We start from the raw sequence: 57,403 nt of genomic DNA, 5'->3' as shown, positions 1-57,403 counted from the left end.
AGCGCCCACACGATGTGCAGCCGCGCGGGCGAGGAGAGCAGTCCGAAGGCGGCCGCGGCCTTCGCGAGGACCTCGGCCGGAGGATCCGCGAACCCGTCTGCGGCTCCGTCTGCGGCTCCTTCTGCGGCCCCGTCCGCGAACCCGCCCGCGACTGCCGCCACCCCTGCGCTCCTCTTCCGGCCCGGATCGAAGCCCCAAGTCTACGGGGGGACGCGCCGGCTACTGCTCGGCGAGGACGACCACGGCGTCCCGCGGGCCGAGCACCAGCGGGGCGGTCTTCGACGGGTTGAGGAAGATGCCGTAGGTGGGCGGCTCCTCGCTGTGCCGGGCGAGGCGGTAGCCGATCGCCGTCTCGCCCTCGCGCCGCGCCGCCTCGACGACCGTGGCGAAGTTGGCCTCGGCGCCCGGCACCACGTAGTCGGACGCCGGCTTGAGGTAGATCTCGGAGCCCTCCGGGTTGAAGAGGTCGGCGAAGACGTCGTACAGCGCGCGGTTCTCGGTCAGCTGGGTGAGCAGCAGGCTGATCACCTTGGTGCTGACGATGAAGTCGTCGGCCTTGGTGACCTGGGCGACCTCGCGGTTGGCGTCGTCGTTCATCTCCGTGACGATCGAGTACGGGTCGCCCAGCGCGTCCTCGATGTCGCGCAGGTGGAGCAGGGTGACGAGCGTCCGATCGTCGGCGGGGCCGGGGGCGACGGTGTCGTCGGAGAGGACGACGATGTGGCGGTAGCCGCCCAGGTCCAGGGCTTCGAGCGAGGAACGGCGGGTCGGCTCGCAGTACTTGTAGCCCACCGTCAGGTTCGTCACCGGCTGGTCGAGCGCGGTCTCCGGCCGGCGCGGCGCCGCTATGTCGAGGGTGGAGCCGGGCCACACGAAGCTGTCGAGCAGGGTGACGAGCTTGGCCGTCCGGGAGTTCTCGCCGATGAGCAGCGTGCGGTCGAGGGCGGGCGGCTGGGCGGGCGCCGAGGTGATGGCCTCCTCGACGACCCGGGGGCGGGTCCGGGCGGGCCGGATCAGCAGGTCGTCCTCCGCGATCACGAGGAGCTGGTCGCCGGCGTGGACGACGGTGTCCATGGCCGGATTGACGAGCACCTCCCCGCCGCTCCGGCGCAGCCCGGCCGGCGCCCCGATCTCGAAGGCGTGCAGGGCCTCCCCGTACGTCCTGCCGACGAGGGCCGGTTCCTCGCGGAAGTAGAACTCGTTGCCGACGAAGCTCAGCAGCTCGTTGAAGACGCCGGACAGGCCGGTCTGGCGGTGGGCCTGGGCGATGAGGCGTACGGCGATGTCCTCGGCGTCGATGACGAGCGCGCCCTCGCCCGCCGCGAGCCGGGCCGCCGCGAGGTTCTCCGAGTCGTGCACGGCGGCCACGATGTGCGGGCGGGCGCCCCGCCACGTACGGCTGTGCAGGAGCAGCAGGACCTTGATGACCTCGACGTCCCGGTCATGGCCCACGGACGGCAGCACCATGACCGACTTCGCGGTGTCCGGGCTGACCAGTTCCAGGTCGGTCCGCACGAGCGGGTTGCCGGAGCGGCAGATGACCCGGGTGCTGCCGGTGTCCGGGATCCGCGCCCGGATCGCGTCCTCCATCGCGACCTTGTCGCGGTCGGCGAGGATCACCACGCACGAGCGCCGCTCGCTCTGGTTGGCCTCGACCAGCTCGGCGACCACGGTGAAGACCTGGTCCGACCAGCCGAGCACGATGGTGTGTCCGCGCTCGATCAACTGCGAGCGTCCCTTGCGCAGTTGGTCGATCTTCTGGTTGAGACCGGTGGTCAGCACACCGATGAGCGCGCTGACGATGAAGATGCCGCCGATCGTGACGGCGAGCATCAGCCCGAGGAAGACGGGGCCGCCGGTGTCGCCGCCCATGGTGCCGGCGTCGAGCGTGCGCAGCAGGCTCATCCACGCGACGCCGAGCCAGCCGCCGTTGTCCTCGGCGTCGGTGTCCGTGAACGCCACGACCAGCGTGGACACGAGGGTGATGAGCAGCAGCGAGGCCAGCGCCAGCCAGCTGATCAGCGCGGGTGTGCCGCGGTCCATCGTCCCGTCGAACCAGTACCGAAACCGGGTCCGCAGCCTGTCGCGCACCGCCGTTTTCCTCCCCGTGACCGCCGCCGTGAGTACCGCGTGATCATTCTTTCACCCGGGGCTTCCGGCGCTTGACGGGGTCGTCGCACCGTTCCACCCGGTCCCGGCGGCCCTTGACAAACGGTCATGCTCCTGACAGCAGTGGGCTCTGCACCGACCGGAGCCGAACTCACCGCAGCACACCCACAGGGGGGCGATCAGCGCATGACCGAGCCTGAGAGCACGGGACACGACTACGACGTCGTCATCAGCGGAGCGAGTCTCGCCGGCAGCGCCGCCGCGATCCTGCTCGCGCGCCGCGGCGTCAGGGTCGCACTGCTCGAACGCCGCTCGGACCCCGAGGCGTACAAGGTGCTGTGCACCCACTCCCTCACGGCCAACGCCTACCCGGTCCTCGACGAACTCGGCCTCGTGCCGGCGCTGGAGAAGGCGGGCGCGGTCCGCAACGAGGCGCGCTGGTGGACGCGTTGGGGCTGGATCGAGCCGCACGCCGCGAAGGCGGGTCCCGAGCTGCCCTACGCGTACAACGTCCGGCGCAGCACCCTCGATCCGCTGATCAGGTCCCTGGCGGCGCGGACGCCCGGCGTCGAGCTGCTGCTCGGCCACCAGGTGACCGGTCTGGTCCGGGAGGCCGGGCGCACCGTGGGCGTCCGGGCGTCGGGCCCGGACGGCGCGCGCGAGATCCGGGCCCGGCTCGTCGTCGGCGCCGACGGCAAGGACTCGGCCGTGGCGAAGCACGCCGAGGTGCCGACGCGCAGGCACGAGAACGCGCGGTTCGGCTATCTGGCGCACTTCCGGGATCTCCCGCTGCCCGGCGGGATCGGCCAGACCTGGTTCCTCGAACCCGACATGGCGTACGCGTTCCCGAACGACGACGGGGTGACGGTCCTCGCCGTGCTCCCGGGCAAGAAGCGGCTGCCGGCCTTCCGGGAGGACCTGGAGGGCAGCTTCCACGAGTTCGTCCGCGCCCTGCCCGACGCGCCGCCCATCGACTGCGCCGAGCGCGTCTCGAAGATCATCGGCACGGTCGACTACCCGCTCGTCACCCGCGAGCCGACCGCGCCCGGCCTCGCGCTGATCGGCGACGCGGCCCTGACCGGCGATCCCCTGTGGGGAGTGGGCTGCGGCTGGGCGCTGCAGTCCGCGCAGTGGCTGGCGCAGGCGGTCGCCCCCGCCGTGACCGGCCGCGGCGACCTCGACCGGTCCCTCGCCGCGTACGCCCGCACCCACCGGCGCCGACTGCGCGGCCACCAGTCCGTCGCCGTCGAATTCGCCGCCAGGGCCCGCCCGTTCAACCCGGGGGAGCGGCTGATGTTCTCGGCGGCGGCGCGCGACGAGGCGATGGCGCGGCACATGTACCTGTTCGCGTCCCGGCTGATCGGTCCGATGCGCTTCCTGAACCCCGTCGCACTGGCCAAGGCCGTGGCCATCAACCTGAGGCATCGCGGCGCGGCCGCGTCACCGGCACGGCCCTGATCCCTCACGCCCGCGGGCCGCCAGGCGGTCGAGGTACCCCTGGACGAGTTTGGCGAGCGCGGGTCCATGCTCGTAGCCGAGCGGAGCGAGCTCCGGGGGCAGCACGTAGCCCTCGGGCATCCGCGCGTACGTCTGCTCCATGAGCTGCCGGTGGGCGTCGGCGAGCAGACCGGGCCAGTCGCCGGTCAGCGGCGGGCGCATGCGTGACTCGGCCGCGAGCGCGGAGTGGTGCGCCGCGGCCTCCTCGACGGCGTCGGCGGCGGACCGGTCGGCGATCGGCGCGCGGTCCGGCCGCCACGGCGCCAGCCACGGGCTCGGCGGGCCGCCCAGGACCTCGGCGGCGAGTTCCTGGGCGATCAGCGGGGAGGCGTGCAGCCCGTCGCGGTGGGTGCCGGTGGCCACCCACAGGCCCGGGCGCCCGGCGTTCCCCAGCAGCGGATGCCCGTCGAGGCCGACCGGGCGGTTGCCGTGATGGAGCCGGCCGACCCGGGCGCCGCTCAGGCCGTGGTGCAGCTGCCCGAGGCCCGCGTCGAGGAGGAAGCGCAGCGCCCCGGCGGTCGCTGCGTCGCCGGGATGCAGGGCGGGCGAGGCGGAGGCGCCGACGTACCAGCTCCCGTCGGCCTGCGGGACGGCGTGCAGTCCGCACGCGTACGCGCGGTTGGGCGTGCGCAACACCACCGGAGGCACGGGTCTCCCGGGCCGGAGGGTGACCGCCGTGCCTTCCGCGGCGACCACCGGCAGGACCGGCAGCTCCGGATCCACCCCGTCGAGCAGACCACCGGTCCACGCCCCGGCCGCCACGACCACCCGGTCCGCCCTGAACCTCCCCGCACGGGTGGCCAGTTCGTACGTGTCGCCGTCGGCCCGCAGCCGCCCGGACCCGACACGGCGCACGTTCGGCAGCGCACGCAGCGCCGCGTCCAGGTTCTCCAGCCAGCGCCGCGCGTCCAGGAACCGCTCCCGCGGCAGGAACACGGCCCGTAACGCCCGGTCGTTGTCGAGCGGCCGGTAACCGGGTACGTCGGCGGGGGAGACGTCCTCGACGGGCAGGCCGTGGCGCGCCCCGGCAGCCCGCACGGCCGGCAGCGCCGACTCGTCCAGCGGCCCGGACACCGCGTTGAGCAGCAGGTACGTCCCCGCCCCGTAGCCGTCCGGCCGCGCCGCCGTCCCGGCCCGCTCCCGTACCGCCGCGCGCCAGGCCGGCCAGCGCGCCGCCGCCTCCACGGCCATCCCCAGGCGCAGCTCCCCGTGCCGCGTCCGCACCCCCGCCGCCGTCACCTCGCCGAGCACCCCGAGCATCGCCCCGGCCGCCGACGACGCCCCCGGCCCGCGCCGCCCCGACACCACGACCCGCAGCCCGGGCTCGGCCGCCGCCACCGCGTACGCGAGGGAGCGCCCGAGCACCCCGGCACCCACGACCAGCACGTCCACGTCGGTCACGTCGGTCACGTTCACGTCCGCCACAGCGTCCCCTCCGTAGGCACCGGCTCACAGGCTTCCCCCGGCGCGCGAGGTCACACGCCCGGCGTCAGAGGCCCCCGGGGACCCTCGGCGTGCCCAACGCCGTGCGCGGCGCGCGGCCGACGCCGTAGCGCCCTGGGCCCCCGGACCGCCGGCAGCGTACGGGTCACGCCCAGGCGGTGCGGAGCTTCTCGTGGTGGGCGGCGAGCCAGGTCGCGAAGTCCTGGAGGGCCGGGTTGAGGTCACGTACGGCGGTGAGGTCCCGGGCCGCCGTGAAGCGGTGCTCGCAGTCGGCGTAGTACTGGAACATGTTGCCCGTCTCGTCGGCGCCGGGGAATCCCTGGGCCCGCCATGCGTCGGGGGTCAGCGGCCGGTAACTCACGGGTTCGCCGACCGACTCGGTGAGGGCCGCGGCCATGTCCGCCACCTTGAGGTGCTCGCCGGCGATGCTGACGGTGGCGGCGACGAGGTCGGTCCCGCGCCGGAGGACGGCGAGGGCGGTCCTGCCGATGTCCTCGACCGCGATGCCGGAGAGCCGCCTGTCGCCCATGGGGTAGGCGAGCAGGTGCACGCCGTCCTCGCCGCGCCGCGGGGCGAACGGGCCGAGCAGGTTCTCCCAGTAGAACGTCGTGCGCAGGAACGTCGTCGGCACGCCCTCCTCGGTGAAGTAGTGGTCCGCCTCCGCCTTGCCGTCGAAGTGGGGCACCTTGTAGTGGCCCTGCAGGGTCGGCATCCGCTCGTCGTCGAGGGGAACGCAGTCGCGGGTGTCCTCCAGCGTGGACCAGATCGCGTGCTGCACCCCCGCGTGCGAGGCGGCCCGGGCCACGGCGCGGGCCTGGGCCTTCTCGCGTTCGGCGGACATGTGCTCCCAGAAGTTCGTGACCACGAACGCGCCGTACGCGTGCTCGAAGGCCGGCGCCAGACCGGCCTCGTCGTCCATGTCGGCCCGGACGACCGCCACACCCAGCCGCTCGAGCTCCTGTGCCGCGTCGGATTCCGGGTGCCGGGTGACGGCACGGACCGCGAAGTCCCCGTCCCGGTCGGCCAGGACCGCCCTGACGAGACCACCGCCCTGCTGCCCGGTGGCACCGATCACGGTGATGATCCTCTTGTCGGTCATGATTCGATCGCCTCGCACGTCTTCCCCGGCGCGTTCCCTCCTTGCGCAGGGGCATGCACACGGGCATGCGCCTGGGACTGCGGCCATCAGCGGCCCGGACGGCCGCCGCCTGGTTCGACGAGGTCCTGCGGCGACCGGCGACCGGCGATCGGCGTCGTCCGTTCGACCGAACCCGATGCCCGGCGCGGGGGTGTTCCGGCGCCCGGTACCAAAGCCGGGCGGACCTTTCGGCCTCGGCGACGACGCCCCGCCGTTCCGATCGGACGACGATCGCGTCGAGACCCCGCTCGGTACGGCGGGAAGAACCGAAAGGCTGCCCCGCATGCGTCACGTCACCCGCCCGACCCTCGGCATCCTCGGCGGGATGGGCCCCCTCGCCACGGCCGACTTCTACCGGCGGCTCGTCGAACGCACCCCGGCGGGATCCGACCAGGCGCATCTGCCCGTCCTCATGTGGGCGGATCCGGGCGTCCCGGACCGGACGGCGGCGCTGCTCGGCGAAGGGCCTTCGCCCGTTCCCGCCCTCGTCGAGGGTGCCCGCTGGCTCCAGCGCGCCGGAGTCAGCTGCATCGCCGTCCCCTGCAACACCGCGCACGCCTACGTCGAGCAGCTGTCCAGGGCCACCGGCGTCGAGGTCCTCGACATGATCAGGGCCGCCCTCGAGGCAGCCGCCCGCCGCACGCCTGGGCTTGAGCGCGTGGGCGTCCTGGCGACCCGGGGGACGCGCCTGACCGGGCTGTACGAGCGGGCCGGCGCCCGGCTCGGGCTCGACGTGGTCCAGGTGTCCGGCCCCGTACAGGAGGAGTACGTGGACGCCGCCATCCGCGCGGTCAAGGGCGGCGCCGACCCAGCCGGGCCCGAACGCTGGATCGCCACCGCGACCGACAGCCTCAAGGAGCGGGGCGCGCAGGCGGTGGTCGCCGCCTGTACCGAGATACCACTGATCAGCTCGGCGGCATCCCGCGTGCTGCCGCTGGTCGACTCGACCGACGCCCTCGCCGAAGCCGCCGTCGCCCGCCTCTGGCGACCCACGAGCGCCGTTCGTATCGGCGAACGAACCAGCTGACGTATCCTCGTCCGCACGCACCACCTCGCAGGGCTGCGCGAGTCCTAACCTGCGGAGATGATCAGGCACATGTCGACGCACCCCGCCCGCAGCCTCAGCCGGGTGCTCGAGGACTTCGGCCACACCCTCCTGGACCTGCTGTACGGCGATCCCGACGCGGCCGGCGAGATCGGCGGCGTCGGCATCCACGATCCGTACGACGAACAGCACTACCCGGAGCGCGCCATCGTCCTCGGCGTCGGTGTCCACGGAGCGGAGGAGACCGCCCGGCTGCTCCGGCATCTCGCCGCCCTCGGAGCCACCGCCCTCGTCGTCCGCGGCCCCGTCGACGACGCCGACGAGCTGGAGCCGGTCGTCGACGAGACCGGCGTCGCTCTGCTCGCCCTGACCCGCGGAGCCTCCTGGGCCCAGCTCGCGGCCATGCTGCGCACCCTGCTCGCCGAGGGCGACGTGGGCAGTGCGGGGGAGGGCGAGGAGCAGACCCTGGGCGGGGTGCCGTCCGGAGACCTCTTCGCCCTGGCCAACGCCATCGCCACCCTCCTCGACGCCCCCGTCACCATCGAGGACCGCCGCTCCCGCATCCTCGCCTTCTCCGGACGCCAGGACGAGGCGGACGCCCCCCGGGTGGAGAGCATCCTCGCCCGCCAGGTGCCCGAGCGCTATCTGCGCCACCACGAGGAGCACGGCGTTTTCAAGGAGCTGTACCGCAGCGAGGGCCTGGTGCACGTGCCCGCGCCGACCCTCGGCGACGAGGTGGCCCTGCCCCGGGTCGCCGTCGCCGTGCGCGCCGGCGACGAGTTCCTCGGCTCCGTATGGGCCGCGCTGCGCAAGCCCCTCACCCCGGAGCGCGAGAAGGCTTTCCTGGAGGCGGCGAAGCTCGTCGCCCTTCACATGCTCCGCTTCCGGGCCGGTACGGACGCCGAGAACCGGCTGCGGGCCGACCTCGTCACGACCGCCCTGGAAGGCGGGGCGGGCGCGGTCGAAGCGCTCGGCCGGCTCGGACTCGTCGACGAACCCACCCTGGTCCTGGCCATGGGGCTCGCGCCCGAGCGGGGCGAGGACCACGCCCACGTCACGGCCGAGCGCCAGCGCCTGGCCGCCGCCCTGGCCGTGCACCTCACCGCCGTACAGCCGCGTTCCGCCGTGGCGCTCCTCGGCGACGTGGCGTACGCGCTCTTCCCCGTCCCCGGCGACCGCGCCCACGCCCGGGAACGCGCCCAGCAGGTGGCGGCGAACTTCCTCCAGCGCACCGGCGACCGGGCCGGCGCCGTCATCGGGATCGGCTCGGTCGCCGAGGAACCAGCGGCGCTCCCGCGGTCCCGGGCCAACGCCGACCGGGCCCTGCGCGTGCTCTTCACCGGCCGGACCGGGAAGCGGGTCGCCTCGATCGCCGACGTGTACGTCGACGCTCTGCTCCTGGAGATGCGGGACCTGGCCGTCGCCAACCGCGACGAACTGTCCGGCCCCCTCGCCCGCCTCGTCGCGTACGACGCCAAGCACAACGCCCACCTGGTGGAGACGCTGCGGGCCTGGCTGGACGCCTTCGGCGACGTGATCACCGCCTCGGCGAGCGTGTTCGTCCACCCCAACACCTTCCGCTACCGGATCCGCCGGGTGGCCGAGGTCGGGGAGATCGACCTCCAGGACCCGTCGGCCAGGTTCGCCGCGATGCTGCAGCTGCGCCTGCTGGGACCGGGGCAGACGCAGAGCGGCGGCGGCACCGGGACCGAAGGCCCGGGCCCCGCCGCCAGGCTCGACTGAGCGCCGGCTCGGTCAGAGCCGCACGCCCGGCGGGAGTGTCAGGTCCGCGTGGGTGTCGTGGAAGGCGTCCGCGTCCTGGATGGTGCGCACCCAGTCGTAGAACAGTTCCTTCGTGGACAGCGTCTCGATGCCCCGGCCGGCCAGGCGCCGCAGGCCCCGTTCGTGGGCCTGAGCGGGGGAGTACGCGGCGTCGTCCACGACCACCACGCGCTTGCCCGCGTGGTGCAGCTGGATCGCCGAGTGCGCCACGCAGATGTCCGTCTCGATGCCGACCAGGATCATCGTGGTGCGTCCGGTGGCCTCGATCGCGGCGGCGATGTCGGGGTTGTCCCACACGGCGAAGGCGTTCTTCGGCAGCGTGACCGCCCTGGCCGGCAGCGCCTCGCGGATCTCCGGCACGGTGTGGCCACTGGCCGCCGGGTCCTCCTCGGTCACCACGACCGGGATCTCCAGGCGGTCCGCCACGGACGCGATCCAGGCGATGCGCCGCACCATGTCGTGGAACCGCTGCCGGTCCACGTCGAGCCGGTGCGGCGGGTAGAAATCGGTCTGCACATCGATGATCACCAGGGCGCAGTCGTCGCGGTCGATCAGCGGCATCGTCGTCTCGTCTCCTCGTACGTCGGGTGCACGCCACCCTAGAAACGCCGGACGCCCCCGGAGTCGTCCACCGGGACAAGCTCCGACCTGCACGTTCGTATCCCCGTACGAACCATGCCGGTGCCTTCGTACGTACGCTTCCGGCCAAGCTCACCGAGCCGCAACCAGACACACCGAGCCACCCGGAGGGCGAGCGTGAAGGCCGACATCGAGCAGCACTGGACGAGCCGCCTCGCGGCGCTCGCCGCCGACTCCGAGGCGCCCGGCGCGAGCCTTGCGTTCTGGTACGGCGGCGAGCTGTACGAGTGCGCCACCGGCGTCCTGAACACCGCGACCGGGGCGCCGGTGCGCACCGACTCGCTGTTCCAGATCGGTTCGGTCACGAAGGTGTGGACCGCGACCCAGTTGATGCTCCTGGCCGAAGAGGGCCGTGTCGCGCTGGACACCCCCGTCGCGGAGATCCTGCCGGAGTTCAGGGTGGGCGACCCCCGCGCCACCGAGGCGATCACCCTGCGCCACCTGCTCACCCACACCTCGGGCATCGACGGCGACCTGTTCCTGGACACCGGGCGCGGCGACGACTGCCTGCGCCGGTACGTCGAGGCGTGTGCCGACCTGGAGCAGACCTTCCCCGTCGGGGACTCCCACTCGTACTGCAACTCCGGCTTCGTCATCGCGGGCCGCGTCGTCGAGCGGCTCACCGGAAAGGTGTGGGACCAGGCCCTGCGCGAGCAGATCTGCGACCCGCTCGGCCTCACCCACACCTGGACGCTGCCGGAGGACGTCCTTCGCTTCGGCGCGGCCGTCGGCCACGACGAGCAGGGCGCCGTGGTGCCGCAGTGGGGACTGCCGCGGTCCGTCGGCCCCGCGGGTCTGATCTGCGCCCGTGCCGCCGACGTGGTCGCCTTCGGCCGGGCCCACCTGACCCCCGGAGCGCTCCTCGCCGACCCCGCCGCCCTGCGACAGGCACAGGTCGATCTGCCCAATCCGCACGGCGGCGGGCGGCAGTGGGGCATCGGCTGGAGCCTGGACGAGTGGGACGGCCACCAGGTCGTCTCCCACACCGGCGACACCATCGGCCAGCACGCCGCGCTCTGGGTCCTGCCCGAGCTGGGGACGGTCGTCGCCGCGCTGATCAACGGCGGCCGGAGCGTCGAGTTCCAGCACCGTCTCGTCACCGAGCTTCTCGGGGACCTGCACGCGATCGACGTCCCCGCCCCCGTCGCCCCGCCCGAGCCGCCCGTCCACGTCGACGTCGAACCCTTCACCGGTGTGTACGAGCGGGCCGGCAGCAGGATCCACGTGACCGCGCACGAGGGCGGGCTGCGCCTGCGGACCGAACCCACGGGCATCCTCGTCGGCCTCGCCCGGTCCCGCACGCTCGACCTCGTCGCCGTCGACGCGACCACGTTCGTCGGCCGCGACGAAGGCGACTCGATCTGGGACGCGGTGGTGTTCGAGCGGCGCCCCGACGGCACCTCGTACCTCCACTACAGCGGCCGCGCCACCCCCAAGACCAGCTGATCTCCGCAGGATTGGATCGCCATGGCACCACCTTCCACCGCAGATGCGGCGACCTCAGCCCTTTGGGCCATCTTCGACGAGGCCGGAGTCGAGGGCTTCGTACACGCCCGCGACGTCGACGACGCCGACGGAGACCGCGAGGTCGCCTTCCGCGCCGACGCCCCCGTCATCGTCGCCTCCGTCCGCAAGATCGCCGTTGCCCTCGCCTACGCCCGCCAGGCGGCGGCCGGAGCCCTCGACCGGGCCGCCCGCCACACCATCACCGCCGCCAACCGCGAGGGCGGCGGCATCGGCACCGACAGCTGCCGGCACGACGTCACCATGAGCACCCGTGACCTCGCCTTCTTCATGCTCTCCATGAGCGACAACGCGGCCACCGACAAGCTCATGGAGATCCTCGGCACGGACCGGGTACGCGCCGTCGCCGCCGAACTCGGCTGCCCGCGCCTTCCGGTCGGGCGCTACCGCGAGCTGTGGGACCCGGTCTGGGAGGAGCTCGGCCTCGACCCGGACGGCGACATCGACGCCCAGCTCGACCAGGTGAGCGAGGACCGGATCAGGGGCCTCGCCATGCTCGACCCCGCCCGTTCCGCGTCCAGTACGCCACGGGAGATCACGTCCATGCTGACGGCGATCTGGCGCGACCGGGCCGGACCCGCCGAAGCGTGCGCCGAGGTACGGGAGCTCATGAGCCAACAGCTGTCCGTGCACCGCCTCGCCGCGGGCTTCGACGCGGACGTCCGCGTCGCGGCCAAGAACGGCTCCCTGTGGGGCGTCCTCAACGAGGCCGCCGTCGTCGAGTACCCCGACGGCGGCCGCTACGCCGTCGCGGTCTTCCTGCGCACCCCCGCCCTAGGCGGTCGCGACCCTGCCGCCGACGCCGCGATCGGCCGCGCCGCACGGACCGCCGTCGACCACCTGCGCCGCCCGTCGGCCGAGAGCACCTCCCAGGAGACAGCATGACCACAGCCGCCGCGCAGTCGGCCGGGGCTGAGCAGACCCGCACCGCACTCTCGTACGTCTTCGCGCAGGCGCGGGCCGAAGGCTTCGTCCACGTCCGCGACCTCGACACGGGAGCGGAGTTCGGCCACGGCGCCGACACCCAGGTCGTGCTCGCCTCCGTCTTCAAGATCCCCATCGCCCTGGAGTACGCCCGGCAGGCGGCGGCCGGGGAGCTCGACCCGGCCCGGCGCCACACCGTCACGTCCGCCTACCGGGCCGGCGGCAGCGGCACCGACGGCTGTGCCCACGACGTCGAGATGAGCGCCCGCGACCTCGCCTTCATGATGATGACGATCAGCGACAACGCCGCCACCGACCTGCTCCTGGACGTCGTCGGACCCGAACGGGTCCGCGCGACACTGGACGAGCTGGGCTTCCCCGACTTCGGGTTCTCCTCCTGCGCCGCCCTGGACGACGACATCCGCCGGGAACTCGGGCTCGATCCGGACCGCTCCCTCGACGACCAGCTGGCGGGCGTTCCCGACGAACGGCTCCTCGCCCTGCGCGCCTGCGCCCCCGGCAGCAGCCCGTCGAGCACCCCACGCGAGGTGACCGCGCTGCTCGCCGCGATCTGGCGCGACGAGGCCGGGCCGGCGAGCGCCTGCGCCGAGGTCCGGGACATCATGGGCCAGCAGGTCTGGCAGCACCGCCTCGTCTCCGGCTTTCCCGAACCGGGCGTGCGGCTCGCCGGGAAGACGGGCACCGACTTCGCCGTGCGCAACGAGGCCGGCGTGATCGAGTACCCGGACGGCAGGCGGTACGCCGTGGGCGTCTTCCTGCGTACGTCGACCGCGGCCACGCGGCAACCCCTCGCCGACCGTGCGATCGGTCGCGCCGCCCGGGCCGCCGTCGACCATCTGCGCGCCGGAACCTGAACGCCCCCGCTCGTGCACGCCGCCCCTCCGCACGGACCCGCCACGCCCCGGACCGCATCGCCCGCGGTCCGGGGCCGACGCGTCTTTGAGACCGTCGCCCGGCTTGGGATCCCGCACCCAACGAGACACGCGGCTTTCGTCGCCCCGACTGAATCAATTCCGGCCACGAGCCGCGACTGTGGGGCAACTCTCCCGCTCCAAGGAGTCCCCCTATGAAGCCCCCGATGAAAAGAGCCACGGCGATCTCCGCCTGTCTCGCGGTGTCCCTCCTTGCGGCCGGCTGCGGCAGCGTCGCGCAGGCCGGATCGTCCGGCGGTGACGCCTTCAGCTACGCGATCAAGAGCGACCCGGGACTGCTCGACCCCGCCCAGGTCCAGAACACGACCACGTACACCGCGCTGTCGCTGGCCTACGACACCCTGGTGCACGCCGGGCCCGACGGCCGGATCGTCTCCGGACTCGCCGAGAAGTGGGACGTCAGGCCCGCCTCCGTCACCTTCACCCTGCGCCGCGGCGTCACCTGCGCCGACGGAAGCCCGGTGACCGCGAGCACCGTCGCCGCCAACGTCGCCCACATCACCGACCCCGCCACCAAGTCGCCCGCGTACGGCGTCGTGGTCCCCGAAGGACTCACCGCGAAGGCGGACGACACCGCCCGCACCGTGACCCTGTCGACGCCCGAGCCCTTCGCCTTCATCCTGCAGAGCACCCGCTACCTCTTCATCGTCTGCGGGGCGGGCCTGAAGGACCGCGCCCTGCTGGCGAGCGGCACGTCCGGATCGGGCCCCTTCCGGCTCACCTCCGCCGAGCCGAACCAGAGCTACACCTTCACCAAGCGCGACGGCTACGCCTGGGGACCCGACGGGGCGAGCACCGCCGACCCCGCCATGCCCGGATCGGTCGTGCTCAAGGTCGTCGGCAGCGAGTCGACGACCGCCAACCTGCTGCAGTCCCACGAACTGAACGGCGCGCAGCTCGCCGGCCCCGACCGCGCCCGCGTCACCAACATCCCCGGCGTGACCACCACCGTCCAGGCCAACGGCACCCAGGAGTTCCTGTTCCACCAGGGCAAGGGCCACCCCGGCAGCGACCCCGCCGTGCGCAAGGCCCTGCTCCAGGCCGTCGACATGGACTCCCTCGGGGCGATCGCCACCGGCGGCACCGGCCGCACCCCCACCGGCCTGGTCATGGACCCCAAGCCCTGCCCCGGCGACACCGTCACCGGCCACCTGCCCGTCTTCGACCCGATCGAGGCCAAGTCGACGCTGCACGCCGCCGGCTGGGTCCGAGGTCCCGACGGCATCTGGGCCAAGGAAGGGAAGCGGCTCACGATCCGCATGATCTACGGCACGTCGTCGGGCGAGACGATGGCGGCCGCGGCCGAGTACCTGGCCGAGCAATGGAAGAAGATCGGCGTCGACGTGCGACTGCGGGCCGTGTCCGACGCCGCCTACGGCGAGATCGAAGCGGTCACCCAGGACTGGGACGTGGACTGGGCGCCCCTCGGCGTCACGCTGCCCACCCAGCTGTTCGGCACCCTGTCCGGCCCCTTCACCCCCGACGGCGGCAACTTCGCCCACCTCACCAACACGGAGTACGAGAAGCTCACCGCCCAGGCGAGCAAGCTGCCCGGCACCGCCGGCTGCACCCTGTGGGACCGGTCGGAGCACGCCCTGATCGAGAGCGGTGACATCGTCCCCGTCGTCGACAAGACCGTCACCGTCGCCGCCCACAACGCCACCTTCCGCATCACGTCGGGCCTCTTCGACGCGACATCGATCCGTATGACGGGAGGACGGAAGTGACCACCACGACCGATGCCCTCACCCCGCACGAGACGGCCCCGGCTGCCCCACCGCGCCGCCGCGTCCGACGCCTGACCCCGCTCTTCCTCGCGCGACAGCTGCTGCGCCTGGCCGGGTCCCTCGCCGTGCTCGTCGTCGCGTCGTTCGCGATGATCCACCTGATCCCCGGCGACCCGCTGCGCCAGATGCTCGGCCCCACCGCGCCGAAGGAACTGGTCGACCAGCGCAGGAGCGAACTCGGCCTCGACCAGCCGTTGTTGAGCCAGTTCACGCACTACGTCAAGCAGCTGTTCTCCGGAGATCTCGGAACCTCGTTCTTCTCCTCCCAGCCGGTGACCGACCTCATCGGCCAGGGCCTGCCCAACACCCTGGCCCTCGCGGTCCTCGCCACCCTCGTCGCACTCGCCGTGGCCGTACCGCTCGGCCTGTGGGCCGCCGTCCGCACCCACAACGGACGTCGGCGAGGCACCGAGACCGCCTTCACCACGCTCACCGGCGCCGCCGTCGCCATCCCCGAGTACCTCTACGGTCTGGCGCTGCTGCTCGTCCTCGCCCTGGGTCTCGGCCTGTTCCCGCCGGCCGGTCTGACCGGGTCCGCCTCCTTCGTGCTGCCCGTCACGGCCCTCGCCATCGCACCGGCGGCGATGATCGCCCGCCTGGCCCGGGTGGAGACCCTGCGCGAACTCGACACCGACTACATGCGCCTGGCCCACGCCAAGCGCCTGCCCGCATGGCGGCTGTACGCGGTGCACCTGCTGCCGAACACCCTCACCGCGACCCTGACCATGGGCGGCCTGCTGCTCAGCGGCCTGATCACCGGCAGCGTCCTGGTCGAGAACGTCTTCGCCTGGCCCGGTCTCGGCCTGCGCACCGTCGAGGCCATCACGCAGAAGGACTACCCCGTGGCGCAGGCCATGATCCTCGTCTACGGCGCGCTCGTCCTCGTCGTCAACTTCCTCGTCGACATCCTGCTCGGGATCCTCGACCCCAAGTCGACCCTGTCCACCCCGTCCGCCTCCACCCGCAGGGAGGGCTGATGCGCCGTCTGCTGAGAAACCCCGTCGGTCTGCTGGGCGCCGTACTCGTCGCCCTCATGGTCCTCCTCGCCCTCGTCGGACCGCTGATCTGGCAGGACGCCGCCGACCAGATCAACCCCAAGGAGATCAGCCAGGGAGCCTCGTCCGCGCACCTGCTCGGCACCGACGCCCTCGGCCGGGACCTGCTGGCCCGGACCCTCGTCGCCACCCGGCTGACCCTCGGCCTGGCCTTCCTCGCCACCCTGATCGGCACCGTCTCCGGCATCCTCCTCGGCACCCTGCCGCAGATCCTGCCGCGACCGGCCGGCCGCACGGTCATCGCCACGGTCGACCTCCTGGTGGCCTTCCCCACCCTGCTGCTCGCCATGTTCACCGCCGTCGTCGCCGGGCTCGGCGCGCAGGGCGCCGTCCTCGGCATCGGCGTGGCCCTCGCACCGACCTTCGCCCGGCTCACCCACACCATGACGGCGACCGTCGCGGGATCGGACTACATCGCGGCCGCCCGCATGCTGCGCGTGCCCCGCCGCCGCATCCTCACCCGGCACATCCTCCCCAACATCGCCGAACCGCTCATCCTCAACACCGCCCAGGCGATGGGCGGCGCCCTCCTCGGCCTGTCCGCGATGTCCTTCCTCGGCATGGGCGTCCAGGCACCCTCGTACGACTGGGGGCGGCTGCTCAACGAAGCCTTCGGGCACGTCTACGTCACCCCGTCCGTGGTCGTCGCGCCCGCGCTGGCCGTCACCCTCGCCGGTCTCGGCTTCATGCTGCTCGGCGACACCTTCGCCAAGGCCGCCGCCCACACGAGCGAACCCGTCGGCAAGCCCGTCGCCCCCGTGGTGACCCCCGCCCGGGACGAGCCCGTACCGGACGCCGTCCTGGAGGTACGGGACCTCACCGTCGCCTTCCCCGGCGACATCACCCCCGTACGCCAGGTGTCGCTGACCGTCCGCGAGGGCGAGATCGTCGGCCTGGTGGGCGAATCGGGCAGCGGCAAGAGCATGACCGCCGCCGCCATCGGGCAGATCGTGCCCTACCCCGGACTCGCCGGCAGCGCCCGCACGCGACTGGACGGGGTGGACCTGGACGGCCTCACGGACGCGGAGCGCCGCAAGCTGCTCGGCTCGTCCCTGGCGATGGTCTTCCAGGACCCCACCTCCTCGCTCAACCCGGCCCTGCGGGTCGGCGGCCAGCTCGCCGAAGTGGCCACCCTGCACGACGGCGTCACGCGCACCGAGGCACGGGCCCGCGCCGTCGAACGCCTCGGCACGGTCCGCATCAAGCAGCCGGCCGAGGTCGCCCGGCAGTACCCGCACGAGCTGTCCGGCGGTATGCGCCAGCGCGCCGTCATCGCGATGGGCCTGATGGGTACGCCCCGCCTGATCATCGCGGACGAGCCCACCACGGCGCTCGACGTCACCGTCCAGCGCGAGGTGCTGCGAGTGTTGCGCGAGGTGGTCGACGAGACGCGCGCCGGCGCCCTGTTCATCTCCCACGACATCGCCGTCGTCAGCGAACTGTGCGACCGGATCGCCGTCATGTACGCGGGTCGCATCGTCGAGGAACTCCCCGCCGACGGCCTTCACTACGCCCGCCACCCCTACACCCGCGCCCTGGTCGGTTCGCTGCCGGACATGGACACCGACCGGTCGGGTCCCCTCAGCACCATCCCCGGCCGCCAGCCCGCGCCCGGCGACGTCGGCGACGGCTGCGCCTTCGCCGACCGGTGCGCCTTCGTCACCGCCCGCTGCGCGATCCGGCCCAAGCTGCTCGCCCGTACGGAAGACCACTCCGTGGCCTGCTGGGAGGTCCAGTGAACATCGACCGACTCACCGTCCGATACGGCTCCTTCACCGCGGTCGACGGCGTCAGCCTGGAGGTCCCCGAGGGCTCCGTGACCGGTCTCGTCGGAGAGTCCGGCTCCGGGAAGTCCACCCTCGCCCGCGCCGTGGCCGGCCTGACGCCTTACCGGGGCACGGTCACCGGAATAGCGCCCGGACGCGTCCAGATGGTCTTCCAGGACCCGTACTCCTCGCTGAACCCGCGCATGAGCATCGGCGACGCCATCGCCGAAGGCACCCGCGTCCCGCGCGCCCAGCGCCCGGCGGAGGTCGGGCGGCTCCTCGAACGGGTCTCCCTGCCGGCCACGTACGCGGGCAAGTACCCCCGCGAACTCTCCGGCGGCCAGCGCCAGCGCGTCGCCATCGCCCGCGCCCTCGCGGCCGGGCCCGAGCTGCTCATCGCCGACGAGATCACCTCCGCCCTGGACGTCTCCGTCCAGGGAGCCGTCCTCAACCTGCTGCGCGAACTGCGCGGCGAACTCGGCCTGACCATGCTCTTCATCTCGCACAACCTCGCCGTCGTGCGGTACGTCTGCGACGCCGTCGCTGTCATGCACCACGGCCGGCTCGTGGAGTCGGGCCCCGTCGAAGAGGTGATCGGGGCGCCCCGGCACGAGTACACCCGCACCCTGCTCGACGCGGTCCCGCGCCTCGCCCGCACCTGAGCCTCCCGCTCTCGCGTCCGGCGGCCCGACACCCCGTACGGGCCGCCGGACGTCTTCCCCCTGCCCGAAAGGACCGTCGTGTCCCACGACCTCCACCACCGCGCCGTCGTCGCCGACGCGCACAACGACCTCCTCATGGCCGTCGCAGCCCGCCCCCCGAAGCGCTGGGGTGCCTTCTTCCGCGAACGATGGCTGCCCCAGCTGCGCGAGGGCGGCATCGACATCCAGGTCCTGCCCGTCTTCATCGACGACCAGTACCGCCCCGAGGGCGCGCTCCGGCAGACCCTCCGCATGATCGAGTGCGCCCACGTCCTCGCCGAGGCCAACGCCGACCAGGTCGCGCTGTGCCTGAACGGCGACGACATCGACGCGGCCCTCGCCGAGGGCAGGATCGCCCTGGTCCTCGCTCTGGAGAGCGCCCCCGGCATCGACGCCTCCGTCGAACTCTTCCCCACCCTCTTCCGGCTGGGCGTTCGGATGGCCTCTATCGCCCACTGGGGACGCACCCCGCTCGCGGACGGCAGCCGCGAGGACGCCACCGGAAGCCGGCTCACGGTGCCCGGCGTCGAGGCGCTGCGGGAGATGGAACGCCTCGGGATGCTCTTCGACATCTCCCACCTGGGAGCGAGCGGCGTCGCCCACGTCCTGGAGCTGGCCACCCGGCCGCTGATCGCCACCCACTCCTGCGCCCGCGCCCTGCGCGACCACCACCGCAACCTCACCGACGAACAGATCCGCGGCGTGGCAGCCACGGGCGGTGTGGTGTGCGTGAACTTCGTACCGGACTTCCTCACCGACGACCAGGCCAAGGTGAGCACCGACCGGATCGTCGACCACATCGAGCACATCGTCTCCGTCGCGGGGATCGACCACGTCGGCCTCGGCTCGGACTTCGTACGCGAGGTCATGACGGACGTCACCCCGCCCTGCTGCGAGAACCTCGACGACGAGGACCCGATGTTCGACTTCCCCGGCCTCGAAGGCCTTGCCGGAATGCCCCTGGTGACCGAGGCACTCCTCCGTCGAGGACTGCCGGAAACGGACATCCTGAAGATCCTCGGCGGGAACATGCGGCAACTCATGACCAAGCACATGGGCTGACAGCCGACGCTGCCGCGGTGCCCGGCGGGTCGTACGAACCGCCGGGCACCGGCCGTTCCACGGCCATTGGGTCCCCGGTACGAATCGGGCGCCCAGGTTGTCACCGCGCCACCAACCGGGCCGTGTCCGGCCTGCCTAGCGTGGCGGTCATCCCCACCTGGAGGAACCACCGTGCCGGTTGACCAAGAACCCCACCCCCTGCGAGCGGACCACGCGTCCGCCCCCGTACCCGAGCTCGACGCCATGCTCGCCGACCTCGAAGAGCTCGTCACCTGCGAGTCGTACTCCGCCGACCACGCCGCTGTGGCCCGCAGCGCGCGGGTGGTCGCCGAGCAGGGCGGCCGACTGCTCGGCGCCCGCCCGGAGACGCTCGTGACCGACGGCGTCACGCACGTCCAGTGGACCTTCGGAACCCCGCGCGTCCTGCTCCTGGGCCACCACGACACCGTCTGGCCGATCGGCTCCCTCAAGACCCACCCCTGGTCGGTGGAGCAGGGCATCGCCCGCGGTCCCGGCGTCTTCGACATGAAGGCCGGCCTGGTCCAGATGTTCCACGCACTGGCCGCCCTGCCCTCCCTCGACGGGGTGTGCGTCCTCGTCACGGGCGACGAGGAGGTCGGCTCGGACACCTCCCGCCCGCTCATCGAGGACCTGGCGCGTCAGTGCACGGCCACCTTCGTCCTGGAGCCCTCCGCACCCGGAGGCGCACTCAAGACCGGCCGCAAAGGCGTCTCCCTCTACGACATCACGGTCCACGGCCGCGCCGCCCACTCCGGGCTCGAACCCGAGAAGGGCATCAACGCGGCGACCGAACTCGCCCACCAGATCCTCGCCCTCAGCCGGATCGCCGACACGGTGACCGCCGAGACCGGGCCGGGGACGACGGTCACCCCCACGCTTGCCTCGGCGGGCACCGCGAACAACACCGTTCCCGCCCGCGCCGACCTCAGCGTGGACGTACGCGTCCCCAGCGCCGCAGCCCAGGACGCTGTCGACCAGCTGATCAGGACCCTGCGGCCCGAACTGCCCGACGCGCGCCTGAACATCACCGGCGGCCCCAACCGGCCGCCCCTGGACCCCGACGCCGCACGCGGGCTCTTCGCCCTGGCCGGCGACATCGCCACGCGACTCGGCCTCGGCCCCCTGCGGCAGGCGGCCGTCGGCGGCGCCTCCGACGGCAACTACACCGCCGGAGTCGGCTGCCCCACCCTCGACGGCCTCGGCGCCGTCGGCGACGGCGCCCACGCCGACCACGAGCACGTCGTCACCGCCACGATGCCGGCCCGCGCCCGGCTCCTGGCCCACCTCGTCGGAGCGATGCGGTGACCGCACTCGACGTCCGGGAACTCCACGCCATGGAGGACCTCGACACCGTCAGCCGCCTCTACGCCGGCATATGGGGCACGGCCGCCGACAGCCCGCCCGTCTCCGCCGAGGTGATGCGCGCCCTGTCCCACGCGGGCAACTACGTGGCCGGCGCCTACGAGCAGGGCCGCCTGGTCGGCGCCTCCGTCGGCTTCTACGGCGACCCCGTCGGCACCACCCTGCACTCCCACATCACGGGCGCCTCCCAGGGCCGCGGCATCGGCCTCGCCCTCAAACTGCACCAGCGCCAATGGGCCCTCGCCCGCGGACTGGGGCGCATCACCTGGACCTACGACCCGCTGATACGCCGCAACGCCTACTTCAACCTCGTCAAGCTCGGCGCCCGCCCCGAGGAGTACCTGCGGTCCTTCTACGGCGCCATGGACGACGCGATCAACGGCGGCGACGAGTCCGACCGCGTCCTGACCGCCTGGGACCTGACCGCGCCCGCGGGGCCGTACACCTTCGACCTGCCCGCCGACGTCGCCCGTGGTGTCCGCAACGACGACGGCCGCCCCGTGATCGGCCCGACCGACGCCCACACCGTCCTCATCGACCTTCCCGACGACATCGAGTCCCTGCGCCGCACCGACCCGGGCGCCGCCCGCGACTGGCGGCTGGCCGTACGGCACACCCTCGGCGGCCTGCTCGCCGAGGGAGCCCGCGTCGCCGGCCTCCACGACCGCCGCAGCTACGTCATCCACCGCACCACCCCCTGACCAACGCCCCAGGAGCCACCCGCACATGAAGACCACGATCTCCGGCGTCGAACTGCGCCGCATCGCGATGCCGCTCGTCGCCCCGTTCCGGACCTCCTTCGGCGTCGAGACCAGCCGTGACGTCCTGCTCGTCCGTGTCGTCACCTCCGACGGAGTCGAGGGCTGGGCGGAGTGCGCGGCCATGTCCGAGCCCCGCTACTGCTCCGAGTACGTCGACGGAGCACAGGACGTCCTGCGCCGCTTCCTCGTCCCGGCCCTGTCCGGGAACCGGGTGGACGCGGCGTCCGTCGGGCGCGCGCTCGAACCGTTCACGGGCCACCACATGGCCAAGTCGGTGCTGGAGACAGCGGTCCTCGACGCCCAGCTCCAACTGGCGGGCGAGTCCTTCGGCGATCACCTCGGTGCGGCGCGCGACCGCGTCCCCTGCGGTGTCTCCGTCGGCATCATGGAGTCGATACCCGAACTCCTCGACGCGGTGGAGGGATACGTCGCCGAGGGCTATGTCCGGATCAAGCTGAAGATCGAACCCGGCTGGGACGTCGAGCCGGTCCGCGCCGTCCGCGAGCGCTTCGGCGACGACCTCCTCCTCCAGGTGGACGCCAACGCCGCCTACACCCTGGTCGACGCACAACAGCTCGCCAAGCTCGACGACTTCGGCCTCCTGCTGATCGAACAGCCCCTCGCCAACGACGACATGGTCCAGCACGCCCAGCTCGCCAGACTGCTGCGCACCCCGATCTGCCTGGACGAGTCCATCGAGTCCGCCGCCGACGCCGCCGCGGCCATCTCGCTGGGCGCCTGCTCGATCATCAACATCAAGCCGGCCCGCGTCGGCGGCTACCTCGAAGCCCGCCGCATCCACGACATCGCCCGCGCCCACGGCGTCCCGGTCTGGTGCGGCGGCATGCTGGAGACCGGCATCGGCCGCGCCGCCAACATCGCCCTGGCGGCCCTCCCCGGCTTCACCCTCCCCGGCGACACCTCGGGCTCCCACCGTTACTTCGCCACGGACATCACGAAGCCGTTCGTCCTGGCGGACGGCCACCTCGACGTCCCCACGGGCCCGGGCCTCGGCATCGAGCCGCTCCCCGACGTCCTGAAGGAGGTCACCACCTCCACCGAGTGGATCGAGCTCTGACCTCTTCACCGAGAACGGCCGATCCCCCCGAAGGCTCCCTGGACGCGACCACGACCAGGGAGCTTTTGCCCCCTACAGCCAGCCTCTCCGCTTGAAGATCACGTACAGACTGACGCACACCACCCCCATCAAGCCGATGGCGAAGGGGTATCCGAGGCCCCAGCGCAGCTCCGGCATGGAGTCGAAGTTCATGCCGTAAATGGTTCCCACCAGTGTGGGGGCGAAGAGAATGGCCGCCCAGCTTGAGATCTTCTTGATCTCCTCGTTCTGCTCGAAACCCGCCTCCGCCAACGCCCGCATCTCCGCGTTCTGTTGCTGGGTGACCAGGGTGGCGTTGACCGTGAGGATCTCGGTGAGGGCCTGACGGAAGCCGTCGACGCGTTCGCTGGTGTGCGTGACGTGGTCGGCGACGTCGCGGAGATAGCGCTGGAGTTCCTCGTCGGTGCCGTATTTGGCGAAACCGGCCATGAGGCCGTGGAGCATGCCGACCAGGGGGCGGGTGGCGCGCTGGAACTCGACCATTTCGCGGGAGAGTTCGTAGATGCGGCGGGAGACCGCGGGGTCGCCGCCGAAGACCTCGGTCTCGATCTCGTCGATGTCGTTCTGGACGCCGGCGACGACCGGGGCGTAGCCGTCGACGACCGCGTCGAGGATGGCGTAGAGGACGGCCTCGGGGCCGAGGGCGAGGAGTTCGGGGGTCTGTTCCATGCGGCGGCGGACGGCGGAGAGGTCCGGGGCGGCGCCGTGGCGGACCGTGATGAGGAAGTCGGGGCCGACGAAGACGTGCAGTTCGCCGAAGTCCACCTCCTCCGGGGCGTCGAGGTAGCGGGCGGCGCGCAGGACGACGAAGAGGGTGTCGCCGTAGCGTTCGAGCTTGGGGCGCTGGTGGGCCTCCATCGCGTCCTCGACGGCGAGCTCGTGCAGGTCGAACTCGGCGGCGAGGGAGTGGAGTTCGGCCGCGGTCGGGCGGTGCAGGCCGATCCAGGCCATGCCGTCGGGATGCTCGCGCAGCTGGCGGAAGGTCTCCGCGAGGGTGGCCGGGGAGGAGACGTGGCGGCCGTCGCGGTACAGGGTCGCCTGGACCACGCTCGGCCGGTCGGGTCCGGGATCCGCGGGCGGCTCGGCGGCGTGGTGCCGGGCCGTGCTCGGGCGGCGGTCGGTCATCGCTCGGGCCTCCTGGAAAGTCGGGGGATCTCCCGGGTTCGCAGGATATACGGGTGGAAATCGGGCCATCGTGCCGACATTCCTGCCGCGGCGCCGGGTCGATGCGGCCGCCCAGGCGGACAGGATCTGACCTCGATCGGCGTTAGCGTGCCGTCCATGGCCCCCAAGACGACGCCTCCGCTCCTCTCCACCCGCGCCCTCAACCGCGCCACCCTCGACCGCCAGCTCCTGCTGTGCCCCGCCCCGCTCGGCGCCGAGGAGGCCGCCCACCACCTCGTCGGCCTCCAGGCGCAGAACACCAAGCCCCCGTACTACGCGCTCGCCGCCCGCCTCGACGGCTTCCGGCCCGAGGAGCTGTCCCGGCTGATGGAGTCCCGCCGGGTCGCCAGGATCGTCTCGCTCCGCTCCACCGTCCACACCCACACCGCCGCCGACGCCGTCCCCCTCCGCCGGCTCGTCCAGGACGGAGCCGTCGACCGCGAGCTGAAGATGTTCCGCAAGGGGCTCACCGGCGTCGACCTCGACCGGCTCACCGAACTGACCGCCGCCTACGTCGACGAGCGGCCCCGCACCCCCAAGGAACTGCGCGAGCACCTCGGGGCGGAGTGGCCCGACGCCGACCCGCAGGCCCTCGGCATCGCCGCCCGCTGCCTGCTGCCGATGGTCCAGGTCACGCCGCGCGGGCTGTGGAGGAGGAGCGGGCAGGTGGCCCTCACGAGCGCCACCCACTGGTTCGGCGAGAGGGAGGAATCCGGTGGGTCCAGCGAGTCCGGTGGGTCCGGTGGGTCCGGTGGGTCCGGTGGGTCCAGCGAGTCCGGTGGGTCCGGTGGGTCCAGCGAGTCCGGTGAGTCCGGCGCCGCGGACCTCGACCTCACCGTCCTGCGCTACCTCCGCGCCTTCGGCCCCGCCTCCGTCAAGGACATGCAGACCTGGTGCGGGCTCACCCGACTCCGCCCCGCCTTCGAGCGGCTGCGGCCGGACCTCCTCGTCTTCCGCGACGAGCGCGGCACCGAGCTCTTCGACCTCCCCGACGCCCCGCGCCCCGACGCCGACACTCCCGCGCCGCCCCGCTTCCTGCCCGAGTACGACAACCTGCTGCTCTCCCACGCCGACCGCACCCGGGTCGTGCCCGCCGACCACCGCACCCGCACGTGGACCGGCAACCAGGCCCACCGCGTCTTCCTCCTCGACGGCTTCCTCGCCGGGATCTGGCACCTGGAGGAGGGCAGGGAGCGCACCGTCATGACCGTCGAGGCCTTCACCCGGCTCACCAAGGCCGAGCGCGCGGCACTCACCGCCGAGGCCGAGCGAACCCTGCGCCTGCTCGCCCCCGAGGACATCCCGTACGAGATCCGGTACGCGGCTGCGTAGGGCAGCCGCGCCGGCCTCCACCTCCCAGGGCGGCGTCCCCCCCCGGGCAGCGTCCCCGAGGGCTGCGCCCCCGCGGGGCGGCGTCCCCGAGGCTGCGTTCCCCAGGGCAGTGTCCCCTTAGGGCAGCGCCCCCGCCCGGCGCGCCGCCACCACCGCCTCCAGGCGCGTGTGCGCCCCCAGCTTCCGCATCGCCGAGCGCAGATAGCCCTTCACCGTCTCCGGGCGCAGCCCGAGCCGCTCCGCCACGGCCGCGTTCGTCGCCCCCGACGCCACCGCCGCCAGGACGTCCGTCTCGCGCGGGGTGAGCGTGACCCCGGAGGACCGCCGGTCGGCGGCGCCGGAGGCGTTCTCCAGGCGCCCGCACACCGCCCACAGGCGTTCCCGCAGCTCCGGGTCTGCCACCTTCGGCGCGAGCTCGCGCAGCTCCCCGTACGCCTGCCGCATCTCCTCGCGCTCGGCCATGAGCCGGCGCACCTCGTCCTGTACGGCGAGCGCCTGCTCCACGTCGCGCGCCGCCGCGACCGCCGCGTCGAAGACGCGCTCGCCGATGGGCAGGGCGTCGCGCAGCGCCCCGTACAGGACACCCCGTACCTTTCGGCGTACGACGACGGGCACCGCGATCACCGAGCGCAGCCCCTCCGCGGAGACCGGGCCGTCGTACTCGTGCGTGATGTGCCGGGCCGAGGCGTAGTCGGTGACCGCGCACGGCCGGGACAGGGCCAGGCACTTGCCGCCGAGGCCGGAGCCGGTCGAGATGGCGAGGCCGCGCAGGGCCGGCGTCACCGCGCCGTGCAGCTCCGCGATCCGCATCGCGGAGCCGTCGTGGAGCAGCCCGCCGAACGCCACCTGGAGCCCCGTGGCGCGGCGCAGCCGCAACAGGGCGTCGCGCAGCTCCGCCGATTCGGCCGTTTCCGGGACGGGTGCCGACACGTGCCCCGGGACGCGCTCGGAGACATGGGCCATGGCGTGCTCAGGGGCCTGCTCCGGCACGTTGTTCTCCTTCGTCGCGGCCTTCACCCCCGAACGGGGGTAGTGAGACCTGGGTCACTGATTACACGATGTCCGAGGCCGGTCCCGCAACGGATCGGTCCCGCCACGAGGAGGACGCATGACCACGACGAGCGCGACGGAGGCGACGGAGAGGTTCCGGGCCGCCCGCGACTTCCTGCTCCAGCACCGGGAGGACTACGAGACGGCGTACGCCGGTTTCGCCTGGCCCCGCCCCGACCGGTTCAACTGGGCGCTCGAATGGTTCGACGTCATCGCCGCGGGCAACGACCGCACCGCCCTGCACATCGTCGAGGAGGACGGGCAGGAGACGAAGCTGAGCTTCGCCGAGATGTCCGACCGGTCCGACCGGGTCGCGAACTGGCTGCGCGCCCAGGGCGTGCGGGCCGGCGACCGGATGATCGTCATGCTCGGCAACCAGGTCGAGCTGTGGGAGACCATGCTCGCCGCGATGAAGCTGCGCGCCGTCGTCATCCCCGCCACCCCGCTGCTCGGCCCCGCCGACCTGCGCGACCGCGTCGACCGCGGGCGGGCCCGGCACGTGCTGGTACGGGCCGAGGACGCCGCCAAGTTCGACGACGTGCCCGGCGACTACACCAGGATCGCGGTCGGCGGCGAGCCCGACGGGAAGACCGGCGGCGACGGAAGTGGCGCGGGCGACGGCACCGGCGCGGACACCGGCACCGGCACCGGCACCGGCTGGCTCGCCTACGAGCACGCCTACGCCGAGTCGCCGGTCTTCGAGCCCGACGGCGTCACCTCGGCCGACGACACCCTGATGCTCTACTTCACCTCCGGCACCACCGCCCGCCCCAAGCTCGTCGAGCACACCCACACCTCGTACCCCGTCGGCCACCTCGCCACCATGTTCTGGATCGGCCTCAAGCCCGGCGACGTCCACCTCAACATCTCCTCGCCCGGCTGGGCCAAGCACGCCTGGTCCAACCTCTTCGCCCCGTGGAACGCCGAGGCGACCGTCTTCATCCACAACTACAGCCGCTTCGACCCGGCCCGTCTGATGGCCGAGATGGACCGGCACGGCGTCACCAGCTTCTGCGCCCCGCCGACCGTCTGGCGCATGCTGATCCAGGCCGACCTCGGGCAGCTCGCCACCCCGCCGCGCGAGGTCGTCGCCGCCGGCGAGCCGCTCAACCCCGAGGTCATCGAGAGCGTCCGGCGCGCCTGGGGCGTCACCATCCGCGACGGCTTCGGCCAGACCGAGACCGCCGTGCAGGTCTCCAACAGCCCCGGCCAGCGGCTCAAGGAGGGCTCGATGGGCCGGCCCAGCCCCGGCTTCCGCGTCACCCTCGTCGATCCGGTCAGCGGCACGCCCGACGTCGAGGAGGGCGAGATCTGCCTGGACCTCGCCGCGAACCCGGTGGGCCTGATGACCGGCTACCACGGCGACCCGGAGCGTACGGCCGAGGCCATGGCCGGCGGCTACTACCGCACCGGTGACATCGGCGCACGCGACGCGGACGGCTACATCACGTACATCGGCCGCGCCGACGACGTCTTCAAGGCCAGCGACTACAAGATCTCGCCCTTCGAGCTGGAAAGCGCCCTGCTCGAACACGAGGCCGTCGCCGAGGCCGCCGTCGTCCCCGCCCCCGACCCGCTGCGGCTCGCCGTCCCCAAGGCGTACGTGGTCCTCGCGGCCGGCTGGGAGCCGGGCCCCGACACCGCCAAGGCGCTGTTCGCGCACTCACGCGAGGTCCTCGCGCCGTACAAGCGGATCCGCCGCATCGAGTTCGCCGACCTGCCGAAGACGGTCTCCGGCAAGATCCGCCGCGTCGAGCTGCGCAAGCTCACGGCGGACGGCCAGACGGGCACCGAGTACGTGGAAGGAGACCTGGCATGACGACCGGGACCGCGGGCCTGTCGGAACTCTCGTACGCGCACGGGGTGTCCGACACGCCCCTCCTCGGCGACACCATCGGCGCCAACCTCGACCGCGCCGTCGCCACCTGGCCCGAGCGCGAGGCCCTGGTCGACGTCCCGACGGGACGGCGCTGGACGTACGCGCGGTTCGGCGCCGACGTCGACCGGCTGGCCGACGCGCTGCTCGGCAGCGGGGTGCGCAAGGGCGACCGGGTCGGCATCTGGGCGGTCAACTGCGCCGAGTGGGTGCTCGTCCAGTACGCCACCGCCCGCATCGGAGCCGTCATGGTCAACATCAACCCGGCCTACCGCGCCCACGAGTTGGAGTACGTGCTCCGGCAGGCCGGCATCACGCTGCTCTTCGCCTCGCTCAGCCACAAGACGAGCGACTACCGGGCGATGGTCGAGCAAGTGCGCGGCAGCTGCCCGGAGTTGCGGGAGGCCGTCTACTTCGGCGACGCGAGCTGGGACGAACTCCTGGGCCGTACCGCTCCGGAGGGTGTGGTCCCGGCCGGGCTCTCCTGCGACGAGCCGGTCAACATCCAGTACACCTCGGGCACCACCGGCTTCCCCAAGGGCGCCACCCTCTCCCACCACAACATCCTCAACAACGGTTATTTCGTTGGCGAGATGATCGCCTACACCGAGCAGGACCGGATCTGCATCCCGGTGCCCTTCTACCACTGCTTCGGCATGGTGATGGGCAACCTCGCCGCCACCTCGCACGGCGCCTGCATGGTGATCCCGGCCGCGTCCTTCGACCCGGCCGCCACCCTGCGCGCGGTGCAGGAGGAGCGCTGCACCTCGCTCTACGGGGTGCCGACGATGTTCATCGCCGAGCTCAACCTGCCCGACTTCGCCTCGTACGACCTCTCCACGCTCCGCACCGGCATCATGGCGGGCTCGCCGTGCCCGGTGGAGGTGATGAAGCGGGTGGTCGCCGAGATGAACATGGCCGAGGTGTCGATCTGTTACGGCATGACGGAGACCTCCCCGGTCTCCACCCAGACCCGCCGCGACGACGACCTGGAGCGGCGCACCGGCACCGTCGGCCGGGTCATGCCACACGTCGAGGTGAAGATCACCGACCCGGCGACCGGCCTCACCGTCCCGCGCGGCACGGCCGGCGAGCTGTGCACCCGCGGCTACAGCGTGATGCTCGGCTACTGGGACGAGCCCGCGAAGACGGCGGAGGCGATCGACGCCGGCCGCTGGATGCACACCGGCGACCTGGCCGTGATGCGCGAGGACGGCTACGTCCAGATCGTCGGCCGCATCAAGGACATGATCATCCGCGGCGGTGAGAACGTGTATCCGCGGGAGATCGAGGAGTTCCTCTACGGCCACGCCAAGATCGCCGACGTGCAGGTCGTCGGCGTCCCCGACGAGCGGTACGGCGAGGAGATCCTGGCCTGCGTGATCCCGCGCGACCCGGCCGACCCGCCGACCCTGGAGGAGATCACGGCCTTCTGCCGGGACCGCCTCGCGCACTACAAGATCCCGCGCCGGGTGGAGATCCTGGCCGAGTTCCCGATGACGGTCAGCGGGAAGGTACGGAAGGTGGAACTCCGGGAGCGGTACGGGACGGCGGAGCGCTGACGCGGACCGCCGCCACCTCGCGGCGCATGCAGACGCGGGGCCAGGCGGCCAGACCGTGGGCCGCCTCGGCCAGGCTGATCTCGCGCAGGCCCTCGGTGAGCGCGGGATCGCCCTCGTCGAGGCGACGGAAGCCGAGCCGCGTGTAGTACGGGGCGTTCCAGGGGACGTCGGCGAAGGTCGTCAGGGTCAGCGCGCTCAGGCCCTGCTCCCGCGCGGCGGCCGCGAGGTGCTCGATGAGCGCCCGCCCGACGCCCCGCCCGGCCGCGTCCGGGTGCACCGAGACCTGCTCGATGTGCGCGGCGCCGTCCACCGTGTCGGCCAGCAGATACGCGACGGGCCGCCCGCCCGTCTCCTCCACCGCCACCCACGCCCGGCCCGCGCTGCGATAGCCCTCCAGGACGTCCAGCGGCAGGGGTTCGTCGTCGGCGATCTCCCCCATCCCGAGAGCGCGGAACGCCTCACCCGCGGCGCGTTCGATGTCCTGGAGCAGAGGGAGTTCGGCCGCTTCGGCCACTCGGATGCGCATACGCCAGTATGGCGCGGCGGGGGTGGACGCGGGGCCGGAGACGGTCTGAAGGGCTGGGCCGAGCCGGGCCGGGCCTCGGGCCCCGGTCTCGGCCTCCGGCTCGGCCCGGGCCTTGGGCCCCGGTCTCGGCCCCGCACTCCGTCCCCGGCCTCCGCCTCGGCCCGCCCTGGGCCTGGCCCCCGGCCTGGGCCTCCCGCCTCGGCCCGGGCCTTGGCGGCCCGCCCCGGAGCCCCCTGGCCGCCGGGCTGCCGGGTACGGGCCTCAAGCCTTCCCGTCCGCCCCTCCGCCCCTCTGCCTCAGTCCGGCATGCCGCCCGGGCAGCTCGGGCCGTTGTCCGGGTTCCAGCCGCGGCCCGTCGCGTAGCCGTCGTCGCGGTTGTGGTGGCGGCGTAGCAGGCCGCCGTCGCGGGAGAAGTGGGGCAGGAAGAGGGTGAGGGCCGGGTCGCCGTAGAGGGCCACGTACAGGAGTACGTCCTTCGCGTCGGTGACCTCGCGGCGGTGGGCGGGCAGGGGGTGTCGGGCGCGGAGGTTCGCCAGGAGGCGGCGTGCGGCGCGGGTGGTGGGCGGGACGCAGAGGAGGGCCGCGGCGGCGAGGACCGGTACCGCGCCGAGCGCCAGCGCGAGCAGGGAGGGCAGGGGGTCGCCTGTCGTCGGCGCCGTCGCGAAGAGGCCGATGCCGACCGTGACCGGCACGCAGACCAGCAGCACCCGGGCCGCCCGGAGCCGCCCCGGCGGGCGCAGCAGGCCGCTTCTGCCGAGCTCCGCGCGCAGCGCGTCGAGTGCCTGCCGGGCCTTCGGCCGTCCGGCCAGGACCCGCAGCGCGAGGGCCCGCTGCAGCGAGCGGTGCACGCCCAGCTGGAGCGGGTCGCGGGTGCGGCCGGCCCCGCCGTTGGCGCGAACCGTGCCCCGGCGGCCCGCCGCCACCGCCCCGCGCTGGTGCAGCGCGACGAGCGCCACGATCACGGCGGCGCGCGGTCCGCCCCGCAGCAGCGCGAGCGCTTCCGGAGCCAGCTCCGGGCGCTCCTGGCTGCGGGTTCGCAACAGCAGGCCCGCCAGGACCAGTTGGACCCCTGCCGCCACAAGGAACCACCACATCCCCGTTGTCATGGTGTTCACCCCCCGAGGATGTTGTGCCCGGGGTTGGGGCGGTCGTCACGTACGAATGGCCGAAATACTCACGGAGCCACGGGGCCGACGCGGATCACGGCGCTCCGGCCGCGAGGAGCTCACCGGCCGGGCCGTTGACCGGCTGCGGCGTGCCCGTCAGGTCGAGCACGAAGAGCGGGACGCCAAGACCCTCGGCGCGATCGTGGGCCTCGGGCGTGTAGCCGGCCAGCGAGAAGTAGACGCTCACCGCCGCGTTGCTGAGCCCGTTCAGCCACAGGCACTCCACCGCCCGCAGCCCGGTCGGCCGGGTGCTCGGATCCACCTGGGCGACGAGCCCGGGCGCGCGCAGGTCGACGGCCGACGCCGACCGCTCCTCCGGCTGGACCACGTCCCGGAAGCCCAGCCAGCGCAGATACCCGGCCGAGGCCGCCACCGCGTCCCGGGTGGTCCGGATCGTGACCGGGCGGAACGCCGTGCGCGGCGAGGCGCCGGCCTCCGCCCGCCCCGGGTGCGCCGGCAGCGGCGGCAGCGGCGAGGGATGGCGACGCGCGAAGGAGCCGGGGGAGGCAGGCGAGCCGGGGGAGGGGTGGGAACCGGGGGAGGGGTGGGAGCCGGGGGAGGGTTGGGAGCCGGCAGCCCCGGTGGGCCGGGGGGAGTCCTGCGCGGGCGCGTCCGACTGGTCGGCGGCCGCCGGTCCTGTCACGGGCCCCACGCCGGCCTCGGCGCCGCCGGGCCGGCCACCAGGCCCGGCGTCCGCCCCGGCGCCCGCCGCGCCGCTCGCCCCGGTACCCGGGCCGCCGCCCGGCTCCCGTACCGCCCGCGCCCCGTCCCCCGCCCCTTCCGTCGCGTCCCGCCTGGCCACATCCCGTCCGGCCACATCCAGCTCCGCCGCGTTGCCCTCCGCCGCGCCCCACCCCGCCGGCCCCGCCGCGTCCCGTACCGCCACCCGCAGTACCGCCCCGCACGGGCAGCCGACCTCCGGGTGGGGCCAGTCCGAGGTGCGGGCGCAGGCGGTGCAACGGACCGTGACCCACTCGTCCGACCAGTTGCGGTGCGTGATCGGTTCGGCGGCGGCGCCCGGGACCACCGGTGGCGCGACCGGGGTGCCGCAGGCGCAGGGGAAGGCGGGCGCCGCGTACCGGAGTGTGCGGAGGCATTCCGGACAGCGCACCTGGACCGACTCACCCACTTGCGAACCCCCTCTGCGTCGTGCGTCCCCATAGTCCACCAATCCGGACCCCCGAGGGAGGCACTTCGGCCATCACGCCCCCGCCCCGCCCCCGCCGTGGCATGCCTCTGGCATGTCACCGGCGTGGACGTCTCTTGACGCCTCTCCACACCCCCACCTACATTGCTTCCGTATAGCAGAACAGTACTTCCGCATTATGGAAACAAGCCGTCAAGGCCCCGGAGAGGGAGCACTCCCATGCCTCGTATGACCGCCGCAGCAGCGGCCGTTGAGATCCTCAAGCGCGAAGGCGTCACCAACGCGTTCGGCGTGCCCGGTGCGGCGATCAACCCCTTCTACCGCGAGCTCAAGAACGTCGGCGGCATCAGCCACACCCTGGCCCGCCACGTCGAGGGCGCCTCCCACATGGCCGAGGGTTACACCCGCGCCAAGGCCGGCAACATCGGCGTCTGCATCGGTACGTCCGGCCCCGCCGGCACCGACATGATCACCGGCCTGTACTCGGCCATCGCCGACTCGATCCCGATCCTGTGCATCACCGGCCAGGCCCCGGTCTCGAAGCTCCACAAGGAGGACTTCCAGGCCGTCGACATCGCCTCGATCGCCAAGCCCGTCACCAAGGCCGCGACCACCGTCCTGGAGGCCGCGCAGGTCCCCGGCGTCTTCCAGCAGGCCTTCCACCTGATGCGCTCCGGCCGTCCCGGCCCGGTCCTCATCGACCTGCCGATCGACGTCCAGCTGACCGAGATCGACTTCGACCCGGAGACGTACGAGCCGCTGCCGGTCTACAAGCCGTCCGCGACCCGCGCCCAGGCCGAGAAGGCCCTGAACTTCCTCCTGGAGTCCGAGCGCCCGCTGATCGTCGCCGGCGGCGGCATCATCAACGCCGACGCCTCCGACCTGCTGGTCGAGTTCGCCGAGCTGACCAACATCCCGGTCATCTCCACCCTCATGGGCTGGGGCACCATCCCGGACGACCACGAGTTGGCCGCCGGCATGGTCGGCGTCCAGACCGCGCACCGCTACGGCAACGCGACCTTCCTGGAGTCGGACTTCGTCCTCGGCATCGGCAACCGCTGGGCCAACCGCCACACCGGTTACAACATGGAGGCCTACACCAAGGGCCGCAAGTTCGTCCACGTCGACATCGAGCCGACCCAGATCGGCAAGATCTTCGCCCCGGACTACGGCATCGCCTCCGACGCCAAGGTCGCCCTTGAGCTCTTCGTCGAGATCGCGAAGGAGTGGAAGGCCGCCGGCAAGCTGCCGGACTTCTCCGCCTGGGCCGCCTCCGCGCAGGAGCGCAAGGCCACCCTGCAGCGCCGTACGCACTTCGACAACATCCCGATGAAGCCGCAGCGCGTCTACGAGGAGATGAACAAGGCGTTCGGCCCGGAGACCCGCTACGTCACCACCATCGGTCTCTCCCAGATCGCCGCCGCGCAGTTCCTGCACGTCTACAAGCCGCGTCACTGGATCAACTGCGGCCAGGCCGGCCCGCTCGGCTGGACGATCCCGGCCGCGATCGGTGCCGCCACCGCCGACCCGGAGACCCCGGTCGTCGCGCTCTCCGGCGACTACGACTTCCAGTTCATGATCGAGGAGCTGGCGGTCGCCGCCCAGCACAAGGTCCCCTACGTCCACGTCCTCGTGAACAACGCCTACCTGGGTCTGATCCGGCAGGCGCAGGGCAACCTCGGCATCAACTTCGAGGTCAACCTCGAGTTCGAGAACATCAACACCCCGGAGATCGGCGTCTACGGCGTCGACCACGTCAAGGTCGCCGAGGGCCTCGGCGTCAAGGCGATCCGCGTCGAGGACCCGAGCAAGCTCGGCGAGGCCCTGGAGCAGGCCAAGAAGATGGCCGTCGAGTTCCGCGTCCCGGTCGTCGTCGAGGCGATCCTGGAGCGCATCACCAACATCGCGATGAGCAAGACGGTCGACATGAGCGACGTCACCGAGTTCGAGGACCTGGCCACCGAGCCCGGCCACGCGCCCACCGCGATCAAGGCCCTGAAGGTCTGACCAGGCCGCCGTTACGGACTGAACAGCCCTGACGGACTGAACAGCCCTGACGGACTGAACAGCCCTGACGGACTGATCGGACTGCCGTGACAAGGCCCTCGCCCCGTTGAGCACCGGGGCGGGGGCCTCATCGCGTCTGCGCCCGTACGAGGACGGCGCCCGCCTCCGTCCAGTCGTACAGCACCGAACGGCCCGCCCGCCGCCGCCGGACCAGCCCCGCGTCCAGCAACACCTTCAGATGCCGGCCGACCGAGCCGAGCCCCTGCCCGGTCAGCGCCACCAACTGGCTGGTCGACAGCGGGGATTCGAGCCGTACGAGGATCCCGGCGCGCGCCCGGCCGAGCAGCGTCCCGAGCGCCTCGGGCACGGCCGGGCCGCCGCCGTCCGCGAGGGCGCCCGCGCACGGGTACACCACCGCGAACCGCTCCGAGCCCTCCCACGACACCCAGCCCCTCGCCGGCGTCACCGGCACGAAGAGCAGCCGGCCGCCCTCCACCGAACGCGGCGGATAGTCGAGGGCGTTGACCTGCAGCCGGCCGTCGCCCAGCCAGCGCAGCTTTCCCGGGCACAGCTCGTCGAGCGCCGCCGCCCAGCCGTCCCGGCCGAGCCGCGCGGTGCGCGCCGTGATGTCCGCCTCCAGGACCCGGCGCCGGCGCGGCCAGTCCGGCAGCACGGTCTCGCGCCACACCCACTCCAGGACCGTCGCGAGCCGGTGCGGCAGGTCCGGCGCCGAGCGCAGCGGCGCCGGTACGGGGCCGCCGAGCGCGACCTCCAACTGCGGTACGGCGGAGCCGGGTTCGGTCTTCCGGACCGCCGTGACCTCCTCCTCGAAGGAGCGCTCGCCCTCGCCCAGTGGCGTCGGCGTCAGGAAGTCCGCGCTCCAGGTCGGCCCGATCGCCGCCCGGACGAGCAGCGCGTCCAGCGGCTCGGCTGCGAGACGGCCGCGGTACGCCGACAGGTGGGCGGCCAGCCAGGCGCGCTCGCCCGGGTGGGCGCCGCACCCCTCGTGCAGGGTCCGCAGGGCCGCCACCGTCTCGGCGAGCGGCGAGACGACGAACCGGCTGCCGGCGAGCGAGTCCGTACCGATCCGCCACCAGCCCACGGCATGCCTCCCCGCCCCTGTGGTTTCGCCCAGGCGCGAAACAATATCGTGGCGGCGCGGACCTGCCCGAGACTCCGGCGCATGCCCCGCAACAGCCCCCACGACGGCCCCCGCAACAGCCCCGACAACGGCTCCCGCAACAGCCGCCGCAACGGTTCCGGCAACAGCCCCCGCTACCGCGACGTCCTCCGCACGCCCGAGTTCACGCCGCTCTTCCTCGCGAGCTCCGCCCAGGTGGCCGCCCAGACCCTCTCCGGCCTCGGCCTCGCCACCCTCGTCTTCCGTGCCACCGGCTCACCGCTGCTCTCCGCCCTCGCCATGTTCGGCCCGGCCCTCGCCCAGCTCGTCGGCGCCACCACACTGCTCTCCGCCGCCGACCGGCTGCCGCCGCGCGCCGCGCTCACGGCCCTCGCGCTCGTCTTCGCGGCCGGTACCGCCGTCCAGGCGGTCCCCGGCCTCCCCGTCGCCGCCGCCTTCGCGGTCCTCTTCCTCCAGGGCCTCGCCGGCTCCGTCGGCGGCGGCGTCCGCTACGGCCTGCTCACCGAGATCCTGCCGCGCGAGCGCCACCTCATCGGCCGCTCCGTCATGAACATGGCCGTCGGGGTCTGCCAGATCGCAGGCTTCGCGACCGGCGGCCTGCTGCTCGCGCTGCTCTCACCCCGCGGCACCCTGCTCGCCGGCGCCGCGCTCCACGTCCTCGGGGCGATCGCCGCCCGCGCCGGTCTCTCCCGGCGCGCCCCGCGCGCCACCGGCCGGGCCTCCGCCGCCGCGACCTGGCGGACCAACGCCCGGCTGTGGGCCTCGCGCCCGCGCCGCCACACCTATCTGGCGCTCTGGGTGCCCAACGGGCTCGTCGTCGGCTGCGAGTCGCTCTTCGTCCCGTACGCCCCCGAGCGCGCCGGCCTGCTCTTCGCCTGCGCCGCGGCCGGGATGCTGGCCGGGGACACGGTGGTGGGCCGGTTCGTGCCGGCGGCGTGGCGGGCCAGGCTCGCCGCACCCCTCCAGGCCCTGCTCGCGGCCCCGTACCTGCTCTTCGTCCTCCGCCCCGGACCGGCCCTCGCCGTGGCCGCCGTCACCGTGTCCGCCGTCGGCTACAGCGCGAGCCTCCTCTACCAGGAACGCCTCACGGCCCTCCTCCCCGACGAGCTGAGCGGCCACGCGCTCGGCCTGCACACCTCGGGCATGCTCGCGCTCCAGGGCCTCGGCGCCGCCCTCGCGGGCGCGCTCGCCCAGCTCACCTCGCCCGCCACGGCGATGACCCTGCTCGCGGCCGGCTCGCTCGCGGTCAACCTGGCGCTGGTCCTCACCGCGCGGCCGCCGGGCGCACGGCGGCGGGACACCCGACCGGCCGACCCCGCTTGCCCGGCCGCCCGCGGCGGCCGACGCTGAGGCGAGGACCCCCTCCCATCCGATCGGCGAAGGGCAGGACGTGCTCATGGTGAACAGCTCGCGGACGGCGGCCGGAGACCGCCCGGAACCGGCAGCGGAACGAGCCATGACCCCGGACGCGCCCGTGGACCCGGACACCACCCAGGATCCGGGAGAGCCCGGACGGACCGCGCATCCGGCGGAGGCGGCCTGGCGGACTCCCGGCCACACGAACGTCGAGACCGCGCTCGAAGTGACCGGGTACTCCCAGGCCACCCGCTGACGCCCGCCGGACATGCTGCTCAAGGTGCTCGGCACCGCGGCCGGCGGAGGCGTGCCCCAGTGGAACTGCGCCTGCCACGGCTGCGCCGGCGCGCGCGCCCACCCCGAGCGCCGCCGCCGGCACGCCTCGCTCGCCGTCGAGGCGGCTCCGGGACGCTGGTACGTGATCAACGCGACCCCGGACATCGCGGACCAGATCGAACGCTGCCCGGCGCTGCACCCGCGCCCCGGCACCGACCCGCGGCGGACGCCGCTCGCCGGAGTGGTCCTGACCGACGCCGAGCTCGACCACACCCTCGGCCTGGCCCGGCTCCGCGAGGCCGAACGGTTCGAGGTGATCGCCGCCGACCCGGTACGGGACGCGGTACGGGACCGGCAGGGCCTGGGCGAACTCCTCGCCGCTTACGCCGATGTGACATGGCGCCGGCTTCCGCTGTCAGGCAGCCCGGGCAGTCCGGGCAGTCCGGGTGGCCTGGGCGGCCGGGGTGGCCTGGGCGGCCGGGATGACCTGGGTGGCCCGTGTGGCCCGTGTGGCCCGGACAGCCCGGACGCACCGCTCCTGCCCGGCTCCACCGTCCACGTCGGTGCCGTGCCCGTCTCCGGCAAACGCCCCCGCTACGCGGCCTTGTCCCCGCAGCCGGCCGGCCCCGGGGCCTGGGTGGTGGCTCTGCGCCTCACCGATCGCGCCACCGGGCGGACCCTCCTGTACGCGCCCGCGCTCGGCTCCTGGCCGGACGCCTTCCAGGCCGCCGTCGCCGAGGCCGACTGCGTGATCGTCGACGGCACCTTCTGGGACGACGAGGAACCGCGCGCGACGGGCTGCTCGGACCGCACCGCGACGGCCATGGGCCATCTGCCGATCACCGGGCCGAACGGCACGGCCCGGCGGCTCGCCGGCCTGCCGGGCCGCCGCCTCTACACCCATCTGAACAACACCAATCCCCTGGTCGACCCCGACGCGCCGCAGCACAAGGAGCTCATCCGGCTGGGCATCGAAGTGGCCGCCGACGGAACGGAGATCGTGCTGTGACCCTCTCGGAGACCGGAGTCGACGCGGCCGAGCCGTGGGGGAGGGCCGAGTTCGAGGAACGGCTCCGTGACGTCGTCGAGCGCCGCTACCACGACCGTCACCCCTTCAACGTGCGCATGCACGAAGGTGAGTTGAGCCATGACGAGGTGAGGCGCTGGATCACCAACCGCTTCCACTACCAGCGCCACATCCCCGTCAAGGACGCGCTGATCATGGCCAAGTTCGACACGCCGGAGCTGCGCCGTGCATGGGCGCGCCGGGTGGAGGAACAGGACGGACGCACGGAGGGGGGACGCACGGTCGACGAGGGCGGCATCGAGCGCTGGCTGCGGCTCGGCGAGGCCGCCGGTCTCGACCGGGCCGGGCTGCTCGCCGGCCGGGAGGTCCTGCCCGGGGTGCGGTTCGCCGTCGACGGGTACGTGAACTTCTGCCGGCACCGCCCGGCCCTGGACGCCGTCGCGGCCTCGCTCACCGAGCTGTCCGCCCCGGACCTCATGCGGCGCCGCACGGCGGCCTTCGAGCGGCACTACCCCTGGGTCCGCAGCAGCGGGCTCGCCTACTTCCGGGACCGCGTCCACCAGGGCCGGCAGGCCGGCGACGAGGCGCTGCGGCTGGTCCTGGACTGGGCGCGCGACCGGGCCGGACAGGACCGGGCGGTCGCCGCGCTCGCCTTCAAGTGCCAGGTCCTGTGGTCGCTGCTCGACGCCGTCGACCACGCGCCCTCGCCCTCGCCCTCGCCCCCGGCGGCGGGCTCGGGCGCGGGCTCGGGCGCGGGCTCGGGCGCGGTCTCGTGGGACGCGCGATGAGCTGGCGTCCCGTGCTCGCCCCGGCGGTCGTGCTGCGGCCCGACCGCGTGCGCGGCACCGATCTGCTCGTCAAGCCCGAACGCGTGGCCGTGCTGCACGGCGCGGCCGCCGGCGTCCTCGGCCTCTGCGACGGCCGGCGCACGGTGCCCGGGATCCTCGCCGAGCTGACGGCACGGTTCCCAGGAGCCCCGGTGGCCGAGGAGGTCCCCGAGTTCCTGGACCGGCTGCGGGCCGAGGGCTGGCTGCGGTGACGGCGGGCGAGCGCGTGCCACGGCCCTGGGCGCTGCTCGCCGAGCTGACCCATCTGTGTCCGCTGCGCTGCCCGTACTGCTCCAACCCGCTGGAGCTGACCGGTCGTTCGCGCGAGCTCGGCACCGCCCAGTGGCGGGACGTGCTGCGGCAGGCCGCCGACCTCGGTGTCGTACAGACCCATCTGTCCGGTGGGGAACCGCTGTTGCGCACGGATCTGGCGGAGATCGTCGAGGCCGCCGAATCGGCGGGCGTCCACACCCAGCTCGTCACCAGCGGTCTGGGCCTGGACGAGGAGCGGCTGGCCGGCCTGACGGCGGCCGGGCTGCGTGGCGTACAGCTGTCGGTGCAGCACGCCGAGGCGCCGGCCTCCGACCGGATCGCCGGGCGCCGGTCGTACGAGGCGAAGGAGCGGGCCGCGGCGCTGGTGCGGGAGGCGGGCCTGCCGCTCGGCCTCAACGTGGTGCTGCACCGGGCCAACCTCGACGCCGTCGACGCCCTGGTGGAACTGGGCCTCGCCTGGGGCGCGGACCGGATCGAGCTGGCCAACGCGCAGTACTACGGCTGGGCGCTGCGCAACCGTGCCGCGCTCCTGCCGAGCCCGGCGCAGCTGGCCCGGGCGGCGGAGCGGGTGCGCCGGTGGCGGTCACGCCTCGCCGGGCGCACCGAGCTGGTGTGGGTGGCGTCCGACCACTTCGGGGGAGTGCCCAAACCCTGCATGGGCGGCTGGGGACGGGTCTCGCTCACCGTCACCCCCGACGGCACCGTCCTGCCGTGTCCGGCGGCGGCGACGCTGCCCGGGCTCGACGCCCCCAGTGTGCTGACCCGGCCGCTCGCCTGGATCTGGGAGCACTCGGCGGCCTTCGGCCGGTACCGCGGCACCGACTGGATGCGGGAGCCGTGCCGCAGCTGCCCGCGCCGCGCGGAGGACTTCGGCGGCTGCCGCTGCCAGGCGTACGCGCTGACCGGTGACGGGGCCCGCACCGACCCGGCCTGCCGGCTGTCGCCCGACCACGGTCTCGTCGAGGGTCTCGTCCGCGCGGCGGCGGACACGGACGCGGCGGGGCGGGCGGCCTATGCGTACCGCACGTACGCAGACACGAAAAGGACCAGGGCCTGACCCTCTGTGCATGGGTCAGACCCTGGTCTTCGAACGCCCAGCGCGGGACCGTAAACCGCGCTGCGCGACGTGGTGACCGCCCGACGGTGCGAGGCTGGCGCGACAGGACGTTCGCGCCGCCGGGCGGAGTCTGGCCCCCTTCCGTGCGAGAAGGGGGTGCGTTGGGACCGCGGTGGCACCGACGGACGCCGCGGCCGGGTCCCCTTCCTTCAGGTCAAGAAGGGGAGCCGCGGGTCCTTACCACCGCACTGGCTCGGCGCCACCGCGGTCCTCACGCTGTCCGGCTCGACGACCACCCCTCATCCGGGCCGGCGAGCCGGACCGCGCACGGCACTGACCTCCCGTCAGGTGCCGTACGCAGCCTTGGAGTCGAGGCTCAGTCCTCGCGCAGGGCGCGGACGGCCTCCTCGACGCGCCGGCCGTACTCGGCGTCGGCGGCGGCGAAGTGGGCGAGGTTCTTCTCGATGATGTCCTCGCGGGCGACCTGGGAGAGGCTGCCGGCGATGTTGGACACCAGACGGGACTTCTCGTCCTCGGACATCAGGCGGTAGAGCTCACCGGCCTGGAAGAAGTCGTCGTCCTTGACGTGCTCCGGGGCCGCGTGGGTGCCGGTCCAGCCGTGGATGGCGAGCGGCGCGGAGAGCGCGTTGTCGGTCTGCGCCGGGCCCGAGTACGAGTTGGGCTCGTAGTTCTTGTCGTGGCGCGAGCCGTTGCGGGTGGCCATGAAGCCGTCGCGGCCGTAGTTGTCGGCCGTGGTCGCCTTGGGGGCGTTGACCGGCAGCTGGGTGTGGTTGACGCCGAGGCGGTAGCGGTGGGCGTCCGCGTAGGCGAAGAGACGGCCCTGGAGCATCTTGTCCGGCGAGGGGCCGATGCCCGGCACGAAGTTGTTCGGGGAGAAGGCGGCCTGCTCGACCTCGGCGAAGACGTTGTCCGGGTTGCGGTCGAGGACCAGGCGGCCCACACGCTGCAGCGGGTAGTCGGCGTGCGGCCACACCTTGGTGAGGTCGAACGGGTTGAAGCGGTAGTCCGCGGCCTCGGCGGCCGGCATGATCTGGACGTAGAGGGTCCAGGACGGGTTCACACCGCGCTCGATGGACTGCAGCAGGTCGGTCTGGTGCGAGTTGGCGTCCTTGCCGACCAGCTCGGCGGCCTGCTCGGCGGAGAGCGAGCGGATGCCCTGGTTCGTCTTGAAGTGGTACTTGACGAAGAAGGCCTCGCCCGCCTCGTTGGTCCACTGGTAGGTGTGCGAGCCGTAGCCGTTCATGTGGCGGTACGAGGCCGGGATGCCGCGGTCGCCGAAGAGCCAGGTGATCTGGTGGGTCGCCTCGGGGGCGTGGGCCCAGAAGTCCCAGACGTTGTCCGCCTCCTGCTTGCCCGTGAACGGGTCGCGCTTCTGGGAGTGGATGAAGTCGGGGAACTTGATCGGGTCCTTGATGAAGAACACCGGGGTGTTGTTGCCGACGAGGTCGTAGTTGCCCTCTTCGGTGTAGAACTTGAGCGCGAAGCCGCGCGGGTCACGGACCGCGTCCGCGCCACCGAGCGAGTCGGCCACGGTGGAGAAGCGCAGGAACGTCTCGGTCTTCTTGCCGACCTCGGAGAGGAAGGCGGCCTTCGTGTAGGCCGTGACGTCGTCGGTCACCTCGAAGTAGCCGTACGCGCCGGAGCCGCGGGCGTGCACCACGCGCTCCGGAATGCGCTCACGGTTGAAGCGCGCGAGCTTCTCCAGCAGGTGCTGGTCCTGGAGCAGGATGGGGCCACCGACGCCGGCGGTGGCGGAGTTCTGGTTGTCGGCGACGGGGGCGCCGGACTCGGTCGTAAGCACGCGCTTCGACATGGTGGACCTTCCGTGAGCTGCACTGCTGCTGGTCAAGTGCTCTGGAGCGTAGGTACGCCCGGCAAACGACGTCAACAGTTTGTTGAAAATGAAGTGTGGTGTTCCGGACGGCGGCGACGCCTGGGCGCGACAGGACAGGTGTCAGCGCCGCCGCCGTCCGGAAATCTGGGTCAGACCTGCTGGCCGGAGAGGCGCTCGACGGCGCGCAGCAGGGCCGAGTGGTCCAGGCCGCCGTCACCCTGGGCACGCAGGGAGGCGACGAGCTGGGCGACCACGGCGCCGACCGGAAGGGCCGCGCCGACGTTGCGGGCGGCGTCGGTGACGATGCCCATGTCCTTGTGGTGCAGGTCGATCCGGAAGCCGGGCTTGAAGTCCCGGTTCAGGAAGTTGTCCTTCTTGCGGGTCAGCACGGTGGAGCCGGCCAGACCGCCGTTGAGAACGTCGAGGGCGGCGTTCAGGTCCACGCCCGACTTCTCCAGGAAGACCACGGCCTCGGCGCACGCCTGGATGTTGACGGCGACGATCAGCTGGTTGGCGGCCTTCACCGTCTGGCCGGAGCCGTGCGGGCCGCAGAGCACGATGGTCTTGCCGAGGGCCTGGAGGATCGGCAGGGCCTCGTCGAAGTCGGCCTGCTCGCCACCCACCATGATCGACAGGACGGCCTCGATGGCGCCGGCCTCGCCGCCGGAGACGGGGGCGTCGATGACGCGGATGCCCTTCTCCTTGGCGTTCTTGGCCAGGTCGACGGAGGTCTGCGGGGTGATCGACGACATGTCGATGATCAGGGCGCCCGGCTTGGCGTTCTCCAGGATGCCCTCGGGGCCGTAGGAGATGGCCTCGACCTGCGGGGAGGCGGGCACCATCGTGATGACCACGTCGGCGTCCTTGACGGCCTCGGCGATCGAGCCGGCCGCGGTGCCGCCGGCGGCGGCCAGGCGGTCCAGCTTGTCCTGCTCGAGGGTGAAGCCGGTGACGGAGTAGCCGGCCTTGATCAGGTTCTCGGACATGGGGGAGCCCATGATGCCGAGGCCGATCCACGCGATCTTGGGGAGGTTGCTCATGAGGGTGCCTCTCAAAACAAGGTGGTACGGGGAGGGGGCGAGGGTCAGCGCGCCGCGCGGTCCTCGGCGGGCAGCCAGTCGAAGGACGCGGCGGCGTCGGCGGCCTTGTACTCCAGGCCCACCCAGCCGTCGTAACCGGCCTTCTTCAGCTCGCCGAGCAGGTCCGCGAGCGGCAGCTCGCCGGTGCCCGGGGCGCCGCGGCCCGGCATGTCCGCGATCTGGACGTGGCCGGTCTTGTCGGCGTACTGCGCGATGACCTGGCTGACGTCCTCGCCGTTCATGGCCAGGTGGTAGATGTCGAGCAGGAACTTGGCGTTGCCGAGCCCCGTGGCCGCGTTGACCTTGTCGACGATCTCGATGGCGGCGGGGGCGCTCACCAGCGGGTAGAGCGGCGACTCCGGCTTGTTGAGGGTCTCGATCAGCAGGATCGCGCCGACCCGGTCGGCCGCGCGGGCGGCCAGGACCAGGTTCTCCAGGGCGAGCTCGTCCTGGACGGTCGGGTCCACACCCTCGACGCGGTTGCCGTAGAGCGCGTTCAGCGCCTTGCAGCCGACCGAGGCGGCGAAGTCCGCCGCGATGTCGATGTTGGCCCGGAAGCGGTCCGACTCCTCGCCGGGCACCGAGACCGCGCCGCGGTCCGGGCCGGGGAGCTGTCCCGCGTAGAAGTTCAGGCCGACCAGCTGGGTGCCGGCGTCCTCGAGGGCCTTCTTGAGGGCGTCGAGCTCGCTCTGCTCGGGGGTGGCGGTGTCGATCCAGGGCCACCACAGCTCGACCGCGGTGAAGCCCGCCGCGGCGGCGGCCGCGGGGCGCTCCAGGAGCGGGAGTTCCGTGAAGAGGATCGACAGGTTCACATCGAAGCGCTGGTCCGTGCCGGCGCCTTCAGAGAAGCGGGCCATGAGGGGCGGCGCTCCTTCCGTATTGCGGAAGTAAGTTTCTGTCTGACGGAATGTTGTAGCGGGAGCGACCGACTTGTCAAGAGGTCCCCGCAGGTCCGGGGCTCCCGCTGGGGCCCGGACGGGCCGTAGCGTGGGGGCATGGTGCGTTTGAGAGTGGAGTTCACGACCGAGCCGTTCGACCTCGACGAGGCGCCGGCACACGCGGTGGTGGCTCGTGAGGTCATCCAGTCGGCCGAGCTGGACGCGGTGGACGTCGGCCCCTTCGGCAACACCGCGGAGGGCGGCGCGGACGCCGTGCTCACCGCCGTGGACGAGCTGCTGCGCAGGTCCCTGGCGGCGGGCGCCACCCGTGTCTCGCTCCAGGTGAACGTCCTCGACGGGTCGGGGGAGGCGGACAAGTGACCGAGCACCCCCTGGTCGCGGCCGTGAAGCCGCTGGTGGACGCGATGGGCGCGGAACTGCTCGGCCCCGAGCAGGCCGGGTCCGACGACGTCGTCCTCGCCTGGGAGGGCGAGGATGTGCTCGCCGTACGGCTGCCGCAGCTGTCCGAGTCCCTCGACCACATCCTCGCGGCGATGGAACGGCGGCACGGGATGCCGCTGGCCGAACTCGACCGCAAGGCGAAGCAGGAGATCGTCCGCATCCTGGAGGCACGCGGTGCCTTCTCGGTGCGCCACGGTGTGGAGACGGTGGCCGGGGCGCTGGGCGTCTCCCGCTTCACCGTCTACAACTACCTGAACCGGGAGACTGCCCTGAACAGGCAAAAACCCCCGAAGAACGGTTAGTTGATCATGTCTTGCCACAAGCCGTCGTCCGCATGTCGGGACGACGGCTTTTGTATGACCGAGTTTTCAACAAAGTGTTGACGTGGTGTTGCGGAGGGCGTTAGCTATCCGCAGCCCGTCCGACGCACAGCGAAAAACAGCCACGGAGGCTTCCCGTGACTTCAGGTACGACACCGGGTCTCGCCCGGTTCAACACCTCGGCGGACGGCGACGCCGTCGCCGCACTCCACGAGGTGTGCTCCAGTTCGGCGTGGGGGAGCAAGCTCCTCGCCCAGCGCCCGTACGCCACCGCCGAAGCCCTCTTTCTCGCCAGCGACGCCGCCATGGCCGAGCTGACCGCCGAGGACCTGGCCGAGGCGATGGCGGGCCACCCGCCGATCGGTCGTCCGAAGGCCGGGGACCCGACCTCCTCCCGCGAGCAGAGCGGGATGGCCGGCGCCTCCGCGGAGCTCAAGGCCGAGATGCTCGAACTCAACCTGGCCTACCAGGACCGGTTCGGCCATGTCTTCCTCATCTGCGCCACCGGGAAGACCGGCGAGCAGATGCGCGACGCGATCCGCGCACGGATCGAGAACTCGCCCGAGCAGGAGCGGGAGATCGTCCGCACCGAACTGGGCAAGATCAACCGCATCCGTCTGACCCGTCTCGTAGAGACCGAGGAAGAGAACTGATGAGCACCGACACCACCGCCTCGGTGTCCACCCACATCCTGGACACCAGCCTCGGCCGGCCGGCCGAGGGCGTGGCCATCGCGCTCGCGGCCCGCGCCGGCTCCGGCGCGGAGTGGGTCGCCCTGGGCGGCTCCGCCACCGACGCGGACGGGCGCTGCAAGGACCTGCCGGCCCTGCCGGAGGGCACGACCCACGTACGTCTCGACTTCGAGACCGAGGCGTACTTCCTGACACAGCAGAACAAGCAAGCCGAGGCGCAGCAGGACGCCCCCGCGAATCGGGACAGCGGTGCGACCGGTGTGTTCTTCCCGGAGGTGGCGATCACGTTCGCCGTCGTACCGGGCGAGCACTACCACGTACCGCTGCTGCTCAACCCGTTCGGCTACTCCGTTTACCGAGGGAGCTAGCAGACATGCCCACGATTCTCGGCCAGAACCAGTACGGCAAAGCAGAGAACCGCGTCGTCAAGATCACGCGCGACGGCGGCACGCACCACATCAAGGACCTGAACGTCTCCGTCGCCCTCTCCGGTGACCTCGACGACGTCCACCTCACCGGCTCCAACGCCAACTGCCTCCCCACCGACACGACGAAGAACACCGTCTTCGCGTTCGCCAAGGAGTACGGCATCGAGTCCGCCGAGCAGTTCGGCATCCACCTCGCCCGTCACTTCGTGACGAGCCAGGAGCCGATCAAGAAGGCCCGGATCCGGATCGAGGAGTACTCCTGGGAGCGGATCGCCAGCTCGGACGCCAACTCGAAGTTCATCGGCTCCGACGAGGTCAACCACTCCTTCGTCCGCAAGGGCCAGGAGACCCGCACCACCCAGGTCACCTTCGACGGCGAGAAGTGGGAGGTCATCTCCGGCCTCAAGGACCTCGTCGTCATGAACTCCACCAACTCGGAGTTCTGGGGCTACATCAAGGACAAGTACACCACCCTCCAGGAGGCGTACGACCGGATCCTCGCCACCCAGGTGTCGGGTCAGTGGCGGTTCAACTGGACCGACGACGAGCAGCGGATGCCGAACTGGGAGCGGTCCTACGAGCAGACCAAGAAGCACATGCTCGAGGCGTTCGCCGAGACCTACTCGTACTCGCTGCAGCAGACCCTCTACCAGATGGCCACGCGGATCATCAACCACCGCGCGGAGATCGACGAGGTCCGCTTCTCGCTCCCGAACAAGCACCACTTCCTCGTCGACCTCGAGCCCTTCGGCCTGAAGAACGACAACGAGGTCTACTACGCCGCCGACCGCATGTACGGCCTGATCGAGGCCACCATCCTCAGGGACGGCGCCACGGCGCAGATCCCGGTCGACATGACCAACCTCTAAGCGGCACTGAGTGATCCGGTCCCCGCCCGTCCGCAGTCGGGCGGCGGGCGGGGACCGGCACCAGACCGGAGGGAACCTCACATGGCAACGCCCGCAAAGGGGCCGGCTTCCGCCGACGGCCCGTGTTCCACCTCGTCGCCCACCCAGGCCCCGGCCCCGGCCGCCTGCCACCCGGTGGACGAGAAACTCCCCGCCTCGCGGCTCGTCCCCGCCGCGCTCCAGCACATCGCCGCCATGTACGCAGGCGTCGTCACCCCTCCGCTCATCATCGGCCAGGCCGTCGGCCTGGACGCCGCCGGAATGACCCGGCTCATCGCCGCCAGCCTGCTGATCGCCGGCTGCGCCACCATCCTGCAGACCCTCGGCCTCGGCCGCTTCGCCGGAAACCGGCTGCCGTTCGTCAACGCGGCCTCCTCCGCCGGCATCGCGCCCATGCTCGCCATCGCCGAGACCAGCGCCAAGGGCCACCAACTCCCCGCCATCTACGGCGCGGTCATGGTCGCCGGCGTCTTCTGCCTCGCCGTCGGCCCCTTCTTCGGCCGCCTCCTGCGCTTCTTCCCGCCCCTCGTCACCGGCGTCGTGATCACCCTCATCGGGGTCACCCTGATGCCCGTCCCGGTGAGCTGGGCCCAGGGCGGCGACAAGAACGCCGCCGACTTCGGCGACATGAGGTATCTGGCACTCGCCGGCTTCACGCTCGTCGTCATCCTGCTCTTCCAGCGCTTCGGCAAGGGCTTCGTCAAGCAGATCGCCCTGCTCCTCGGCCTGTTCATCGGCACGGTCGCCGCGATCCCCTTCGGCATGGCGGACTTCAGCGCCCTGCGCGAGGCGCCGGTCGCCGCGCTGCCCGCCCCCTTCGCCTTCGGCGCCCCCGAGTTCCAGCCCGCCGCGATCCTCTCCCTGTGCATCGTGATGCTGGTCCTGATGACCGAGTCCAGCGCCGGCATGCTCGCCCTCGGCGAGATCTGCGACCGGCGCAGCGACGGACAGACCATCACCCGCGGCCTGCGCACCGACGGCATCGCCACCCTCCTCGGCCCGGTCTTCGGCGGCTTCCCCACCTCCGCCTTCGCCCAGAACGTCGGCGTCGTCTCGCTGACCCGGGTACGCAGCCGGTACGTGGTCGCCGTCGCCGGCGGCGCCCTCCTGGTCCTCGGCGTCTTCCCGGTGCTCGGCGCGGTCGTCTCCCTCGTGCCGATGCCGGTCCTCGGCGGCGCGGGCATCGTGCTCTTCGGCTCGATCGCCGTCAGCGGCATCCGCACCCTCTCGGAAGCGGGCCTCGACGACAGCTCCAACATCATCCTGGTGGCCGTCGCGCTCGGCGCGGGCATCATCCCGCTCGCCGCGCCCACCTTCTACGCCGGCTTCCCCGCCTGGGCGCAGACCGTGCTCGGCTCCGGCATCAGCGCCGGCGCGCTCGTCGCCGTCCTGCTGAACCTCTTCTTCCATCATCTCGGCACCCGGAGCCGCCACGCGGCTGCGGCACTCAAATCTTCCTAGGGTCCTGCCGTGCCCAGCCTTTCCCTCCGGAATGAAGGAAGTACCGCCATGGCAGAAGCCTCGGCAGCCCCCCAGCGCATCGTCATCGAGAACGCGGCGATCGCGACCGTCGACGCGGACGACACCGAGTACGCCACCGGCCATCTCGTCGTCGCCGGCAACAAGATCGAGTCCATCGGCGCCGGCCGCGCGCCGGACGGCCTCGACAACGTGGTCCGGCGGATCGACGCCACCGGCCATCTGATCACGCCGGGTCTGGTCAACACCCACCACCACTTCTACCAGTGGATCACCCGCGGGCTCGCGACCGACCACAACCTCTTCGACTGGCTGGTCGCGCTCTACCCGACCTGGGCGCGGATCGACGAGCAGATGGTGCGCGTCGCCGCCCAGGGCTCGCTCGCCATGATGGCCCGCGGCGGTGTCACCACCGCCATGGACCACCACTACGTCTTCCCGCGCGGCACCGGCGACCTGTCCGGCGCCATCATCGGCGCCGCCCGGGACATGGGCGTCCGCTTCACCCTCGCCCGCGGCTCCATGGACCGCAGCGAGAAGGACGGCGGACTGCCGCCGGACTTCGCCGTCGAGACCACCGAGGGCGCGCTCGCCGCGACCGAGGAGACGGTGAAGCAGCACCACGACGCCTCCTTCGACGCGATGACCCAGATCGCCGTCGCCCCCTGCTCGCCCTTCTCCGTCTCCACCGACCTGCTCCGCGAGGGCGCGGCCCTCGGCCGCCGGCTCGGCGTGCGGATGCACACCCACGGCTCGGAGACGGTGGAGGAGGAGAAGTTCTGCCACGAGCTGTTCGGCATGGGCCCGACCGACTACTTCGAGTCCACCGGCTTCCTCGGCGAGGACGTGTGGATGGCGCACTGCGTCCACATGAACGACTCCGACATCGCGGCCTTCGCCCGCACGAGGACCGGTGTCGCCCACTGTCCCTCGTCCAACGCGCGGCTCGCCGCCGGCATCGCCCGCGTCCCCGACATGCTCAGGGCGGGCGTGCCGGTCGGCCTCGGCGTCGACGGCACCGCCTCCAACGAGTCGGGCGAACTGCACACCGAACTGCGCAACGCGCTGCTCATCAACCGCCTCGGCCACCACCGGGAGGCCGCGCTGAACGCCCGCCAGGCCCTCCGCCTCGGCACCTACGGCGGCGCGCAGGTCCTCGGCCGCGCCGACAGCATCGGCTCCCTGGAGCCGGGCAAGCTCGCCGACTTCGTCCTCTGGCGGGTCGACGGCCTCGGCCACTCGTCGATCGCCGACCCGGTCACCGCGCTCGTCTTCGGCGCGGCGGCCCCCGTCACCGCGTCCTTCGTCAACGGCCGGCAGATCGTCGAGAACAACCGACTGCTGACCGCCGACGAGGACACCATCGCGCGCGACGCGCGCACGGAGGCGCAGCGCCTGGCCCGTATCGCGGCCCAGGACTGACCCACCCCAAGACGTCCGACCGAGGGGGACGGCCCTCGGTCGGTCGCCGTGGACCCGAGCGGGGCCCACGGCAGCCGGGCCGGGGGGTGTGCGTACGCCGTGTCGTACGCCACCCCCCGGAACGGTGAACCCGTGCCCGTCCCCACCGGGCACCCCGTCCCGCGCCGCACCCCCTTCGCCGGCGCACCACCGCAGGACCTCCTGCACCCCCTCGCTCCACCCCCGCACCGAGCCGCACCTCCTGCACCCCGCACCGCATCGCACCACCTCCCTGCATCCCACGTCCCCGCCGACGTGTACCTGACCGGAGGAACCGCCGTGGCCGCCAAGCCCCAGGTTCGCAATGCACCAGACGCAGACACCGCCCCCGAAGGCGCCGTCTCCGACGCAGACCGGGCCAAGCATCCGGTCGACGAGACCCTGCCCCCAGCCAAGATGCTCACCAGCGGTCTGCAGCACGTCGCCGCCATGTACGCGGGCGTCGTCGCGCCGCCCCTGATCGTCGGAGCGGCCGTGGGCCTCTCTCCGACCGAACTGACGTTCCTCACCGGAGCCAGCCTCTTCACCGCCGGCCTCGCCACCTTCCTCCAGACCCTCGGCGTCTGGAAGATCGGCGCCAAGCTGCCCTTCGTCAACGGCGTCACCTTCGCCGGCGTCGCCCCGATGCTGGCCATCGTCAACACGACCAAGGACAAGGCCGACGCGCTCCCGGTGATCTTCGGCGCGATCATCGTCGCCGGACTCCTCGGCTTCATAGCCGCCCCGTTCTTCTCCCGCCTCGTGCGGTTCTTCCCTCCGGTCGTCACCGGGTCCGTCATCACGCTCATCGGCGTCTCCCTGCTGCCGGTCGCCTTCGGCTGGGCGCAGGGTCCCAACCCGAAGGCCGACGACTACGGTTCGACGACGTATCTGTCGCTCGCCGGCATCACCCTCGTGATCGTGCTGCTGCTGCGCCGCTTCACCACCGGCTTCCTCAAGCAGGTCGCCGTCCTGGTCGGCCTGGTCCTCGGCACGGTCATCGCGATCCCCTTCGGCGTCACCGACTTCTCCCCGGTGCGGCAGGCCGACGTCGTCGGCTTCCCGACGCCCTTCCACTTCGGCGCCCCGCAGTTCGCCACCGCCGCGATCATCTCCATGTGCGTGGTCATGCTGGTCTCCATGACCGAGTCGACCGCCGACATGCTGGCGCTCGGCGAGATCGTCGAGCGGCCGGCCGACGAGAAGACCATCGCGGCCGGACTGCGCGCCGACACCCTCGGCTCCGCGCTCAGCCCGCTCTTCAACGGCTTCATGTGCAGCGCCTTCGCCCAGAACATCGGCCTGGTCGCCATGACCCGGATCCGCAGCCGCTTCGTCGTGGCCTGCGGCGGCGGCTTCCTCGTCCTCATGGGCCTGTCGCCGATGGCCGCCTCGCTGATCTCGGTCGTGCCGCGGCCGGTGCTCGGCGGCGCGGGCGTCGTCCTCTTCGGCTCGGTCGCGGCCAGCGGCATCCAGACCCTGGTCAAGGCCGGCCTGGAGAAGGACAACAACGTGCTGATCGTGGCGGTCTCGCTGGCCGTCGGCATCATCCCGATCACGAAGCCGGAGTTCTACCACGCCTTCCCCGAGACCGCGAAGATCATCCTGGACTCGGGCATCTCCACCGGCTGCGTCGCCGCCGTCCTGCTCAACTTCGTCTTCAACCACCTCGGCAGGCACCGCAACGACGACACGGTGACGGCGCCGATGGAACCGGGCGAGGAGATCTCGGAGACGGCGGCGGCGAAGGCGGCGCACGTCCACTGATGCCGTGAGCCGCCCACTGCCACCGTCGCCGCCCGCCCCGGATCCCGCGCACCCCGCGGGGCCCGGGGCGCCGGCCGTGGTCCTGATCAACCCCAACACCGCCGCGGCGACGACCCGCATGATGACGGCCATCGCGCGCCACGCGCTCGCCGCCTCCGGGCTGCGCGTGCGCGGCGTGACCGTCGCCCACGGCCCCGCGATGCTCACCGACCCGGCCGCCCTCGGGGAAGCCGCCCCGCACGTCCTCGCCGCCGCGCGCCAGGCCCTGGCGTCCGGCGACTGCGCGGCCCTGATCGTGGGCGCGTTCGGCGACCCGGGCGTCACGGAACTGCGGACCCGGCTTGCCACGGCGAGCGGGGAGTCCCGTCGCGGAACGGGATCGGCCGTCCCCCTCACTGTGCCCGTCGTCGGCATCGGCGAGGCCGCGCTCGCCGAAGCGGCCGAGGGCGGACGACGCTTCGGCATCGCCACCACCACGCCGCGCCTCGCCGCCGCGATCGACGCCCACGTCGCCCGGCTCGGCCTCGCCGCCGCGTACACCGGCGTCCGCTTCGCCTCCGGCACTCCCGAACAGCTCGCCGCCCACCCCGATTCGCTGCTCGCCGCCCTGACGGAGGCCGCGCGCGCCTGCGTCGTACGTGACGGAGCAGAGGCCGTCGTCATCGGGGGCGGCCCGCTCGGCGACGCGGCCGAAGCGCTCCGAACCCGCCTCGCCGTCCCGGTCGTGGCCCCCGTCCCGGCGGCCTGCCGCCAGGTGGCGCGACTGCTGGGCGCGATGCCGGGCAGGGCGTAGGGGCTCACCGCTCCACCGCCGATCGGCGCCTGCACTCGTGCGCCAGGTGCGGATAGGCCGCCGCGATCGCCTCGTACACCCTGCGGCGCAGCAGGCGTTCGGCCTCGGCGCGGCCGGTGTCGCCGTAGAGGTCGTCGAGGAGGGCGTCGTAGCGGGAGAGGGCGTGTCGCAGATAGCCGACCTGCCAGCGGACCATGGCGCCGGCGGTGAGGCCGCCGGGGCCGCGGGCGCCGAGCAGGTGGCGGTGCCGGACGGCGCGGCGCTCCAGTTCGGCGGCCGGGAGGCGGGGCACCTCGATGGGTTCCGCGCGGATCGCCGCGAGGACCGCGCGGCGGCGCCGGTCGGCCGCCAGCAGGCTCGCGGCGCCGGCCCGGCCGGCGGCCTCGGCGGAGGCGGCGAACTCGGGTGTGCGCTCCACGGCTTCGACGCGCGCCAGAAGATAGAGGAGCACCGGCGCGAGCGACCAGCGCCTCGGGTCGCGGCCCTGCACATCGGCCTGGCCGAGCATCTCGCTGACCATGGCGTCGCTCCAGCCGCGCAACCTCAGCCCGGCCAATGACAGATACGTCGTACGGTCCGTCACGATTCCCCCAATGTCGACTACGGAGAGTAATGGATCCAGTGAAGCGCACGCCACTGACAACGCCCTCTTGCCGACGCCCCACCCGCTGTGCGATATAGGTCTGGACCTTTCCCGGATCCCTGGCCGGACGGAGGCACCCCCCGTGCAACGCCCCTACGCCGCAGCCTCGTCGGCGGTCGCCGTACGCGGCTTCGCCGTCGCCCTCACCGTCGCCCTCGCCGGCTGCGCCGGCCCCGCCGCGGCAGCCAAGGACACCCGCGCCCCCACCGCCCCCACCGGAGTCACCGCGACCGCCGGCAGCGCCACCACCGTCCACGTCATGTGGAGCGCCGCCACCGACGACCGGGGCGTCACGTCCTACGCCGTCTACGACCGGGGCCGCGAGGTCAAGCAAGTCCCCGCCGCCACCCTGATGACCGACATCACCGGCCTGGCCCCCGCCACCCCCCACACCTTCACCGTCCGCGCCCGCGACGCCGCCGGGAACCTCTCCCCGGCCGGCGCCCCGGCCGCGGCCACCACCCTCGCCGCGACCGCAGAGGACCGCACCCCGCCCACGCGCCCCACCGCCCTGCGCGCCGCCCCCGCCGGACCCGGCGCGGCGGTCCTCACCTGGCGGCCCGCCCGCGACGACACCCGCGTCACCGCCTACGACGTCTACCAGGCCGACTCCCGCGTCCACACCGTCCCCGGCACCGCCACCACCGCCCGCCTCACCGGCCTGCGCCCCGGTACCGCCTACTCCTTCACCGTCCGCGCCCGCGACGCCGCCGAGAACTCCTCCCCGGACAGCGCCCCCGCCGACCTCACCACCGCCCCCGCCCCCGGCGCCCCGCCCGACACGGCCCCCACCGCCGTCAGCGTCCGCCCCGCCCGCGGCGCCCTCACCGTCACCTGGACCCCGCCCCGTACCGCCGCCGACGACGCCGTCAAGGAGCACCAGCTCTATCTCAACGGCCGCTTCGCCACCACGATCGTCTGGGGCACCCAGCCAGCCCCGGGCCCCGTCACCTACACCCTCACCGTCCCCACCACCCCCGGCCTGCGCTACACCGTCACTCTCCGCGCCAAGCTCCCCGACGGCACCTGGGGCGACTTCTCCGCGCCCCGCACCGCGGTCACCCCGTAGCTCCCCCCGACCTCCCGTCCCCCTGGTCGCACATGGCCGAAACGGCTCCCTTTCCGGACCCGCCTGCCGCGCCGCACCCTGCGAACGGGCCACTTGCCGAAGGGCGTTGGGGGAGCCGATGGCCGAGCCGAGCTACGTACCCGTTCTGCCCGCACGACCGAGCGCACGGAAGGCGTACGAGACCCTCACGCCCTCCGTGCGCGCCGCCGTCGCCCCTCTGTGGGTCGTCCCGCCCCGCGACCCGGCCGCCTGCCGGCGCGCCCGCCGGCATCCCGTGCGCGAGTCCCTCGACCACATCGCCCGGGTGCAGGAGAGCGGACCCGCGTGGGTGGACACCCGGGGCGCAGAGTCCGACGCCGACCCGCGCCCGGTCGAGGAGGCGCTGCGCGAGGTGCTGACCCGCACGGCGCTGAGACCCGTGACGGGGCCCGAGCGCTCCGCCTGGCAGCAGGCCGCCTGCGCGGCCGCGGCCCGTGTGTGCGGCGACGGCCTCGGGATCCGGATCGCCCCGGCCGCCCTCGCCGACGAGCGCCGTCTCGAAGCCCGGTTGCGACGCCTGCTCGCCGAGCTCGGCGACCTCCCCCTGGACCTGCTGCTCGACCTCGGCGCCGTCCAGGACGACCACCGCTTCGCCTTCGTCGAGAAGTCGGCCCTGCGTGCTCTCGCCCTCCTCGGACCGCTGCACGACTGGCGGACCGTCGCCGTCCTCGCCGGTTCCTGCCCGGAAGCCGACGCCGTCCCCGACGACTACGGGGCGCCCTTCGCCGAGGCGCAGCGCTACGACTGGGACCTGTGGCATGTGCTCGGCCGTTCGCCGGACGGGAGCCGGCTCCGCATCACCTACGGTGACTACGGAGCCGGGCACCCCCGGAGCACGGCCCAGCCGGCCGACCGGGACGAGGGCTCGCCGTGGGGCCTGCTGCGTCACACCGGCGAGCGCACGTTCCTCCTCGGCAAGGTGCCGACCTGTGCGGACGGCCACGCGGCCGACATCCGGCGCAAGGCGGCCGAGATCGTGGCCACGCCGGACTTCGAGGAGGCCCCGCACAGCGCCGCCAAGGAGTGGATGCGGGCCTGCGCCGCGGGCCGGGGCAGCGAGGGCGCGGGCCATCCCGGCGTGTGGGCCTGGGCCGCGCACAACCAGCACCTCACCTTCGTCGTCCACCAACTGCGGCAGCTCCACCAGGTGCAGCGGCTCCGCCTGCTCCACCAGCTCCACCAGCTCCGCAGGCTCCCCCAGCCGCACCGGAGCGCCCCCTTCCACCCCACCGCCTGACCCGCCTGGCCCCACCGCGTGACCCGCCTGGCCGCACCGCGTGACCCGCCTGGCCGCACCGCACCGCGCCCCGCCCCGCCCCGAATTACGCTGGGAAGCGTGGCCGAGATCGTGCTCACCAACACCGGTCGTGACCTGTTCCTGGAGGAAAGCCCCGAGTTCCGGGGACCGGGAGCGGTCAGGGCCGTGGACGCCGTGCTCGGGCTGCTCGCGTTGCGCGGGGCGGACCGGGGATCAGGAGTGCCGGAGCCGACGCCCGGCCTGGTGAAGCGGCTCCTCGTGGAGGATCTGCCGGCGTTCGTGTGGGCGGCGCCGGAGGAGCTGGCGGTGTATCCGGCGGTGCTGCGCGCGCTCGCCGGGCGGTTCGACGGGGAGCGGCGGACGCGCATCGAGGGGGTGATCGGGGACGCCGTGGCCGACTTCGAGCGGGCCATGGGCGACCCCGGGAACCTGACCTGGCCCCGCTGGTACGCGCAGCTCCTGCGCGCCGACGGCACCGATCCCGGCGACCCCGAGGCCGTGCGGGCCTGGCTGGCCCGGCTCGACGGGCCGCCGGTGCCCGACGGGGTGCGCAGGGCGGACCTGGTGGGCCGCACCGCCGTCGCGGACCTGGTCCTCACCGAGGTGCTGACCAGGGCCTACGTACGCGATGCCGAGCAGCCCCCGGCCGCCGGACCGCTGCTCAGCGACCACGACGTGGCGCAGGGCATCGGCCGCGTCGCCCAGGCACTGCTCGACCGGTGGACGGCGGCCGGGCTCGCCGAAGGGCTCGCGGGGGAGTACGCGCACCTCGCGCCCGGACCCGACGACCTGCCCCATCTCGTCCTCGCCGACGCCCTGCTCGACGAGCACCTCGACTACTACGGGGACGCCTCCGTGCCGCTCCCGCCGCCGGAGCGGGAGGCCGAGGAGGCCGTCACGGACGTGGAGCGGGACGCCGACCTGCTGGCGGCCGCCGTCGACGAGCTCGCCGACGAGGGAACGTACGGCGGCGAGGCCGCCCACCTGCTCTACACGCTCTACCAGCGCGGCTGCTCCGCCGAGTCGGTCGCCCGCCGGGCCGCCGAGTTCGAGGACTGGACCGTCGACCCGGACCTGGAGGACGCCCCCGTCCGCGTACCGCCGCCCGCCTCGCCCGGCTACACCACGCCGACCGCGTCCGAACTGGCCCGCCTCCTCGGTACGCCCGGCCTCACCGACACCGACCGGGCCCGGCTCGACAGGCCCGCCCACGGTCTCGCGGCCGTCGTCGACCGGCTGGCCGCGACCGGACTGGTCTTCCGGCGCGGCGACGCCTTCGGGCTCACCCCGGGCGGCTGCGCCGCGGTCCGCTATCTGCTGGCGGTACGGCGGGTCGCGGTGCCCGACGCCGAGGAGACGGCCGGGTGGGACGCGGACACCCTGGTGGCCGCCGCCGCGGGCTGGCCGCCGGCCGTCGCCGGCCGGGTCCTCGGTGAGTGGCTGCACGCCCGTGGGCACGGGGCGGAAGCCTGGTCCGGGCTGCTCGCCGCGCTCGGGACGGTCAACGCCGGCACCTCCGAAGCCGCCGCCACCCGCGGCCTGCTGAACGTCCTGGACCTCTCCGCCGCCCCGGCCGGGGCGCTGCGCGACGCCCTCGCGAACCCGGCCGTCGGCGTCCGGGCGGCGGACGCGCTGCGCGACCGCGGGGAGCCGGTGGAACCGGACCGGGTGCCGGCCGCCGCGCGGGCCCTGCACGTGCTCGACGGGCTGCCCGGCAAGAAGGGGCCGCTGGATGGCGATCCCGCAGACCGTCCAGACCGTCGACATCGCCAGGGAGTCGTCCTTCATGGCGACGAGTCCGGCGAAGCCGATCACGAAGA

Annotated in this window: 50 protein-coding genes and 1 pseudogene (1 of these 51 cut by a window edge); 35 read left to right on the top strand and 16 right to left on the bottom strand. The window is 72.9% G+C overall.

What is annotated here, in order from left to right:
* Together ACWEJX_RS07965 and ACWEJX_RS07960 are read right to left on the bottom strand one after the other, a co-directional pair.
* A protein-coding gene (locus tag ACWEJX_RS07965; RefSeq protein ID WP_451606667.1) for an ArsR/SmtB family transcription factor crosses the window boundary here: on the bottom strand, positions 1-161 show its 5' end (the start). 232 nt of this gene lie to the left of the window's left edge; the window shows 161 of its 393 coding nt (coding positions 1-161); the start codon lies at positions 159-161; its stop codon lies off the left edge, out of view.
* A gap of 58 nt (positions 162-219) precedes the next feature.
* Positions 220-2,091: a CASTOR/POLLUX-related putative ion channel gene (locus ACWEJX_RS07960; RefSeq protein ID WP_451606666.1), complete on the bottom strand. Its 1,872-nt coding sequence runs from the start codon at positions 2,089-2,091 to the stop codon at positions 220-222.
* Positions 2,092-2,295: 204 nt separating this feature from the next.
* Here ACWEJX_RS07960 and ACWEJX_RS07955 point away from each other — a divergent pair, with 204 nt between their 5' ends.
* Complete coding sequence (locus ACWEJX_RS07955; protein WP_451606665.1) at positions 2,296-3,567, top strand: FAD-dependent monooxygenase; 1,272 nt, start codon at positions 2,296-2,298, stop codon at positions 3,565-3,567.
* Here the strand turns inward: ACWEJX_RS07955 and ACWEJX_RS07950 are convergent.
* Together ACWEJX_RS07950 and ACWEJX_RS07945 are read right to left on the bottom strand one after the other, a co-directional pair.
* Complete coding sequence (locus tag ACWEJX_RS07950; protein WP_451606664.1) at positions 3,550-5,031, bottom strand: NAD(P)/FAD-dependent oxidoreductase; 1,482 nt, start codon at positions 5,029-5,031, stop codon at positions 3,550-3,552. The two genes, ACWEJX_RS07955 and ACWEJX_RS07950, sit on opposite strands and share 18 nt — an antisense overlap.
* A gap of 163 nt (positions 5,032-5,194) precedes the next feature.
* Positions 5,195-6,148 (bottom strand): NmrA/HSCARG family protein, encoded by a 954-nt coding sequence (locus ACWEJX_RS07945; protein WP_451606663.1) that lies wholly within the window; start codon positions 6,146-6,148, stop codon positions 5,195-5,197.
* Positions 6,149-6,470: 322 nt separating this feature from the next.
* Here ACWEJX_RS07945 and ACWEJX_RS07940 point away from each other — a divergent pair, with 322 nt between their 5' ends.
* On the top strand, positions 6,471-7,214 hold the full coding sequence (locus ACWEJX_RS07940) for an aspartate/glutamate racemase family protein (protein WP_451606662.1): 744 nt from the start codon (positions 6,471-6,473) through the stop codon (positions 7,212-7,214).
* 69 nt (positions 7,215-7,283) lie between these two features.
* The gene (locus ACWEJX_RS07935; protein ID WP_451606661.1) at positions 7,284-8,975 is read left to right on the top strand and encodes a PucR family transcriptional regulator; all 1,692 of its coding nucleotides are present in this window, start codon (positions 7,284-7,286) and stop codon (positions 8,973-8,975) included.
* 12 nt (positions 8,976-8,987) lie between these two features.
* On the opposite strand, the gene ACWEJX_RS07930 is transcribed toward ACWEJX_RS07935, so the two are convergent.
* Positions 8,988-9,575 carry an isochorismatase family protein gene (locus ACWEJX_RS07930; protein WP_451606660.1) on the bottom strand — a complete coding sequence of 196 codons (588 nt, stop codon included), beginning with the start codon at positions 9,573-9,575 and terminating at the stop codon, positions 8,988-8,990.
* Between the two features lie 195 nt (positions 9,576-9,770).
* Between ACWEJX_RS07930 and ACWEJX_RS07925 the strand changes: the two genes are divergently transcribed.
* The 11 genes from ACWEJX_RS07925 (at position 9,771) to menC (ending at position 22,647) form a co-directional block, all read left to right on the top strand.
* Entirely contained in the window at positions 9,771-11,099 is a 1,329-nt protein-coding gene (locus ACWEJX_RS07925) for a serine hydrolase domain-containing protein (RefSeq protein ID WP_451606659.1), read from the top strand.
* 21 nt (positions 11,100-11,120) lie between these two features.
* A complete protein-coding gene (locus ACWEJX_RS07920; RefSeq protein WP_451606658.1) occupies positions 11,121-12,062 on the top strand; it encodes a serine hydrolase in 942 nt (313 codons plus the stop codon).
* Positions 12,059-12,976 (top strand): serine hydrolase, encoded by a 918-nt coding sequence (locus ACWEJX_RS07915; protein ID WP_451606657.1) that lies wholly within the window; start codon positions 12,059-12,061, stop codon positions 12,974-12,976. Before ACWEJX_RS07920 ends, ACWEJX_RS07915 begins: the two co-directional genes overlap by 4 nt.
* 224 nt (positions 12,977-13,200) lie before the next feature.
* Positions 13,201-14,781 carry an ABC transporter substrate-binding protein gene (locus tag ACWEJX_RS07910; RefSeq protein ID WP_451606656.1) on the top strand — a complete coding sequence of 527 codons (1,581 nt, stop codon included), beginning with the start codon at positions 13,201-13,203 and terminating at the stop codon, positions 14,779-14,781.
* Entirely contained in the window at positions 14,778-15,818 is a 1,041-nt protein-coding gene (locus ACWEJX_RS07905) for an ABC transporter permease (RefSeq protein WP_451606655.1), read from the top strand. The genes ACWEJX_RS07910 and ACWEJX_RS07905 overlap by 4 nt, the downstream gene beginning before the upstream one ends.
* Positions 15,818-17,635: a dipeptide/oligopeptide/nickel ABC transporter permease/ATP-binding protein gene (locus ACWEJX_RS07900; RefSeq protein WP_451606654.1), complete on the top strand. Its 1,818-nt coding sequence runs from the start codon at positions 15,818-15,820 to the stop codon at positions 17,633-17,635. The genes ACWEJX_RS07905 and ACWEJX_RS07900 overlap by 1 nt, the downstream gene beginning before the upstream one ends.
* The gene (locus tag ACWEJX_RS07895) at positions 17,632-18,324 is read left to right on the top strand and encodes an ABC transporter ATP-binding protein (protein ID WP_451606653.1); all 693 of its coding nucleotides are present in this window, start codon (positions 17,632-17,634) and stop codon (positions 18,322-18,324) included. The genes ACWEJX_RS07900 and ACWEJX_RS07895 overlap by 4 nt, the downstream gene beginning before the upstream one ends.
* Positions 18,325-18,402: 78 nt before the next feature.
* Positions 18,403-19,425: a dipeptidase gene (locus ACWEJX_RS07890; RefSeq protein ID WP_451606652.1), complete on the top strand. Its 1,023-nt coding sequence runs from the start codon at positions 18,403-18,405 to the stop codon at positions 19,423-19,425.
* A gap of 243 nt (positions 19,426-19,668) precedes the next feature.
* On the top strand, positions 19,669-20,751 hold the full coding sequence (locus tag ACWEJX_RS07885; protein ID WP_451606706.1) for a M20 family metallopeptidase: 1,083 nt from the start codon (positions 19,669-19,671) through the stop codon (positions 20,749-20,751).
* Positions 20,748-21,509, top strand: coding sequence for a GNAT family N-acetyltransferase (locus ACWEJX_RS07880; RefSeq protein ID WP_451606651.1), 762 nt, complete (start codon positions 20,748-20,750; stop codon positions 21,507-21,509). The genes ACWEJX_RS07885 and ACWEJX_RS07880 overlap by 4 nt, the downstream gene beginning before the upstream one ends.
* A gap of 25 nt (positions 21,510-21,534) precedes the next feature.
* Positions 21,535-22,647 carry an o-succinylbenzoate synthase gene (menC, locus tag ACWEJX_RS07875; RefSeq protein ID WP_451606650.1) on the top strand — a complete coding sequence of 371 codons (1,113 nt, stop codon included), beginning with the start codon at positions 21,535-21,537 and terminating at the stop codon, positions 22,645-22,647.
* A gap of 72 nt (positions 22,648-22,719) precedes the next feature.
* Here menC and ACWEJX_RS07870 read toward each other — a convergent pair whose 3' ends face one another.
* On the bottom strand, positions 22,720-23,811 hold the full coding sequence (locus ACWEJX_RS07870; RefSeq protein ID WP_451606649.1) for a magnesium and cobalt transport protein CorA: 1,092 nt from the start codon (positions 23,809-23,811) through the stop codon (positions 22,720-22,722).
* A 156-nt stretch (positions 23,812-23,967) separates the two neighbouring features.
* Here ACWEJX_RS07870 and ACWEJX_RS07865 point away from each other — a divergent pair, with 156 nt between their 5' ends.
* Positions 23,968-25,182, top strand: coding sequence for a winged helix DNA-binding domain-containing protein (locus ACWEJX_RS07865; RefSeq protein WP_451606648.1), 1,215 nt, complete (start codon positions 23,968-23,970; stop codon positions 25,180-25,182).
* A 117-nt stretch (positions 25,183-25,299) separates the two neighbouring features.
* Here ACWEJX_RS07865 and ACWEJX_RS07860 read toward each other — a convergent pair whose 3' ends face one another.
* The gene (locus ACWEJX_RS07860) at positions 25,300-26,145 is read right to left on the bottom strand and encodes a helix-turn-helix transcriptional regulator (protein ID WP_451606705.1); all 846 of its coding nucleotides are present in this window, start codon (positions 26,143-26,145) and stop codon (positions 25,300-25,302) included.
* A 145-nt stretch (positions 26,146-26,290) separates the two neighbouring features.
* Between ACWEJX_RS07860 and ACWEJX_RS07855 the strand changes: the two genes are divergently transcribed.
* Positions 26,291-28,051, top strand: coding sequence for an AMP-binding protein (locus ACWEJX_RS07855; RefSeq protein ID WP_451606647.1), 1,761 nt, complete (start codon positions 26,291-26,293; stop codon positions 28,049-28,051).
* On the top strand, positions 28,048-29,670 hold the full coding sequence (locus ACWEJX_RS07850; RefSeq protein ID WP_451606646.1) for an AMP-binding protein: 1,623 nt from the start codon (positions 28,048-28,050) through the stop codon (positions 29,668-29,670). The genes ACWEJX_RS07855 and ACWEJX_RS07850 overlap by 4 nt, the downstream gene beginning before the upstream one ends.
* On the opposite strand, the gene ACWEJX_RS07845 is transcribed toward ACWEJX_RS07850, so the two are convergent.
* From ACWEJX_RS07845 to ACWEJX_RS07835, 3 genes are all read right to left on the bottom strand, one after another.
* On the bottom strand, positions 29,612-30,196 hold the full coding sequence (locus ACWEJX_RS07845; protein WP_451606645.1) for a GNAT family N-acetyltransferase: 585 nt from the start codon (positions 30,194-30,196) through the stop codon (positions 29,612-29,614). The genes ACWEJX_RS07850 and ACWEJX_RS07845 overlap by 59 nt on opposite strands.
* Before the next feature lie 296 nt (positions 30,197-30,492).
* Complete coding sequence (locus ACWEJX_RS07840; RefSeq protein WP_451606704.1) at positions 30,493-31,302, bottom strand: TIGR04222 domain-containing membrane protein; 810 nt, start codon at positions 31,300-31,302, stop codon at positions 30,493-30,495.
* Positions 31,303-31,396: 94 nt separating this feature from the next.
* Positions 31,397-32,491, bottom strand: coding sequence for a hypothetical protein (locus ACWEJX_RS07835; protein ID WP_451606644.1), 1,095 nt, complete (start codon positions 32,489-32,491; stop codon positions 31,397-31,399).
* Between the two features lie 237 nt (positions 32,492-32,728).
* On the opposite strand from ACWEJX_RS07835, the gene gcl reads away from it, so the two are divergent.
* Complete coding sequence (gene gcl / locus ACWEJX_RS07830; RefSeq protein WP_451606643.1) at positions 32,729-34,516, top strand: glyoxylate carboligase; 1,788 nt, start codon at positions 32,729-32,731, stop codon at positions 34,514-34,516.
* Between the two features lie 127 nt (positions 34,517-34,643).
* Here gcl and ACWEJX_RS07825 read toward each other — a convergent pair whose 3' ends face one another.
* The gene (locus ACWEJX_RS07825) at positions 34,644-35,618 is read right to left on the bottom strand and encodes an ArsR family transcriptional regulator (protein WP_451606642.1); all 975 of its coding nucleotides are present in this window, start codon (positions 35,616-35,618) and stop codon (positions 34,644-34,646) included.
* A gap of 81 nt (positions 35,619-35,699) precedes the next feature.
* On the opposite strand from ACWEJX_RS07825, the gene ACWEJX_RS07820 reads away from it, so the two are divergent.
* From ACWEJX_RS07820 to pqqE, 6 genes are all read left to right on the top strand, one after another.
* Positions 35,700-37,007 carry an MFS transporter gene (locus tag ACWEJX_RS07820; RefSeq protein ID WP_451606641.1) on the top strand — a complete coding sequence of 436 codons (1,308 nt, stop codon included), beginning with the start codon at positions 35,700-35,702 and terminating at the stop codon, positions 37,005-37,007.
* 106 nt (positions 37,008-37,113) lie between these two features.
* The gene (locus ACWEJX_RS07815; RefSeq protein WP_451606640.1) at positions 37,114-37,269 is read left to right on the top strand and encodes a pyrroloquinoline quinone precursor peptide PqqA; all 156 of its coding nucleotides are present in this window, start codon (positions 37,114-37,116) and stop codon (positions 37,267-37,269) included.
* A 12-nt stretch (positions 37,270-37,281) separates the two neighbouring features.
* Positions 37,282-38,298, top strand: coding sequence for an MBL fold metallo-hydrolase (locus tag ACWEJX_RS07810; protein ID WP_451606639.1), 1,017 nt, complete (start codon positions 37,282-37,284; stop codon positions 38,296-38,298).
* A complete protein-coding gene (gene pqqC, locus ACWEJX_RS07805; RefSeq protein WP_451606638.1) occupies positions 38,295-39,104 on the top strand; it encodes a pyrroloquinoline-quinone synthase PqqC in 810 nt (269 codons plus the stop codon). Before ACWEJX_RS07810 ends, pqqC begins: the two co-directional genes overlap by 4 nt.
* Positions 39,101-39,355 carry a pyrroloquinoline quinone biosynthesis peptide chaperone PqqD gene (gene pqqD / locus ACWEJX_RS07800; RefSeq protein ID WP_451606637.1) on the top strand — a complete coding sequence of 85 codons (255 nt, stop codon included), beginning with the start codon at positions 39,101-39,103 and terminating at the stop codon, positions 39,353-39,355. Before pqqC ends, pqqD begins: the two co-directional genes overlap by 4 nt.
* Before the next feature lie 14 nt (positions 39,356-39,369).
* Positions 39,370-40,473 carry a pyrroloquinoline quinone biosynthesis protein PqqE gene (gene pqqE / locus ACWEJX_RS07795; protein WP_451606636.1) on the top strand — a complete coding sequence of 368 codons (1,104 nt, stop codon included), beginning with the start codon at positions 39,370-39,372 and terminating at the stop codon, positions 40,471-40,473.
* 376 nt (positions 40,474-40,849) lie between these two features.
* On the opposite strand, the gene ACWEJX_RS07790 is transcribed toward pqqE, so the two are convergent.
* The 3 genes from ACWEJX_RS07790 to ACWEJX_RS07780 all read right to left on the bottom strand — a co-directional run bounded on the left by ACWEJX_RS07790 (position 40,850) and on the right by ACWEJX_RS07780 (position 44,264).
* A complete protein-coding gene (locus ACWEJX_RS07790; RefSeq protein ID WP_451606635.1) occupies positions 40,850-42,307 on the bottom strand; it encodes a catalase in 1,458 nt (485 codons plus the stop codon).
* A gap of 170 nt (positions 42,308-42,477) precedes the next feature.
* Positions 42,478-43,368, bottom strand: a complete 891-nt coding sequence (locus ACWEJX_RS07785) for a 2-hydroxy-3-oxopropionate reductase (protein ID WP_451606634.1) — start codon at positions 43,366-43,368, stop codon at positions 42,478-42,480.
* 44 nt (positions 43,369-43,412) lie between these two features.
* Entirely contained in the window at positions 43,413-44,264 is an 852-nt protein-coding gene (locus ACWEJX_RS07780; protein WP_451606633.1) for a TIM barrel protein, read from the bottom strand.
* 141 nt (positions 44,265-44,405) lie between these two features.
* On the opposite strand from ACWEJX_RS07780, the gene ACWEJX_RS07775 reads away from it, so the two are divergent.
* From ACWEJX_RS07775 to ACWEJX_RS07735, 9 genes are all read left to right on the top strand, one after another.
* Positions 44,406-44,666: a hypothetical protein gene (locus ACWEJX_RS07775; protein ID WP_451606703.1), complete on the top strand. Its 261-nt coding sequence runs from the start codon at positions 44,406-44,408 to the stop codon at positions 44,664-44,666.
* A 44-nt stretch (positions 44,667-44,710) separates the two neighbouring features.
* Complete coding sequence (locus tag ACWEJX_RS07770; RefSeq protein WP_403790187.1) at positions 44,711-45,049, top strand: helix-turn-helix domain-containing protein; 339 nt, start codon at positions 44,711-44,713, stop codon at positions 45,047-45,049.
* Between the two features lie 155 nt (positions 45,050-45,204).
* Positions 45,205-45,720, top strand: a complete 516-nt coding sequence (gene uraD, locus ACWEJX_RS07765; protein ID WP_403789511.1) for a 2-oxo-4-hydroxy-4-carboxy-5-ureidoimidazoline decarboxylase — start codon at positions 45,205-45,207, stop codon at positions 45,718-45,720.
* On the top strand, positions 45,720-46,127 hold the full coding sequence (uraH, locus tag ACWEJX_RS07760) for a hydroxyisourate hydrolase (protein ID WP_403789512.1): 408 nt from the start codon (positions 45,720-45,722) through the stop codon (positions 46,125-46,127). Before uraD ends, uraH begins: the two co-directional genes overlap by 1 nt.
* 5 nt (positions 46,128-46,132) lie before the next feature.
* Complete coding sequence (pucL, locus tag ACWEJX_RS07755) at positions 46,133-47,056, top strand: factor-independent urate hydroxylase (RefSeq protein ID WP_451606632.1); 924 nt, start codon at positions 46,133-46,135, stop codon at positions 47,054-47,056.
* 81 nt (positions 47,057-47,137) lie between these two features.
* Positions 47,138-48,556, top strand: a complete 1,419-nt coding sequence (locus tag ACWEJX_RS07750) for a nucleobase:cation symporter-2 family protein (RefSeq protein WP_451606631.1) — start codon at positions 47,138-47,140, stop codon at positions 48,554-48,556.
* 48 nt (positions 48,557-48,604) lie between these two features.
* Positions 48,605-49,996: an 8-oxoguanine deaminase gene (locus ACWEJX_RS07745; protein ID WP_451606630.1), complete on the top strand. Its 1,392-nt coding sequence runs from the start codon at positions 48,605-48,607 to the stop codon at positions 49,994-49,996.
* Positions 49,997-50,314: 318 nt separating this feature from the next.
* Positions 50,315-51,781, top strand: a complete 1,467-nt coding sequence (locus ACWEJX_RS07740) for a nucleobase:cation symporter-2 family protein (RefSeq protein WP_451606629.1) — start codon at positions 50,315-50,317, stop codon at positions 51,779-51,781.
* Positions 51,782-51,785: 4 nt separating this feature from the next.
* The gene (locus tag ACWEJX_RS07735) at positions 51,786-52,574 is read left to right on the top strand and encodes an aspartate/glutamate racemase family protein (RefSeq protein WP_451606628.1); all 789 of its coding nucleotides are present in this window, start codon (positions 51,786-51,788) and stop codon (positions 52,572-52,574) included.
* A gap of 4 nt (positions 52,575-52,578) precedes the next feature.
* Here ACWEJX_RS07735 and ACWEJX_RS07730 read toward each other — a convergent pair whose 3' ends face one another.
* Entirely contained in the window at positions 52,579-53,157 is a 579-nt protein-coding gene (locus ACWEJX_RS07730; RefSeq protein WP_451606627.1) for a hypothetical protein, read from the bottom strand.
* Positions 53,158-53,299: 142 nt separating this feature from the next.
* Here ACWEJX_RS07730 and ACWEJX_RS07725 point away from each other — a divergent pair, with 142 nt between their 5' ends.
* Both ACWEJX_RS07725 and ACWEJX_RS07720 read left to right on the top strand, forming a co-directional pair.
* The gene (locus tag ACWEJX_RS07725) at positions 53,300-54,286 is read left to right on the top strand and encodes a fibronectin type III domain-containing protein (RefSeq protein WP_451606626.1); all 987 of its coding nucleotides are present in this window, start codon (positions 53,300-53,302) and stop codon (positions 54,284-54,286) included.
* A 118-nt stretch (positions 54,287-54,404) separates the two neighbouring features.
* Positions 54,405-55,562 (top strand): beta family protein, encoded by a 1,158-nt coding sequence (locus tag ACWEJX_RS07720; RefSeq protein ID WP_451606625.1) that lies wholly within the window; start codon positions 54,405-54,407, stop codon positions 55,560-55,562.
* A gap of 1,752 nt (positions 55,563-57,314) precedes the next feature.
* Here the strand turns inward: ACWEJX_RS07720 and ACWEJX_RS07715 are convergent.
* A pseudogene (locus ACWEJX_RS07715) lies at positions 57,315-57,403 on the bottom strand (DUF4233 domain-containing protein); the annotation flags it as partial.

It is taken from the genome of Streptomyces sp. NPDC004788 (assembly GCF_053601115.1).
The sequence above is the reverse complement of the archived record's forward strand: the minus strand, read 5'-3'. Positions and strand labels throughout refer to the sequence as shown.

Coding starts and splice junctions, on each gene's coding strand:
- ACWEJX_RS07910 (WP_451606656.1), top strand. CDS start 13,201: ATGAAAAGAGCCACGGCGATCTCCGCCTGTCTCGCGGTGTCCCTCCTT.
- ACWEJX_RS07810 (WP_451606639.1), top strand. CDS start 37,282: ATGCTGCTCAAGGTGCTCGGCACCGCGGCCGGCGGAGGCGTGCCCCAG.
- ACWEJX_RS07935 (WP_451606661.1), top strand. CDS start 7,284: ATGTCGACGCACCCCGCCCGCAGCCTCAGCCGGGTGCTCGAGGACTTC.
- ACWEJX_RS07785 (WP_451606634.1), bottom strand. CDS start 43,368: ATGAGCAACCTCCCCAAGATCGCGTGGATCGGCCTCGGCATCATGGGC.
- ACWEJX_RS07790 (WP_451606635.1), bottom strand. CDS start 42,307: ATGTCGAAGCGCGTGCTTACGACCGAGTCCGGCGCCCCCGTCGCCGAC.
- menC (WP_451606650.1), top strand. CDS start 21,535: ATGAAGACCACGATCTCCGGCGTCGAACTGCGCCGCATCGCGATGCCG.
- ACWEJX_RS07770 (WP_403790187.1), top strand. CDS start 44,711: ATGGGCGCGGAACTGCTCGGCCCCGAGCAGGCCGGGTCCGACGACGTC.
- ACWEJX_RS07850 (WP_451606646.1), top strand. CDS start 28,048: ATGACGACCGGGACCGCGGGCCTGTCGGAACTCTCGTACGCGCACGGG.
- ACWEJX_RS07865 (WP_451606648.1), top strand. CDS start 23,968: ATGGCCCCCAAGACGACGCCTCCGCTCCTCTCCACCCGCGCCCTCAAC.
- ACWEJX_RS07855 (WP_451606647.1), top strand. CDS start 26,291: ATGACCACGACGAGCGCGACGGAGGCGACGGAGAGGTTCCGGGCCGCC.
- ACWEJX_RS07860 (WP_451606705.1), bottom strand. CDS start 26,145: ATGGCCCATGTCTCCGAGCGCGTCCCGGGGCACGTGTCGGCACCCGTC.
- uraH (WP_403789512.1), top strand. CDS start 45,720: ATGAGCACCGACACCACCGCCTCGGTGTCCACCCACATCCTGGACACC.
- ACWEJX_RS07940 (WP_451606662.1), top strand. CDS start 6,471: ATGCGTCACGTCACCCGCCCGACCCTCGGCATCCTCGGCGGGATGGGC.
- gcl (WP_451606643.1), top strand. CDS start 32,729: ATGCCTCGTATGACCGCCGCAGCAGCGGCCGTTGAGATCCTCAAGCGC.
- ACWEJX_RS07815 (WP_451606640.1), top strand. CDS start 37,114: ATGACCCCGGACGCGCCCGTGGACCCGGACACCACCCAGGATCCGGGA.
- pqqD (WP_451606637.1), top strand. CDS start 39,101: ATGAGCTGGCGTCCCGTGCTCGCCCCGGCGGTCGTGCTGCGGCCCGAC.
- ACWEJX_RS07845 (WP_451606645.1), bottom strand. CDS start 30,196: ATGCGCATCCGAGTGGCCGAAGCGGCCGAACTCCCTCTGCTCCAGGAC.
- ACWEJX_RS07820 (WP_451606641.1), top strand. CDS start 35,700: ATGCCCCGCAACAGCCCCCACGACGGCCCCCGCAACAGCCCCGACAAC.
- ACWEJX_RS07900 (WP_451606654.1), top strand. CDS start 15,818: ATGCGCCGTCTGCTGAGAAACCCCGTCGGTCTGCTGGGCGCCGTACTC.
- ACWEJX_RS07920 (WP_451606658.1), top strand. CDS start 11,121: ATGGCACCACCTTCCACCGCAGATGCGGCGACCTCAGCCCTTTGGGCC.
- ACWEJX_RS07930 (WP_451606660.1), bottom strand. CDS start 9,575: ATGCCGCTGATCGACCGCGACGACTGCGCCCTGGTGATCATCGATGTG.
- ACWEJX_RS07915 (WP_451606657.1), top strand. CDS start 12,059: ATGACCACAGCCGCCGCGCAGTCGGCCGGGGCTGAGCAGACCCGCACC.
- ACWEJX_RS07745 (WP_451606630.1), top strand. CDS start 48,605: ATGGCAGAAGCCTCGGCAGCCCCCCAGCGCATCGTCATCGAGAACGCG.
- ACWEJX_RS07780 (WP_451606633.1), bottom strand. CDS start 44,264: ATGGCCCGCTTCTCTGAAGGCGCCGGCACGGACCAGCGCTTCGATGTG.
- ACWEJX_RS07720 (WP_451606625.1), top strand. CDS start 54,405: ATGGCCGAGCCGAGCTACGTACCCGTTCTGCCCGCACGACCGAGCGCA.
- ACWEJX_RS07870 (WP_451606649.1), bottom strand. CDS start 23,811: ATGACCGACCGCCGCCCGAGCACGGCCCGGCACCACGCCGCCGAGCCG.
- ACWEJX_RS07945 (WP_451606663.1), bottom strand. CDS start 6,148: ATGACCGACAAGAGGATCATCACCGTGATCGGTGCCACCGGGCAGCAG.
- pucL (WP_451606632.1), top strand. CDS start 46,133: ATGCCCACGATTCTCGGCCAGAACCAGTACGGCAAAGCAGAGAACCGC.
- ACWEJX_RS07840 (WP_451606704.1), bottom strand. CDS start 31,302: ATGACAACGGGGATGTGGTGGTTCCTTGTGGCGGCAGGGGTCCAACTG.
- ACWEJX_RS07885 (WP_451606706.1), top strand. CDS start 19,669: ATGCTCGCCGACCTCGAAGAGCTCGTCACCTGCGAGTCGTACTCCGCC.
- ACWEJX_RS07750 (WP_451606631.1), top strand. CDS start 47,138: ATGGCAACGCCCGCAAAGGGGCCGGCTTCCGCCGACGGCCCGTGTTCC.
- ACWEJX_RS07955 (WP_451606665.1), top strand. CDS start 2,296: ATGACCGAGCCTGAGAGCACGGGACACGACTACGACGTCGTCATCAGC.